A 56,282-nucleotide genomic window follows, 5' to 3' on the forward strand; every position below is an offset into this window, starting at 1 on the left:
GGGCTGCGGCAAGTCGACGCTGCTGAACCTGGTGGCGGGCCTGGACAAGCCGACCGGCGGTTCCATCACGACGGACGGCCGCCCGGCCCTGATGTTCCAGGAGCACGCGCTGTTCCCGTGGCTGACCGCGGGCAAGAACATCGAACTCGCCCTGAAGCTCCGGGGCGTTGCGAAGGGCGACCGGCGCGGGCGCGCCGAGGAGCTGCTGGAACTCGTCCGGCTGAAGGGCTCGTACGGCAAGCGGGTGCACGAGCTGTCCGGCGGTATGCGTCAGCGGGTCGCCATGGCCCGCGCGCTGGCGCAGGACAGCCGGCTGCTGCTGATGGACGAGCCGTTCGCCGCGCTGGACGCCATCACCAGGGACCTGCTGCACGACGAGCTGACCCGTATCTGGCAGGAGACGGGTGTGTCGGTCCTGTTCGTCACGCACAACGTCCGCGAGGCGGTGCGGCTCGCGCAGCGCGTGGTGCTGCTGTCCTCCCGCCCGGGGCGCGTGGCCCGCGAGTGGACGGTCGGCATTCCGCAGCCTCGCCGTATCGAGGACGCGCCCGTCGCCGAGCTGTCCCTCGAGATCACCGAAGTACTGCGTGGGGAGATCCGCCGCCATGGCCAGCACTGAGACCAAGACGACGGCAGGCGCCGAACTGGGCGGTGTGGAGGCCGGTCTCGACGCGCTGGAGACCACGGTCACCGGCCGTACGCCCTTCCGGCAGACCTTCGTCAACAAGATCCTCCCGCCGCTCGTGGGCATCGCGCTGGTCCTGGTGGTGTGGCAGGCGCTGATCTCCTTCAAGGTCGTCGACGACCCGACCAAGCTGCCCTCCCCCGGAGCCGTGGCGGGCGAGTTCAAGGACGCCTGGCTGCAGGGCACGCTGCTCGGCTACATCTGGACGAGCGTCTCGCGCGGTCTGCTGGGCTTCCTGTTCGCGCTGGCGATCGGCACCCCGCTGGGCCTGCTGGTGGCGCGGGTGAAGTTCGTGCGCGCGGCCATCGGACCGGTCCTGTCCGGTCTGCAGTCGCTGCCGTCGGTGGCGTGGGTGCCGCCGGCGGTGATCTGGCTGGGCCTGAACAACTCGATGATGTACGCGGTGATCCTGCTCGGCGCGGTCCCGTCCATCGCCAACGGCCTGGTCTCCGGCATCGACCAGGTGCCGCCGCTGTTCCTGCGCGCGGGCCGCACGATGGGCGCGACCGGTCTGAGGGGCGCCTGGCACATCGTGCTGCCGGCCGCGCTGCCGGGCTACCTGGCGGGGCTGAAGCAGGGCTGGGCGTTCTCCTGGCGCTCGCTGATGGCGGCGGAGATCATCGCCTCGTCGCCCGACCTCGGCATCGGCCTGGGCGCGCTGCTGGAGAACGGCCGCAACGCGAGTTCCATGTCCATGGTGTTCGAGGCCATCATCCTGATCCTGTTCGTCGGCATCGCCATCGACCTGCTGATCTTCAGCCCGCTGGAGCGGTGGGTGCTGCGCAGCCGCGGTCTGCTGGTGAAGGGCTGAGCCGCCGCATGCACAACCCGGTCCTCCTCGTGATCGCCCACGGCAGCCGCGATGCGCGGCACGCCGCGACCGTGCACGCCCTCGTACGGCGGGTGCGGTCGCTCCGGCCCGGGCTGCGCGTGGAGACCGGCTTCCTGGACTTCAACGTCCCGTCCGTACACGGGGTGCTGGAATCCCTGGCGGCTCAGGACGTCCGGGACGTGGTGGCACTCCCCCTCCTGCTGACCCGAGCGTTCCACGCCAAGGCCGACATCCCGGCGGTCCTGCGGGAGGCGCCGCCACGGCTGAGGATCCGGCAGGCGGACGTCCTGGGACCGTCGCCGCTGCTGCTCGCCGCCCTGGAACGGCGTCTGTACGAGGCGGGCCTGACCCCCGCCGACAAGTCCTCGACCGGGGTCGTGCTGGCCTCGGCGGGGTCCACCGACCCGGAGGCGATCGCAGTGATCGCTGACATCGCGCGGGAGTGGCGGCACACCGGTTGGTGCGCCGTGCGGCCTGCGTTCGCCTCCGCATCCCTTCCGCGCACCGAGGACGCGGTGCGCGAACTGCGCGCGCTGGGCTGCGCCCGGGTGGCCGTGGCGCCGTACGTCCTGGCGCCCGGCTTCCTGCCGGACCGCATCGCGCGGGGCGCGGCCGGGGCGGACGTCCTGGCCGAGGTGCTGGGACCCGCGCCGGAGGTGGCACGGGTCGTACTCGACCGCTACGACGAGGCCCGGCTTCCGGCACTGACGGCGCTCGGGGCCTAGCTTTTCGGTCAGTCGAAGCGGAGTGCCCCCGTCCTGGTCCTCTTCAGCTCGAAGAAGTCCGGGTGTGTGGCCAGAACCCGGAAGCTGTCGAAGAGTTCCGCCGCCGCGGTGCCCCGGGGGATGGCCCGCAGCACCGGGCCGAACCACACCGTTCCGTCCACATGGACGGTGGGGGTTCCCACATAGCCGCCCGAGCCGGGCTCCGCGCCGGCGTCGTGGCTGCGGCGTACGGCCTCGTCGTACGCGGGGTCGTGGGCGGCGGCGGCGAGGTCGGCCGGCAGTCCGAGCTCGGCGAGGGACTCGGAGATCACCGCGTCGAAGTCCTCCGTCTCGCGCTCGTGGATACGGGTCCCGAGCGCGGTGTACAGATCACGCAGCACCTTCTCGCCGTGCCGTTCCGCGGCGGCGACGGCGACACGCACCGGGCCGATCGACTTGTCGACCAGCGTGCGGTACCAGTCGGGCAGTTCGTTGCCCACGTTGTGCAGGTACAGGCTCATCACGTGGAAGCGGAGGTCGAGCGGGCGTTCACGCTCGACCTCCAGCAGCCAGCGGGAGGTGATCCAGGCGAAGGGGCAGGCGGGGTCGAAGTAGGCGTCGACGCGGACGGGAGAGGTGTTCGGCATGCCGCCGACGCTAGTCGCCGATTGGCGCAGATCCCTGGTCCAATCACCGGCCTTCTCAGTGGTCCATTTCGCCCACCGGGGTCTGCCGCGGATTGCGTCCGCTCGCCGCCAGGGCTCGCTCGAAGACGGGCGCGTCGTCGGGGACGGGCACGGGGTCGGCGAAACCGTCGTACTGGCGGTAGAGGTCGCCGTGGGTCTCGACGACGTCCAGGACGAGCCGTGCGGCGCCCTCGGAGATCCGGTACTCCTGGCCGGTGGCCGTGGCGACGTCCCATCCGTGGACGGCCAGCTCCTTGACGAGCATCCGCGCCAGTTCGTCCGCGGGCATCTTCGCCATGCCCAGGTCGATCTCTCCCTCCCACACGGCGGGGTCGTCCCAGGCGGCGACCGCGCGGTCGAGCTGCTCGGCGTAGCCGCGCGCCCAGCCGGGGTCCGCGGTGAAGTCGCGTGCGGTCAGTTCCTCGGGCAGCTGCTTGCGCAGGGCGCGGTGTTCGAGTCCGTGCGAGGTGTACAGGACCCAGTGGTTCACCAGGGCACGGACGTCCCAGCCGGTGCAGTGGGTCGGCTCGGACAGCAGCTCCGCCCGGACGCCCCGGGCGACGCGGGCGGCCTCGGCGGCGCATTCGACGAGGTAGGGGTGCACGTTGTGGTAGGCATCGCTCATGCCTCCACGCTAGGAACGGCCGCCGCGCTCCTCTTGAACAAACGCGACACGCACCCCGGCCGGATCACGCGCGCTCGCCGTGACGTCCGCGACCGTGCGCGCCACGCTGCCCGCCGTGTGCGAAGAAGTCGGCGAGGGGCAGGATGGCGGCGCCCACCGTGACCGCGTCCGGGCCGAGCTTGCCGAGGTCGATGGAGACGCGTTCGGCCGGATGGCGCAGGGCGTACGAGGCGGCGTACCGGCGTACGGCCGGCAGGAGGCGGGTGCCGAGCTGAAGCCCTGCCCAGCCGCCGATGAGGATGCGCTCGGGCTGGAAGAGGTTGATCAGGTCGGACAGGCCGGCGCCCACGTACTCGGCGGCCTCCTCCAGGACGGCGAGTGCCACCGGGTCGGTGCCGGTGCCCTCGGGCGGGTAGGCCGCGGCGACCATCGCGGTCAATGCGGTCTCCTCGTCGCTGCCCTCCGGTGGGCGTCCGCCCTCCTCCCGCCAGCGGTCGATGAGCGCCTCGGCGCCCGCGTACGCGTCCAGGCAGCCCAGGGCGCCGCAGCGGCAGCGGCGCCCCCTGACCCGTACGGTCAGATGCCCCCACTCGACGGACCGGCCCTGCTCCACCTCCTCCGTGACCAGACAGGCGCCGACCCCGGAGCCGAAGAGGACGACGACCGCGGTGCGGGCTCCCCGGCCGGCGCCGAACCACATCTCGGCCTGGCCGAGCGTCCGGGCGCCGTTGTCGATGAAGTACGGGACGGAGTCGGGGAGTCCGCACGTCGAGCGCAGCAGGGATTCCAGCGGGACGGCGTCCCAGCCGATCGTCTGCCCGTGGACCACGGCCCCCTGTTCAGGGGTGTGCGCCACGATGCCGGGGACGCCGATGCCGACGCCCAGAAGCCGCTCGGGGGCGATGTCCGTCTCGGCGAGGACCTCGGCGATGCCGTCGCGGATGTGGCCGACGATGATCTCGACGTCGTAGCCGTGATGCTCCAGGGGCCGTTCGGCGCGCGCGAGCTCGGTGAGGGTGAGGTCGAAGAGCTCTACCCGTACGCGGGTCTCGCCGACGTCGATGCCGATCATGTGGCCGCTGGCGGGGGTGACGCGGAGCAGGGTGCGGGGCCGGCCGCCGTCGGACTCGACGGTGCCGGCCTCCTCCACCAGGCCGTCGGCGACCAGTTCCGCGACCACGTTGCTGATGGAGCCGGAACTGAGTCCGGTGGCCGGGCCCAGTTCGAAGCGGCTCATCGGCCCGTCGAAATACAACCGTTGTAGTACGGCGGTGCGATTGCCCCGCCGCAGGTCGCGCACCGTCCGCCCGTTCCGCGCCGCCATGTGGGCCCCTTCCGACTCTGCCGACCTGCAAGATACCTCCGCGCGATCCCTTGACGCGACCTTCCTTCGCGTCTTAACTCACCCTCTAAATTAAGCCCCGGCGCGTCGTTCGGAAAGAAACGCGCTCGTGGGTCTCCCTCCGGAAAGGGACGTCTGAGCCATGCGCAGAATCCGAGCCGCGGCCGCCGGTGCGGTCACCGTTTCCCTGCTGACCGCCGTGACCGCCTGCGGCGGCGGCTCGTCGACGGGCGGCGGGTCCGACGACTCACCGAAGACGCTCACCTACTGGGCCTCCAACCAGGGCGCCAGCATCGAGGTCGACAAGAAGGTCCTCCAGCCCGAACTCGACAAGTTCGAGAAGCAGACGGGCATCAAGGTGAAGCTGGAGGTCGTCCCCTGGTCCGACCTCCTGAACCGGATCCTCACCGCGACCACCTCAGGGCAGGGTCCCGACGTCCTCAACATCGGCAACACCTGGAGCGCCTCCCTGCAGGCCACGGGGGCACTGCTCCCGTGGGACGCCAAGAACTTCGCCGAGATCGGTGGCAAGGACCGCTTCGTCGACTCGGCCCTCGGCTCGACCGGGGCACCGGGCAAGGATCCGGCCGCGGTGCCGCTGTACTCGATGGCGTACGCCCTCTACTACAACAAGAAGATGTTCGCCGACGCGGGCATCTCGCAGCCGCCGGCCACCTGGGACGAGCTCATCGCCGACGGCAAGAAGCTGTCCAAGGGCGGCAAGTGGGGCCTCGGCGCCGAGGGTGCGAACCCCTCGGAGAACATCCACCACGCCTTCGTCTTCGCCAAGCAGCACGGCGCGGACTTCTTCACCGCCGACGGCAAGCCCGACTTCACAGGCGACGGGGTGGTCGCCGCGGTCAAGCAGTACGTCGACCTGATGGCGACGGACAAGATCATCGCACCGGGCAACGCCGAGTACGCCCAGAACCAGTCGGTGAGCGACTTCGCCAAGGGCACGAACGCGATGCTGCTGTGGCAGTCCGCGTCCGCCAACCTCGCATCGCAGGGCATGAGCGCGGACGCGTACGGCATAGCGCCCGTGCCCGTGCAGTCCGGCGTCCCGGGGACCGGCAAGCAGGTCGACTCCATGGTCGCGGGCATCAACCTGGCCGTCTTCAAGAACACCCACAACCTCGACGGCGCCATGAAGTTCGTGAAGTTCATGACCGGCGACGCCGAACAGAAGATCCTCAACACCGAGTACAGCTCGATCCCGCCGGTGAAGACCGCCCAGGCGGACTCCGCCTTCAACACTCCGGCGAACGCGGTCCTGAAGGACACCCTCGCCAAGAGCGCCGTCGCGCTTCCGCAGGTGGCAGACGAGTCCCAGTTCGAGACGGCGGTCGGTACCGCCATCAAGGACCTGTTCGCCGACGCGGCCGCCGGACGCGCGGTGACCACGGACTCGGTGAAGGCCGAACTCGAGAAGGCCCAGCAGCAGATGCCGGCGAAGTGAGCACGATGACGACCACTGCTCCCGCAGAGGCTGCCGTGTACAAGCGTCCTCCCGGGGCGGCGAAGCGGACGCCCCGCCGCCCCGGGAGGATCCGCCGCATCGGGCTGCCGTACCTGCTGCTCCTGCCCGCCCTGCTCCTGGAACTCCTGGTCCACCTGGTGCCGATGGTGATCGGCATCGTGATGAGCTTCAAGGAGCTCACGCAGTTCTACATCCGCGACTGGGGCACCGCCCCCTGGGCGGGACTCTCCAACTACAAGGTGTCAGTCGACTTCGACGCCCCGGTCGGCGAGGCCCTCCTGCACTCCTTCCTCGTCACCGTCGTCTTCACCCTGCTGTCGGTCGGCCTGTGCTGGCTCATCGGCACGGCGGCCGCGATCTTCATGCAGGGCACGTTCCGCGGCCGCGGCCTGCTGCGGGCACTGTTCCTGGTGCCGTACGCGCTGCCCGTGTACGCGGCCGTGATCACCTGGGTGTTCATGTTCCAGCACGACAACGGCCTGGTGAACCACGTCCTGCACGACCAGCTGCACCTCACCGACAAGCCGTCCTTCTGGCTCATCGGCGACAACAGCTTCGTCGCGCTGCTCACCGTGTCGGTGTGGAAGGGCTGGCCGTTCGCCTTCCTCATCGTCATGGCCGGCCTGCAGAACATCCCGGGCGAGCTGTACGAGGCGGCCGCCCTCGACGGGGCCGGGATGTGGCAGCAGATCCGCCGCATCACCCTGCCGTCGCTGCGCCCGGTCAACCAGGTCCTGGTCCTGGTGCTGTTCCTGTGGACGTTCAACGACTTCAACACGCCGTACGTCCTGTTCGGCAAGTCCGCCCCCGAGGCCGCGGACCTCATCTCGGTCCACATCTACCAGGCGTCCTTCGTCACCTGGAACTTCGGCACCGGCTCCGCCATGTCCGTCCTGCTGCTGCTCTTCCTGTTCGTGGTGACGGGCGTCTACCTCCTGCTGACCTCCCGAGGAAGGAAGACGGCCGATGTCTAGCACGTCCCAGGCGCCCCGCTCGCCGATGGCTCCGCCCCGGTCCTTCCTCTGGTCCAAGCGCATCTTCCTCACCCTGCTCACCGGATTCGTGCTGGTACCGGTCTACGCGATGGTCTCCAGCTCGCTGAAGCCCCTGGCCGACGTCTCCGGGAAGTTCCGCTGGCTTCCGAGCCACCTGACCATCCGCCCGTACATCGACATCTGGTCGACGATCCCGCTCGCGCGGTACTTCATGAACTCCCTGACCGTGGCGGGTGCGGCGACCGTCTGCTCGGTGGTGATCGCGGTGTTCGCGGCCTACGCGGTCAGCCGTTACGACTTCCGGGGCAAGCGCGTCTTCACGGTCACCGTGCTGTCCACCCAGATGTTCCCGGGCATCCTCTTCCTGCTGCCGCTGTTCCTCATCTACGTCAACATCGGCAACGCCACCGGCATCGCCCTGTTCGGCTCGCGCGGCGGGCTCGTCCTGACGTATCTCACCTTCTCGCTGCCGTTCTCGATCTGGATGCTGATCGGGTACTTCGACTCGGTGCCGCGCGAACTGGACGAGGCCGCGCTGGTGGACGGCTGCGGCCCACTGGGGGCCCTGTTCAGGGTCGTCGTGCCGGCCGCGATCCCCGGCATCGTCGCGGTCGCCGTCTACGCCTTCATGACCGCCTGGGGCGAGGTGCTGTTCGCGTCGGTGATGACCAACGACAACACCCGCACGCTCGCCGTCGGCCTCCAGGGCTACTCCACCCTCTACAACGTCTACTGGAACCAGATCATGGCCGCCTCGCTCGTCGTCAGCCTCCCCGTGGTCGCCGGGTTCCTGCTTCTGCAGCGCTACCTCGTCGCCGGGCTCACCGCGGGAGCCGTCAAGTGACCAACTCGCCTGCCTCCGAAAGGAACTCCGTGACCATCGACCTCGCCGCACTCCCCGAGGACTTCCTGTGGGGCACGGCCACGTCGGCCTACCAGATCGAGGGGGCCGTCGCCGAGGACGGCCGCTCCCCCTCGATCTGGGACACGTTCTCGCACACTCCCGGAAAGATCGACAACGGTGACCACGGAGACGTCGCCTGCGACCACTACCACCGCTGGCGCGAGGACATCGGCCTGATGCGCCGACTCGGCACCAACGCCTACCGGCTGTCCCTCGCCTGGCCGCGCGTGGTGCCGGGCGGCGACGGTGCGGTCAACGCCAAGGGGCTCGACTTCTACGACGCGTTGATCGACGGCCTGCTGGAGGCGGGCATCACTCCGTCCGTCACCCTGTACCACTGGGACCTGCCGCAGGTGCTCCAGGACCGGGGCGGCTGGCCGGTCCGCGACACCGCCCATCACCTGGCCTCGTACGCGGCGGTCGTCGCCGAACGCCTCGGCGACCGCGTCCGTCACTGGACCACGCTCAACGAGCCTCTGTGCTCTGCGTGGATCGGCCACCTGGAGGGCAGGATGGCCCCCGGACTGACCGACCTCACGGCCGCCGTCCGCGCCTCCTACCACCTCCTCCTCGGTCACGGTCTGGCCGCGCAGGCGATCCGCGCGGCAGCGCCTGGCGCGCAGGTGGGCATCGTCAACAACCTCTCCACCGTCCACGCCGCCACCGACCGGCCGGAGGACCTCGACGCCGCCCGCCGCATGGACGGGCACACCAACCGCTGGTGGCTGGACCCGGTGCACGGCCGCGGCTTCCCGGCCGACATGCGAGAGGTGTACGGCGTCGAACTTCCCGAGCAGCCGGGCGACTTGAAGACCATCGCGCAGCCGCTCGACTGGCTGGGCCTCAACTACTACATGCCGGCCACCGTTGCCGACGACCCCACCGGGCCGGCCCCACGGGCCCGCACGGTTCCCCGCCTCGGCGTGCCCCGCACCGGCATGGACTGGGAGGTCGACGCCTCCGGCATGGAGCGCCTCCTGCTCCGCCTGACGCACGACTACGGCGCCCGCAAGCTGTATGTCACGGAGAACGGCTCCGCCTACCCCGACGTCGTACGCCCCGATGGAACCATCCACGACCCCGAGCGCACGGAGTATCTGGAGCAGCACCTGGCGGCCTGCGCATCGGCAGTCCGTCAGGGCGCCCCGCTCGCGGGCTACTTCGCCTGGTCGCTGCTGGACAACTTCGAGTGGGCGTACGGCTACGACAAGCGCTTCGGACTGGTGCACGTCGACTACAGGACGCAGAAGCGCACAGTGAAGGGCAGTGGGCGCCGGTACGCGGACATCATCCGGGCGCATGCGGCAAGAGGCCGCAGCGCCGCTTGAGCGCAAGGGGGGGTGGAACGCGGCAGCCTATCCGGCGGCGTGCGCCACGGCCTCGTCGGCGAGTCGCACCAGCTCCGCGACCGGCAGCGACCCGGGCGCCCGGCGCTCCCGCGCGAACCTGGTGGCGAGCCGTTGCAGCAGTTCGTTGAGCGGGGTCGGCACACCGTGCAGCCGGCCCAGGAGGACGATCTCGCCGTTGAGGTGGTCGGCCTCGATGGTGCCGGTGCCGCGGGTGAGGGACTGCCAGGAGGAACCGCCACCGCGCTGGGCCCCCGCGAGCGGCACCAGGCGCACCTTGTCGCCGCGCACCTCCTTCTGCTCCGCGCCGCTCGCGTACGGGATGCCGGCCGCCTGGAGCACCGCCTCGCCCTCGGCCCGCACCCGCGCGTACAGCGACTCCGCCTCCTGTCCGGTGAGCGGCCCGCTGACCGCCTCCACCGCGTTGGCGAGGTTGCTCAGCAGCTTGGCGTACTGCCAGCGCGTCACGTCCGGCACGACCGGGGCCTCGAACCGGGCCTTCTCCAGGTCGGCGGCGATCCGGCGGGCGGTGTCGTCGGTGCCGTGCGGATACCGGCCGAGGTGCAGGATGCCGGTGAGCGGGGTGCCGGCGGCGGAGACGACGCCGGGTTCGACGAAGGTGGCCGGGAGCCACACGCAGACGCCGTAGACATGGCGGAAGCGGCGCAGGGCGAGCCGCTGGCTCTCCACGCCGTTCTGCGCGCACACCAGCGGAAGCCGCTCGGCGGCCGTACCGCCGCCCCGCACCGGAGCCGGGCCCCAGATGTCCAGCGCCGCCTCGCTGTCCTGGGTCTTGACGGCCAGCACGAGGACGTCGTCCGTGCGCAACTCGCCCAGCGCCGAAGGCGCGTCGACGACCGGCAGCCGGTGGGTGTGCTCGCCGTCCGGGGCGAGGAAGTGCAGTCCGCGCTCGCGCAGCGCCGTGTACTGCGCACCCCGCGCGACCAGGACCACCTCGTGGCCGGCCTCGGCGAGCCGCGCCCCGACCGCTCCGCCGACGGCCCCTGCTCCGATGATGATGTAGCGCATGCCGACGAGCCTCGCACACCCGCTCGTTGCCCTTTGCCCCCGGGTGTGGAACTCCGTGGATCTCTGCGTCACTTCGTCCCGGGGGCGAACGGCGTCCCCTGGTGGAAGTACAGCTGCCAGCCGTCCTCGGTACGCCGCCACAGCGAACTGCGGTGCGCGTGACGGCCGTCGTTCTCCGTGTCGAAGGTGAGGTGCACCAGGTCCGGCGCGAGCTGGACGCCCGTGATGGGGGAGGTGACGGACGGCCGTGCCCCCGCATCGGTCGTCGAGGCCAGCATCGCGATGACGGAGGCCCGGTCCCAGCGCCGCCCGGAGACGCCGAACTCGTGGAAGTCGGGGTGCAGCAGCGCCCCGACCTCTTCGGGTGAGCGGCTGACCTCCGGGTCCAGAAGACGCAGTTCGCGCTCGATCGCCGCCTCGACGGCCCGGCCGCGCTCAGGCACGGGTCAGCTCCTCCAGTTTGACGACCGTGTTCCAGTTGCGGGTGGTGGCGATCAGCCCCTTGTTCAGCCGGGGCCTCGACAGCTGTTCGGCGAGCTTGGACCGGCCGAGACCGTCGGGGACGTAGAGGTAGAGCTCGCGGTCGCCCAGCCGGAACTCCTCCGGCAGGTACGCGGCCGGGTCGATCTCCGCGAACCGTTCGGCCCCCACCGGCCCCGAGAAGTACGTGACGTGCAGCTGCCTGCCCTCCAGCTCGTCGGCCGGGAACGGGCATGCCTCGCGTACGGCCTTCAGGTACGCGTGGTCGCGTACGAGCACGTCGACCCGGAAACCGAAGTCCTTCTCGATCGCCTCCTCGAGCTCCGCCGCCAGGGACTCCTCGTCACCGTGGTCGGCGGTGAAGACCGCGTTGCCGCTCTGCAGATACGTGGCCACCCCGGTGTGACCGAGCCCGGTCAGCAGCTCCCGCAGCCCCGCCATCGGCAGCTTCCGGTTGCCGCCCACGTTGATCCCCCGCAGCAGCGCCGCGTACGTCGTCGTCATGCTCACACCCTAGAGCGGATCCCCGGGCGGGCGCCCGGACCCTGATCCCGGCCCCCGAGGAGCCCGGACAGTTGTAAGGGGCCGCTGTCCTCCCGGATGGTGAGGCGGGCCGGTCCGAGGGGATGAGCCGGGGCGCTCACGGTTCACCGGGCAGCACGACGAGTCGCGCTTACGCCGCCCCTACCTTCGAAGCGAACGGTGGCGGCAGGGGGCCGTCACCCGCACGGAGGGGGCAGCCCGTCATGGGGAACGGAGATACGCGGGTGCGGGGCATCGCCGCCCGGGCCGGCGGCTGGAGCGCTCGGCACCGATGGGCTGCGGTCGGCATCTGGGTGCTGTTCGTCGTGCTGGCCATGGCCGTCGGTTCGGCCGCCGGGCGCGTCGACATCAAGGACAGCGACGAGCTCAAAGGGGAGACACACACCGCCGCGAAGATCATCGAGGATGCGGGGATCAAGCAGCCGGCCGGCGAGAGCGTGCTGATCCAGGCGAAGGACGGCGCCACCACGGCCACCGACCCGCGGTTCCGCGCCGCGGTCACCGCGGTCGTGCGGGCCGTCGACGGCACCGGCCGGGTGACGGACGTGACCTCCCCGTACGACACGAAGACCATCTCCAAGGACGGCCGCAGCGCCCTGGTGCAGTTCGACATGCGCGGCGACGCGGACACCGCCGGTGACCGTGTCGAGCCGGTGCTCAAGGCCGTCGCCGGGGTCCAGAAGGACCACCCGCAGCTGCGGATCGAGGAGATCGGCGCCGCCAGCATGCGCAAGACGTTCTCCGACGCGTTCGGCAACGACTTCAAGCAGGCCGAGTACTCCGCGGTGCCGGTGGCGCTCGGCATCCTGCTGATCGCGTTCGGGGCGCTGGTCGCGGCGCTGCTGCCGGTGGCGCTCGCCATCACCGCGATCATGGCGACGATGGGCCTGATGGGCGTCGTCAGCCATCTGCAGGCGATGAACGACACCGCGAACTCCGTGATGCTGCTGGTCGGCATGGCCGTCGGTGTCGACTACTGCCTGTTCTACCTGCGCCGCGAGCGGGAGGAGCGCGCGGCCGGACGCGATGCGGAGACCGCGCTGCGCATCGCCGCCGCGACCAGCGGGCGTGCCGTGATCGTCTCCGGTGTCACGGTGTGCGTGGCGATGGCGGGCATGCTGTTCACCGGACTCGCCACGTTCGAGGCGATGGGCCTGGCCTCGCTGATGGTGGTGGCGGTCGCCATGGTCGGCTCGGTGACCGTGCTGCCCGCGCTGCTGTCGCTGCTGGGCAAGCGGGTCGAGAAGGGCCGTATCCCGTTCCTGCACCCGGACAAGCGGCGCGCGCGGACCGGTCGCAGCGCCGACGAGGGCAGCCGGCTGTGGAGTGCCGTCCTGAAGGTGGTCCTCGCCCGGCCCGCCGTCTCCCTGGTGGTCGCGGCCGGTGCGCTGCTGGCGATCGCAGCGCCCGCGCTCGGCATGAAGACGCAGAACCTCACCCTGGACCAGGAGTTCGGTAACAAGCTGCCCATCGTGGCCACCTACAACCGGGTCAACGAGGCCTTCCCCGGCGGCTCCGAGCCGGCCCAGGTCGTCGTCAAGGCGAAGGACATCAACGCGCCCGAGGTGAAGTCCGCGATCGCCGGCTTCCGCACGGAGGCGATCGCATCGGGCGCCTCACGCGGCCCGGTCGACGTCAGACTGCACGACGGGCAGAACGTGGCCGTGATCTCCGTGCCGCTCGTCGGCGGCTCCGACCTGGACAAGGCGGGCGCGAACCTGGAGCTGCTGCGCGACAAGGTACGGCCCGACACGCTCGGCAAGGTGGAGGGCGTGCAGGCGCCGATCACCGGTCAGGTCGCGGGCTCGCACGACTTCAACGACCAGCTCGTCGGCTCGGTGGTCCCGGTCTTCGCGTTCGTCGTGGTCTTCGCCTTCCTGCTGATGCTCCTGTCGTTCCGCTCGCTGACGATCGCGATCACCTCGATCGTCCTGAACCTGCTCTCGGTCGGCGCGGCCTACGGCATCCTGGTCGCCGTCTTCCAGCACGGCTGGGGCGCGTCGCTGGTGGGCGCGCACGGTGTGGGCGCCATCGTCACCTGGCTGCCGCTGTTCCTCTTCGTCATCCTGTTCGGCCTGTCGATGGACTACCACGTGTTCGTGGTGTCCCGGATCCGCGAGGCCCGTCTGCGGGGCAGGACGACGAAGGACGCGATCACTCATGGTGTGGTGACCACGGCCGGGGTCGTCACCAGCGCCGCGGTCATCATGGTCGCCGTCTTCGCGATCTTCGGCACGCTGTCCATGCAGTCCATGAAGCAGATGGGCGTGGGCCTGGCCGCCGCGGTCCTCATCGACGCGACCGTCATCCGGGGCGTGCTGCTCCCGGCGGTGATGGCGCTGCTGGGCGAGCGCAACTGGTACCTGCCGAAGTGGCTGCACCGGCTGCCGGACCTCACACACGAGGAGACACCGCAGGCGGTGGCAGCGGCGGTACGGGACGAGAACGAGCCACTGGGGGTGTGAACCCGCCTGAGCGAGGGCCCGTCGGCGACCGGGGAGCCGACGGGCCCTCCCCTTGTGGGCAGCCGGCGGCCCTCCCCGTGCGGGGATCTCACATCGCCGACGCCGGTGTGGCCTGGGCCACTTGCCCGCGGGTTCGTCCGCGCCCCGGCCGGTGGCCGTTCCGACCTGCGTGAATGCGACACTGGCAGACCTCAAGGAACCGGTGGAGGACACGGAGGCGGACGATGGACGAGACGCGGGCGCGGGATGTGCTGGACGCGGCGGGGGTACTGCCGGGTGCGGCGCGGGACGCGCGGCTCCTCGCCCTGGGTGAGAACGCGGTGTTCGCCGTAGGGGATCTGGTGGTCAAGGTGGGCCGCGACGCCGAGCTGCTGGACCGGGCGCGGCGGGAGCTGGACATCGCCGTCTGGCTGGCCGGAGCGGATGTCCCGGCGGTGCGGGCCGCCCGGCCCGAACCTCTGCTCGTCGACGGGCATCCCGTGACCGTATGGCACCGGCTGCCCGATCCCGTACGCCCCGCCGAACCGCGCGACCTGGCCGAACTGCTGCGGATCGTGCACGCCCTCCCCGCCCCCGCCTTCACCCTGCCGCCCCGCGATCTGCTGGGCGGTGTGGAACGCTGGCTGCGGCTCGCGGGTGACGCGATCGACCCGGCGGACGCGGCCTATCTGCGCGAGCGACGCGACGGGTTCGCCGCCGCGGCGGCCGCGCTCACCCCGCATCTGGCGCCCGGACCGATCCACGGCGACGCGCTGCCGCGCAATGTGCACATCGGCCCGGACGGCCCGGTCCTGGTCGACCTGGAAACCTTCTCCGCCGATCTGCGCGAGCACGACCTGGTGGTCATGGCGCTCTCCCGCGACCGCTACGGTCTGCCGGCCGAGGCGTACGACTCCTTCACCGCCGCCTACGGCTGGGACGTGCGCGCGTGGGAGGGCTGCTCGGTGCTGCGCGGTGCCCGGGAGACGGCCAGCTGCGCCTGGGTCGCCCAGCACGCGCCCAGCAACCCCAAGGCCCTCGCCGAGTTCGAGCGCCGAGTGGCGTCGTTGCGGGACGGGGACGAGACGGTGCGCTGGTATCCGTTCTGAGAGCCTTCGGTTCGGTTCACCGACCCGCTCCGCGCCGCCGTCAAGCCGTGGCGGGCACCGGCTCCCGCCCGTCCCGGTCCTTGATCGTCCCCGCGGCGCGGCGCAGTTCGGCCAGCACCGTGCGGACCGCTGTGCGGGCCGTGCGTTCGGGGCGGCACAGGGCGTCGATGTGCCGCCTGGCCTGGACGCCGTCGATGGGCCGGAGGACCAGCGCCGGGTGCGGGCGCATCGTCCAGCGCGGCATCAGGGCGATACCGCCCCCTGCGGCCACGGCCTCGGCGACCACCGCGAACTCGTTGATGCGATGGACCAGCCGCAGGCGGCGCCCGGCCGCGGCGGCGACGGCTTCGATGGTGGCCATGACGGGGAACCCGTCGTGCACGGTGATCCACGACTCGTCGGCCACATCCCGCGGGGTGAGCCGCCGCTTGCCGGCCAGCGGATGGCCGGCGGGCAGCGCCACGTCGAGCGGTTCGCGCAGCAGGGTGGTGACGGTCACCGTGCCCGGCCACGGCGGGGCGTGATCGAGGCGGTGGGCGAGCACGAGGTCGTACTCCCTCGTCAGCCGGGGGAAGTCCTCCTGCGGCACGTCCTCGTCGGCGAGCGCCAGCCGGGGTGAACCGGGTCCGTCGAAGGCCCGCAGCAGCGGCGGGAAGAACGCCGAGCCGGCGCTGTGGAACGCCGCCACCGACACCTCGCCGTCCGCCCTCCCGACGAACTCCTCGACGGCGCCCCGGGCCCGCGCCAGCGCCGTCTCCACCTCCGCCGCCGCGCCCGCGAGGGCCTGCCCGGCGTCGGTGAGCACCAGCCGCCGCCCGTGCCGCTCGGTCAGCGGAACCGGGATCGAACGCTGCAGCAGCCGCAGTTGCTGGGAGATGGCCGACGGCGTCACCAGCAGCGCCTCGGCCACCGCGGTGACACTGCCGAGTTCGCCCAGCTCCCGCAGGATCCGCAACTGACGTTCGTCCATTCCCGCAGTGTAGGGGCACTGTGCAGGCAGACTAAAAGATCGTTTTAGAAACTGGTGCTGGGCTTCAGGGTGGTGCGCGGTGCACCGTGGGCGGGTGTTCGACGCCCGCCGTACCGATGCGGTACTCCTCCTCGTCGCGCTCGTCTGGGGTTCCAGTTATCTCTCCGCCCAGACGGCGGTGGCCGCGCTGCCCGTCCTCGCGGTCCTGTTCGCCCGTTACGCGCTCTCCGCACTGGCCTGCCTGGTCCTGGTCACCGCCCGCCGTGGACGGCGCCGGTGGACACGGGACGAGGTACGGGCCGGAGTGCCGCTGGGGCTGACCCAGGCCGCGGTGCTGGTCGTGGAGACGTACGGAGTCGCCCACACCAGCGCCGCCAACGCGGGGCTGATCATCAGCCTGACCATCGTGCTCACCCCGTTGCTCGACCGCTCCGGTCACCCCGGCGGGCTGCCGCCCTCCTTCCACGCCGCCGCGGGTGTGTGCGTCCTGGCCGTGGGGCTGCTGATGTCCGGCAACGGCTTCCACGCGCCCGGACTCGGCGACCTGCTGATGCTCGCCGCCGCCGTCGTCCGGGCCGTGCACGTGGCCCTGGTCGGCCGGCTCACGGCGGGCCGCGCGGTGCGTCCCCTGCACCTGACGGCGCTGCAGACCCTCATCGGCACGGCGCTGTTCCTCCCCACGGCCGCCACCGCCCTGCCCGGCTTCGCCCGCGCCGGCACCGCGACCTGGGTTCAGCTGCTGTATCTCGCCCTGTTCTGCAGCGTGTTCGCCTTCCTCGCGCAGACCTGGGCCGTCCAGCGCACCTCCGCCAGCCGCGCCGGCCTGCTGCTCGGCACGGAGCCCGTGTGGGCCGTGGCCGTGGGCGTCGTCCTCGGTGGCGACCACCTCACCCCGCTCACCGGCCTCGGCGCGGCCCTGATGGTCGCCGGAACCTACTGGGGCCAGTCCGTCGAGCGCGCCCACCGTACGGCCGCACCGGACCCGGCGCACGGCCCCGCCCCCGCGCATCACGCCGGAACCGAGAAGGACGCCATGCGCGGGACCGCGGCACCCACCGGTTCCTGAACGCGCACGCCCCGCCCGTCTCAGACCCTCCCGTCCACCGCCTCCCGCAGCGGCCACGTACCGTCCACCACCGCCTCCGCGTCGCCCTTGGCACGCAGGAACTCCTGGAAGTCCGCCGCCCAGTCCGCGTACCACTCGATCTGGCGGCGGTGCAGCTCCGCCGGGCCGAGGGCTGCGACCTTCGGGTGGCGGCCGGCTATCGCCGCGGCCAGCCGGGCGGCGGCCAGCGCGTCCGCGCCCGCGTTGTGCGCGGACTCCAGCGCCACCCCGTACTCCGCGCAGACCGCTTCCAGGTTGCGCTTGCCTCGGCGGTAGCGGTCGGCCCAGCGGTCGATCGTGTACGGGTCGATGACCGGGGCCGGGGCGAGGCCGCCCAGACGGTCGCGCAGGGACGGCAGTCCGTGCCGTCGCAGCTCGGCGGAGAGCAGGGTCAGGTCGAAGGCCGCGTTGTAGGCGACGACCGGGACTCCCGTCCTCCAGTACGCCACCAGGACCTCGGCGATCGCGTCCGCGACCCGGTCAGCAGGGCGGCCCTCGGCCATCGCCCGCTCGTTGCTGATCCCGTGCACCGCGACCGCGTCGGCCGGGATCTCCACGCCCGGATCCGCCAGCCAGTCGCGGCGGCCGAGCGGCTCCCCGTCCTTGACCTCGATCACCGCCCCCGTGACGATGCGCGCCTCATACGGATCCGTCCCGGTCGTCTCGAGGTCGAAGCCGATCAGCAGCTCCCGGTGCCAGGCCATGGCGGCCCCCCTTCGTGGTGGTGCTTTCCCCCAGTGGCCTTCACCTTCGCATGCGCCACTGACAATCCGAGGGCGGGATTCCGCTTCTGGCCGGCATCATCGGACAGTTCAGGACACGGGGCGCGAATCAGCCCAAGCCAGTTCGAACTCCTCGCGGTAGGTGGGGAAGAGCCCGTTCTCCTCGACGTCGTCCGACCTGACGACCCGGCTGCCGCCGCGCAGCACCAGCACCGGCGCCTCCATACCGCGGGTGCGCCGCAGATAGGACTGCACGACCGCGATGCCGTCCGAGCCGTCCCCGTTCACCAGGTACGCGGTGAAACGAGGGGTTTCGTCGAAGACCTGGATCTCGAAGGCGCCCGGGTCGCGCAGCTTCGAGCGCACCCGGCGCATGTGCAGGATGTTCATCTCGACCGCGCGGCTCAGCTCGCCCTTCCTGATGCCGAGCTCCCGCTCGCGCCGTTTGACCGCGCTGGAGGCCGGGTTGAGGAACAGCAGCCGCACCCGGCAGCCGGACTCGGCGAGCCGCACCAGCCGCCGCCCGGAGAAGTTCTGCACCAGCAGGTTGAGGCCGATGCCGATGGCGTCCAGGCGGCGGGCACCGCCGAAGATGTCCTCGGCGGGGAACTGCCGCAGCAGCCGTACCCGGTCGGGGTGGACGGCGACCACGTCCGCGTACCGGTCGCCCACCAGGTCCTCGACCGCGTCGACGGGCAGCCGGCGGGCGGAGGGCACGTCGCCGCCCGCGCCGAGGATCTCCAGGAGATTGGCGGAAGCGCGCTCGGCCTGCGCGAGGACCGCCTGGGACAGGGCCCGGTTGCGGGAGACCACGTTCCGGGTCACTTCCAGCTCGTCCAGGGCGAGTTCCACGTCGCGGCGCTCGTCTATGTACGGCTCGAAGCACGGCCAGTGCTGCACCATCAGCTCGCGCAGCTGCGGCAGCGTCAGAAAGCTGAGCACGTTGTCGTCGGCGGGATCGAGCAGATACCCCTTGCGGCGGCTGACCTCGCGTACCGCGACCGCCCGCTGCACCCACTCCTGGCCGGCCGGTCCGGCGGCGGCGACCACCCAGTCGTCGCCGTGGACCGGTTCGTAGATGGGGCGGAGAACGGCGGCCACGACCGCGCGCAGCCGCTGCTCCACCAGGTTCAGCCAGATGTAGGCCCGCCCGGCCCGCTGGGCGCGGGTCCGCACCTCGCGCCACGCGTCGGCGTCCCAGTCCAGTTCCGGTCCGATGGATCCCATCTCCATCGGCCGTGCAAGGGACACCGCGCCGGGCGGGACATCCGCGGAGTTCCCCTCGTGACCCTCGTCACCAGGGGGCAGCTCCAGCCCTCCCGAGCCCACCCGCGCACCGCCTTCCGCTCCCCCGAGCCTCCCCAGGGGCAAGGCCCCGGCCAACGATCAAGGAAGACTACTCCGGGAGTGCGGCACGGTGCAGCCGGATGGACAGGGTCGTTTCTCAACTACCGTTTCGGGGCCGTCCGTTCCGGTCGGCGAGAGCGGGCGGCGTGAGAGGATTCATAGCCGTGACGTCGCGCGGAGCGATGGAGAAGCCCTGCCAGTGGACCGGCATGGGCTGTTGGTCCTCGTCGCGCGCGACATGATGGAAGCCGACGTTCACCCACACCACCGGGTGAGTGAGAGTCTGGCCGTTGACCCACTTGTCGACCGTGTTGGCCGCCCCCGTGCCGCAGTTGCCCACGTTGTCACTGGCGAACTGCTCGCAGGGGTTGTACTCGGTGAAGTAGATGTCGTGCTTGGTGAAGTCGTGGCCGAGGTATTTGGTGGACGCGCCGGGGACGATCTCGTACGAGCGCGCGTGGCCGTCCTTGTTCTTGCCCGTGTCGCTGACGACCCGCCACCAGCGCATGTTCTTGGCGTCGCCCGCGAGTTCCTTGGTGACGGTGGTGCGGGTCGTCTTGTTGCTGGGCGCCTGGGCGCCCCGTGCGGGCGGGCTGACCACGGAGTCGTACTGCTCGATCCTGTTCCTGGAGGAGCCGTCGAGGCCGAAGTCGAGCCGCCAGAAGACGTTGTGGCTGTGGCTGGTGGCGTAGGAGCGGGCGCCGTTGCCTATCGGCCAGCCGCGGCCGTCACCCGCGTCGTAGTCGTACGGCGAGAGGCTGCCGGTGGCGCCGACGTTCATGTTGACCGTGCCGTCGTCCTGGAAGCGCCACTCGGTGATGTACTCGTACCAGCCGACCTTGTTGACGGTGTAGACCAACAGGTCCTTGCCCTGGGCCTGGTAGACCTTGTTCCCGTCGTCGCTCTGCATGCGGTAGGCGTGTCCGCGCGAACGGGTCGTGGTGCACACGCCGTTCACGTTCGGGTGGCCCGGGTCCAAGGCGTCCGGCACCTTCACCGTCTTGATGGTGCCCCCGGGGCACTCGGCGGGCGCCATGTTCATCAGGCCCTGCGCGAACCCGGCGCCGGTCAGGTCGCTGTACTCGACCGAGCCGTCGTCGTAGGGGACGTCGATCTGGGCGAGCCGGGCGCTGTTCAGGACCTTGATCGGGCGGCTCTCGCCCGGGGGCTGGTAGGAGACGTGCTCCAGCACCAGGCCGGCGTATTTGTCGTAGCGCCGGCACATCCGCCAGATGGTGCCGGTGGAGAGCTTCTGCTCGATCCGGTAGGCGGCGCCGCACTCGGCGGCCGGCGCGGCGGCGGTCTCGGGCCGGGCGAAGGCCGGGGTGGCCGCCGTGCCGCCGAGGGCGAGCCCGGCGGTCAGCAGGCCGGCCATCGCCCGCCGGCGGAGCGACTGGCGACGGGCACGGCTGTTTCTGTTCACGCGCATGACGAAGAGACTCCTGTTGCACGAAGCGAGAAGAGCGAAGAGCGAAGGGCGAGGGGAAGCGAGGCACCGCGCCCGCGCCCGCGATCGGGAGATCCGGGGTCCCGGGTCCCAGTCCCAGGTCCGCGACCCGCGGCCCGCGGCCCGGAAAGCGTTCCCTCGGAAGGCGGTGGCCGCGTGGTTCAGCCGAGCCTGCCGACCTTTCGGGCGCTCAGGTCGATCACGAAGGAACGGCTGTCGATCCAGGAGCCGTTCGGGATCTTCGGGAGGAGCCGCACACAGCGGTGCCTGCCGCACTGGTCGAGGACCGCGGGCTGGGCGCCCGGGACCGCCCGGTAGACGATGCCGGTGAGCATCAGCTGACCGGGCGAGGTGAGGTCCTTGCCGGTGGCGTCCTTGTAGTCGGCCTTCAGCCCCGCGCCGAGCGGGTCGGCGATGAGCAGCCGGGCCGCCTCGGCGTTCTCCTCGCGGGTGAGGGGCGGCTGCACACCGTGCCGGGTGCCCGTCCCCTCCACCTTCCCGGAGCGCAGGTCGACGGTCTTGGTGACAAGAGCGTCGCTCTTGTAGTCGTAGAGCGTGACCTCCGCGCGTCGGGGCGCGTCCGGGTCGTCCAGTTCGTCCGCGTCCGGCTCGGCGATGTCGACGGCGAGGCGTTGTGGACCCTTCCTGCCCTCGACGTTCTGTCCGGCGGCGAGCTGCGGGCCGCTCAGCGCGATGCGCTCGGCGCGCCGCACCTCGTCGTCGGTCAGCGGGTCGTCGCCCTTGCCGGTCGCCCCCTCGGCGGGAGCCCGCTCGACGACGCCGGGCCCCACTGACGGGTCCTGCCGGCGGGCGGCGACTCCGCCGCCCTTGCCACCGGACTCCTCGGCCCCCGCCGAGCCCGGCAGCGTGATCCCGACCATCACGGCGGTCCCTGTCACCGCGATGGCCGCACCCGCCACCACCTTGCCCAGGTGGCGGCGCACTGTCCTGCGCACATTTCCCCCTACTCCCCCTGTGGTGCGGGAGTGGCTCGAGCCCCACTGGTTCGGCACACCACGGCGCGCGGTGGTCAGCGCGCGCGCCGGGTGTGCGCTGGTCGGCCGTTAAGAGGGATGCGGGTGAGAGAAGGTTCCATCGTCGGACGGACAGGAGGGCGCCGCGGACGATTCGCGCCATACTCGTCACTCGATGAGGGACCGAGCAGGATGAGTCAGGATTCCCGCTCGCTCAGAAGGGGGAGCAGTCACTTTCGGGAACTCGGCCGCAAGGCGCCCCCAGAGGGCCGGCAAAGCTGGGAGAGTCGAATTCATGCAGGTCTGGCCTGGAGAGGCGTATCCGCTCGGCGCCACCTATGACGGTGCCGGGACCAACTTCGCGGTCTTTTCGGAGGCCGCCGACCGGATCGAGCTGTGTCTGCTGCACGACGACGGCTCGGAGACGGCGGTCGAGCTGCGGGAGACGGACGCGTTCGTCCGCCACGCGTACCTGCCGGGTGTCATGCCCGGGCAGCGGTACGGGTTCCGGGTACACGGTCCGTACGCCCCCGAGCGGGGGCTGCGCTGCAACTCGGCGAAGCTGCTGCTCGACCCGTACGCGCGTGCGATCAGCGGCGCGGTGAGGTGGGGCGAGGAGGTGTACGGCTACCCGTTCGGGTCCCCCGACAAGCGCAACGACCTGGACTCGGCGCCGTACACCATGGCGTCCGTGGTGATCAACCCGTACTTCGACTGGGGCGACGACCGCAGGCCGCGCACCGAGTACCACCGTACGGTGATCTACGAGGCCCATGTGAAGGGCCTGACGATGCGCCACCCGGCGCTTCCGGACGAGCTGCGCGGCACGTACGCCGCGCTCGCCCACCCGGCCATCATCGAACATCTGACCGAGTTGGGCGTCACCGCGCTGGAGCTGATGCCCGTACACCAGTTCGTCAACGACCATCGTCTGGCGGACATGGGCCTGAGCAACTACTGGGGCTACAACACGATCGGTTTCTTCGCCCCGCACAACGCGTACGCCTCCTGGGGCGACCGCGGCCAGCAGGTCCTGGAGTTCAAGTCGGCGGTGAAGGCGCTGCACGAGGCCGGTATCGAGGTCATCCTGGACGTCGTCTACAACCACACCGCCGAGGGCAACCACCTGGGCCCGACGCTGTCCTTCCGGGGCATCGACAACCCCTCGTACTACCGGCTGGCGGACGATCCCCGGTACTACATGGACACCACCGGGACGGGCAACTCCCTGCTGATGCGCTCGCCCCACGTCCTCCAGCTGATCATGGACTCGCTGCGCTACTGGGTCACCGAGATGCACGTGGACGGCTTCCGTTTCGACCTGGCGGCCACCCTCGCACGGCAGTTCCACGAGGTGGACCGGTTGTCGTCGTTCTTCGACCTGGTGCAGCAGGACCCGGTGGTCTCCCAGGTGAAGCTGATCGCCGAGCCGTGGGACGTCGGCGAGGGCGGCTACCAGGTGGGCAACTTCCCGCCCATGTGGACCGAGTGGAACGGCAAGTACCGCGACACCGTGCGCGACCTGTGGCGCGGCGAGCCGCGCACCCTGGCGGAGTTCGCCTCCCGGCTGACCGGCTCCTCGGACCTCTACCAGGACGACGGACGCCGCCCCCTGGCCTCCATCAACTTCGTGACCTGCCACGACGGCTTCACGCTGCACGACCTGGTCTCGTACAACGAGAAGCACAACGAGGCCAACGGCGAGGACAACCGCGACGGCGAGAGCTTCAACCGGTCCTGGAACTGCGGCGCCGAGGGCGAGACCGACGACCCGGCGGTGCTCGAGCTGCGGGCCCGGCAGATGCGGAACTTCATCGCCACGCTGATGCTCTCCCAGGGCGTGCCGATGCTCAGCCACGGCGACGAGTTCGCGCGCACGCAGAACGGCAACAACAACGCGTACTGCCAGGACAGCGAGCTCTCCTGGGTCCAGTGGCCGCAGGACGGCAGCGATCTGCTGGAGTTCACGCGCGCGATGGTGTGGCTGCGTCGTGACCACCCGGTCTTCCGCCGGCGCCGTTTCTTCCACGGCCGCCCGGTGCAGGGCACGCACGACGAACTGTCCGACATCGCGTGGTTCACCCCGGAGGGTGAGGAGATGACCCAGCGGGACTGGACGTCGGGGCAGGCGAGCGCGCTGACGGTGTTCCTCAACGGCAACGCGATCTCGGAGCCGGGGCAGCGCGGGGAGCGGATCACGGACGACTCGTTCCTGCTGATGTTCAATCCCTCGCCGAGGACGCTCGAGTTCGTGGTGCCGGTCAACCACGGGCGCCAGTGGCAGGTGGTCGTCGACACGGCCGTCCCGGAGGGGCTGCCGCCGGGCACCGGTACGAAGATCGAGGCCGGGGGCCGGCTGACTCTCGTGGACCGGAGCCTGGTGGTGCTGCAGCGGCCGGACTAGCCGGTGGTCCGGTCGCGGGGCACGCGCGCGTGGCGGACGTTTTCCGTGGGCGGCCGGGTCGGCGGCGCGTCGATGACACGAAAGGCGGCGGGGCGGGTACGTAGCTTTCCATGACACCTGAGCGTCCCGGCCCGACGGTGCCCACGGCCACGTACCGGTTGCAGTTGCAGCCGCGGTTCCCGTTCGGTGCGGCGGAGGCGGCCGTGCCGTACCTGGCCGCCCTCGGCGTCTCGCACCTGCATCTGTCGCCGATCCTTCAGGCCGTCCCGGGCTCGGCGCACGGCTACGACGTCGTCGACCACGCGCGCGTGCGGGACGAGCTCGGCGGCGAGGCGGGGCTGCGCTCCCTGGCGCGCACGGCGCGGGAGCACGGGCTGGGCCTGGTCGTGGACATCGTGCCCAACCACATGGCCGCCTTCCCCCGCCACAACCGGGCCCTGTGGGAGGTGCTGCGCGAGGGCCCGGCGTCGCCGTACGCCCGCTGGTTCGACATCGACTGGGACGCGCAGGGCGGACAGCTGCTGGTGCCGGTCCTGGGGGGCCGGCTCGGCGAGGTGATCGAGGACCTCAAGGTCGACGGAGACGTGCTGCGCTACCACGAGCACGTCTTCCCGTTGCGCGAGGGCACCGGGAGACTGCCGCTGCCCCAGCTGATCGACGCCCAGTGGTACCGCCCGGTGTGGTGGCGGCTGGCCCGTACCGAGCTGAACTACCGGCGGTTCTTCAGCATCTCCGAGCTGATCGGGGTGCGCGTGGAGGACCCGGAGGTCTTCGCCGCGACCCACGGCACGCTGCTGCGGCTGCTCGACGAAGGCGTCGTCGACGGTCTGCGCATCGACCATCCGGACGGTCTCGCGGACCCGGAGGTGTATCTGCGCCGGCTCGATACGGCCACCGGCGGGCGCTGGACGGTCGTCGAGAAGATCCTCGCCGACGGCGAGCACCTGCCCACCGCCTGGCCGGTCGCGGGCACCACCGGGTACGACGCGCTGCGGCACGTGGACGGACTCTTCACGGACCCCGAGGGCGCCGAAGAGCTGCTCGGCCACTACCGGCTCTTCGCCATCCCGCGCGGCGACCGCGGCGGCCAGTGGGCCTCGACGGTGCGGCGCGCCGCCTACGAGGTGGTCACGCACGAACTGGCGACCGAGGTGGAGCGCCTCACCCGCGTGGCGGGCCGGCTGTGCGCCACGTCCCCGGACCCGGCGCTGCGCGACCACGCGCCCTGGGCGCTGCACACCGCGCTGCGGGAACTCCTGGTCCGCATGGAGGTGTACCGGCCGTACGCCTCCCAGGACGCCGCCGAGGTGGTCACCGAGGCGGCCGCCGCCGAGGCCCGGGCCGCGTTCACGGTGCCCGAGGAGGCGCACGCGGTGACCGTCGTGCGCGACCTGGTGCTGGGGCGGGCCGGCGAGGGGCCCGACCTCGAGGAGTTCCGGGCCCGGTTCGCGCAGACGGCGTCGGCGCTGCGCGCCAAGTCCGTGGAGGACACGGCGTTCTACCGCTACGTGCCGCTGCTGTCGGCGAACGAGGTGGGCGGCGAGCCCGGCGCACCGGCCGTCGCCCCGGAGGACTTCCACGCGTACTGCGCGCGCGTGCAGCGCGACTGGCCCGTCACCGGGACCGCGCTGTCGACGCACGACACCAAGCGCAGCGCGGACGTGCGGGCGGCGATCTCGGTGCTCACGCAGTGCCCGCAACGCTGGGACGACGTACTGGCCGAGGCGACCCGCGCGGACGGCGACGCGCCCGACCCGCAGCTGGCCTGGGCGGCCTGGCAGACGCTGTTCGGGCTCGGTCAGGCGGACGAGGAGCGCCTGAAGGGGGCGCTGCTCAAGCATGTGCGGGAGGCGGGGCTGCACACCTCGTGGACCGAACAGGACCCGGCCTACGAGGAGGCGGTGGCGGCTTTCGTCTCGGGAGGTCCGTGCGGGGCGCCGGGACGGCTCGTGACGGCCCTGAGGGACGAGCTGGCACCGCACATCCTGGCGAACGTCCTGGGGACCGCGCTGGTCCAGCTGACGATGCCGGGCGTGCCCGACGTCTACCAGGGCACCGAGGGCGAGTACCGTGCGCTGGTCGACCCGGACAACCGGCAGCCGTTCGCACCGCAGCAGACGGCCTCGGACAAGGCGGACCTCACCAGAGCCGCGCTGCTCCTGCGCCGGCGGCGCCCGGAGGTCTTCGGCGCCTCGGCGACGTACGCGCCGCTGGCGGCCGAGGGCCCGGGTGCCGCGCACTGCGTGGCCTTCGTGCGCTCGGGTGAGGTGCTCACGGCGGTCACGCGACTGTCGCTGCGGCTGGCGGAGGCGGGCGGCTGGCGCGACACGTCCCTCCCACTGCCGCCCGGCCGCTGGGCCGACGCGCTGGCACCGGAGCGGGAGTACGAGGGGCACACGCGAGTGGCGGACCTGTTCGCGCGGCTGCCGGTGGCGCTGCTGGAGCGGGTCGGCGGGCGTTGACGCCGTGCCCCTGTGCGCCGTCCGAAGCGTTCCTCACCCTCGCGGGGCACGGGCTGCACCAGCGATGAGCCCGCGCCTCCGCGCACGCGCGCGTGGGGTCGTCAGCTCCTTCCCCACGTGCGTGGGGCGCCGGTGACGGCCCCGGGTGCGTGGCGACCGCCCGGCACGGTGCGGGCCGGCGTCTGGTCCGACAGTGCGAACACCGCGCCGGTCTTCGCGCTCAGGTCGCAACTGTTCGCGAAGGTGTGGGTGTATTCCACCTTGTGGCCGTTCCACTCGCCGCGCGCGGAGACGGTCACGGGGGCGTAGAGCATCGTGCAGTAGGACCGCTCGGGGGGGATGCGGCGGATGTCCCCCTGCACGGCGGCCAGTTGGTCGCAGGCCTGGGCGGCCCGTGTGTGTCCCTGGGGCGGGTCGCAGATCAGGAGCGTGCCGCGGACGTCCCGGGAACGGGCGTCACCCTTGGTGACCGTCAGATAGAGCCAGTTCCCGCTGGTGGCCGGCCGGGGCACGGCCTGGGCCGGTGTCGCGATGAGCAAGGCGGTCGCGGCGAGCAGGGCGCCGCGCAGGGCCAGGATCGTCTTGTTCATTCCCTGTGCATCGGCACCGCGGGCGCCGAACCCCAGTCCTTCTCACCCGAATGGGAGCGTACGGCCGTGTACTGCCCGGCGAGTTCGAAGGCGGCGAGCACCACGCGCGCCTGGTACTCGGCCTGGCGTGCCACGGGGATCCAGCGTGCGCCGTAGCCGTCGTGGTAGTCGGCGCACCAGGCGTCGATCAGCCGGTCAAGTTCGGGCAGCGCATCCGCCGCCGCGCGCCCGGCGGCCCTGGCGAGCTGGTGCAGCAGCCCCGCGGTGCGCAGCGCGACCCGGCGGCCCGAGATGCCGAGAGCGGTCAGCCGTGCGGTGTCCAGCGGCGGCAGCGGCCGCTGACCGGCGCCGTACAGGTCGGGGTCCCAGGAGTCGGCGAGTCCGGGTCCAACCAGTAAATAGTCGTCCACCGGGGCGAGCAGCCGGGCCGCGTCCGGCACGGCGTCCAGGTGGGGGCGGACGCGGGCCAGCAGCCCCTCCAGAAGGCGCGTGTCGCGGCGCAGCGTGCCGCTGACGGTCCGCAGGACCGCGTCGGGGTCGGCGAGCGGTGAGGGGTCCTCCACGGCCGCCACGCCCCACATGGGCGCCTCCACGACCGCGGTGACGGTGCCGTAGCGGTGCGGGTGGAACCAGGTCGACTCGACCGCTGCCTCCGTGATCGCCGCGGCGAGGTCGCCGCGGCGCGGGGGCGGGATGCGGTACACGGCGGGCCCGAGGAGCGGCCAGTACAGGGTGTCGTACGGGCCGAGCTCCCGCGGGATGCCGAACCGGGCCGCGGCGTGGGCGAGCCGCTGGGCCATGCCGGGCAGGTCGTGGGTCAGTTCGACGAAGCCGCCGCCGACATCGACGCCGTGCAGGGAGCACTGGAAGAAGGGCCGCAGTTCGTCCTGGAGGTCGAGCAGGGCGCGGGTCTCGGGCAGGGCGGCGTGCTCGGCGCCGTCGGGCAGCCACTCGGGCTGTTCGAGGAAGCCGGGGCGGAAGAAGTTCCGGAAGTACCGGCCGAGGGTGTACGGGCCGGACAGCCAGCCCTCGTTGCGCCGGGCGCCGTCGGGGTCGAGGCACAGCAGCAGGTTCCAGGTGGTGTCGGCGTCCCGGCCGAGCCGGGGGTCGGCCAACGCCCGTTCGGCCAGGCGCAGGGCGGTGGCGCCGCCGACGGGCTCGTTGGCGTGCGGTCCGGCGACGACGAGGGCGTGGCGGCTGCCGTGGCCGACGGACAGGAGCCACAGGGGCGTGCCGCCGCGGGACGCGCCCACGCGGCGGAGCCGGGCGTCGCGCGGGTGACCGGCGGCCAGCGCGGCGGCACGGGCGCCGAGTTCGTCCACGGTCGGGTAGCGGAGGAGGGGCGGCAGGGCACACCTCCCCTATGTGGTGCCGTCGATTCACCTGCTGTACATGGCGTACGCACAGTCAGTCACGGCTGGGCAGGTACGTCAACACCGTGGGGCGTACCGAAGGTGGGGTGGCGGAGGGACGGCACTCCGACGGCGTAACGCGCTCGGCGCGGCAGACCGCGCCCTCGCCCCGCTCCGGGCGGCAGACCGCGCGCCGTGGCCCCGCTCCGGCCCGGCAGGCCGGTCCGCGCGGGGAGGGCGCCCTACTCCGACGCCAGGCGGAACGTCATCCTCCCGAAGCCGACCTGGTCGCCCTCGCGGACGACCGCGGCGCCGATCACCCTGCGGCCGTTGACGGTCGTGCCGTTCGTGGAGCCGAGGTCGCGCAGTATCCACAGGCCGCCCTGGCGGCTGAGTTCGGCGTGCACACGGGAGACCGTCTCGTGGCTGAGCCTGAGGCCGCTCGCGGGGTCGCGGCCGATCCGCAGCGGGTAGGGCCGGTCCGGGTGGGGCAGCAGCAGCTTGGGCAGCCGCTCGGCCTGCCAGGCCCGCCGCAGCCGTACGGTGAACCCGGAGACCGCCTCCACGGTCTCGAACACGATCCGCGACCAGCGCTTCTCGGTGGGCAGATCGGCGGTGAGCGCGGCCAGCTCGTGCGGCTGCCGGGCGACCAGGGCCAACTCCATGCGCCGGAGGAAGGTGTCGTGCGACAGACGCCCCAGGGCGACGCCGTCGCGGAGCACCTTCAGCGCCCTGTCGCGTTCGGCGTCCGAGAGCCGCGCGGGGTACGTGTGGAACTCGTAGGACGACGTCACGGACGTGATTGTCGGTCAGTCGGCCCGGAGGTGTCCAGAAGACGCAAAGAGTGGCCCAAGCCGCCGTCAGGGTCGTTCCGTGTGACGAAAGGGTCGATCCGGCGGCGAAGTGATCGCTTTTTGACGCACCATGGACGGACTACATCACGATGGGCAGACGAGGGGGAACGTCAGTGCGGTTCGAGGTGTGGGCGCCGCAGGCCGGCCGGGTCACGCTCCACTGCGGCGGTGCCACGCGCGCGTTGGAGCGCGATCCTGAGCGCGCCGGGTGGTGGGCGGGCGAGGCGGAGGCCGAGGACGGCACGCGTTACGGCTTCGCGCTGGACGACGGCCCCGTGCTGCCCGATCCGCGCTCGCGGCGCCAGCCGGACGGGCCCGACGGGCAGAGCGCGGTGGTCGACCACGGACGCTACGCGTGGCGTGCCGCGTGGCCGGGGCGCGGGCTGCCGGGCGCGGTGCTGTACGAGCTGCACGTGGGCACGTACACCCGTGAGGGCACGCTGGACGCGGCGGCCGAGCGGCTCGAGCACCTGGTGGAACTGGGCGTCTCACACGTCGAGTTGATGCCGTTGTGCCCGTTCCCGGGGCGGCACGGCTGGGGTTACGAGGGCGTCTCGCTGTGGGCGGTGCACGAGCCGTACGGCGGGCCCGCGGCGCTGAAACGGTTCGTCGACCGGGCGCACGAACTCGGCCTCGGCGTCGTGCTGGACGTGGTCCACAACCACCTCGGCCCCTCCGGCAACCACCTCCCCGCCTTCGGCCCGTACTTCACCGACACCCACCACACGCCCTGGGGCTCCGCGGTGAACCTGGACGCGCCCGGCTCGGACGAGGTGCGCGCGTATCTGATCGGCAGCGCGCTGGCCTGGCTGCGCGACTACCGGATCGACGGCCTGCGTCTGGACGCGGTGCACGCGCTGCACGACACGCGCGCGATCCACTTCCTGGAGGAGCTGTCGCAGGCGGTGGACGCCCTGGCCGCCGAGGTGGACCGGCCGCTGTTCCTGATCGCCGAGTCGGACCTGGCCGACCCACGGCTCATCACCCCCCGCGCGGAGAACGGCCTCGGCGTCCACGCGCAGTGGAACGACGACTTCCATCACGCGCTGCACACCGCGCTGACCGGCGAGTCGCAGGGTTACTACGAGGACTTCGCCCGCGCGCCCTTCGCGGCCCTCGCCAAAACCCTGACGGCCGGTTTCTTCCACGACGGCACGTACTCGACGTTCCGGGGCCGGCGGCACGGCCGTCCGCTGGACCGCAGCCGGGTGTCCGCGCACCGCCTGCTCGGCTACTCCCAGACCCACGACCAGGTCGGCAACCGCGCCCAGGGCGACCGGCTGTCGGCGTCCCTCTCCCCCGGCCTCCTGGCGTGCGCGGCGACGCTGATGCTCACGGCCCCCTTCACGCCGATGCTGTTCATGGGCGAGGAGTGGGCCGCGGGCACGCCCTGGCAGTTCTTCACCGACCACACCGATCCCGACCTCGCCGACGCCGTACGACGCGGCAGGCGACGGGAGTTCGCGGCGCACGGCTGGGCGGAGGAGGACGTGCCCGACCCCCAGGACCCGGCGACCCGCGACCGCTCGTGCCTTGACTGGTCAGAGCCGGAACGCGATCCCCACGCGCGCGTGCTGGCCTGGTACCGGGAGCTGGTCGCCCTGCGCCGCGGCCAGCCCGATCTGTCGGACCCCGACCTCTGCGATGTGAAGGTCACCTACGACGAGGACACGCGCTGGTTCGCCTTCCGTCGCGGGGACGTCCGGGTCGCCGTCAACCTCGCCAAGGAGCCGTCGCGCATCCCCCTGGGCCTCCGCAACGCGCGCGTGCTGGCCGCCTGGGAGCCGGTTCAGCCGCCGGACGAGGACGGGATGGTGACCGTGCCGGGCGAGTCGTGCGTGGTGCTGACGCAGGAGTGAGGTGCGGCGCACACGCTCGCGCAGGCGTGTACGCACGCGTCGACGTGACGGCGCCTGGGCCCGGCCGCCCGCGGGCGCCGGTTCGGTGGCGCCCGCTGGGCGCGGTGGCGGAACGGGCCTCCGCTCCCGCGCGGCCGGACGCCCCGCCGACGCCTACGGCGTCTCGTCCCCCGGCAGTTCCGTGACGCGTTCCAGCAGGATCGGCTCCCAGGCGCGGCGCAGGCGGGCCCGGAGGTCCGGCAGGGGGGTGTCGCCTCGACCCTGAAGTCCGCCGGCCAGCGCGACGAGCGCATCGCAACGGGCCAGCCACAGGCCTCGCAGACAGGGGCGGGCGCCGTAGCCGGCGAGGGTGGCGGCGCGCACCGCGGCGGGGGCGCCGACGGCCGCGGCGAGTCCTGCGATGTCCTCGGCCGGGTCGCCGATCACCGCGTCGTCCCAGCCCAGGACGCCGCGCACCCGACCGTCGTCGCTGACGACGAGATGGTCGTCCCGCAGGTTGCGGTGCACCAGGACGGCCGCGCCGGGCTGGGGGGCCAGCTGGCGGGCGGCCGGGGCGGCGAACTGGGCGAGCCGGGCGGGGTCGAACTCGTCCCGCTCGGCGAGGCGCTGCGCGGCGTGCGCGGCGGCGGTTCGCACGGCCTCCAGCGAGCGGGGCGGGACGCGCGGCACGCCGAGCGACTCGGCCTGCCGTACGGGTACCTCGCGCAGCCCCGAGAGCAGTGCCGCCAGGTCCGCCTCGCCGACCGCCGAGACGTCCCGTACCGTTCCGGTCGAGCCGGGCAGCCGGGCGTCGAGGGTGTAGCCGAGGCCGGCGGCCCACTCCCCGTGCGCCACGCTCATCGGCACCGCTGTCCCGATGTGCGGCCGCACCAGGGCCCGCAGCCGCAGTTCACGGCGCTGGCGGGCGGTGGCGTCCCGGTCGGCGGCCAGCCGCAGCACATGCCGCGTGCCAACCCACCAGGTGGCGTGCCCACCCTCGGCGACGGGCGTCACGTCAGGGCCGTCGCCGTCGTGGAGCAGGGTGCGGACCAGTCGGCGTACGGTTTCCGCCGTCGGTGTCGGTGCCTGGGTCATGATCGCGCCGTTGTCGTCTCGGTGGGCCTGGTGCGGGTTGTGCCGGCGGGTCGGCCGGCCGTCGCGTCCTCGATGTCGCGCCGGGGGCGGCCACTGCGTCCTTCCCTCCTTCAGTCGACCATCGCCATCTCACGGGGCGTGTTGTTCAGGCGGCGTCCGCCGTCCTCGGTCACCGTCACGATGTCCTCGATGCGGACCCCGAAGCGGCCCGGCAGATACACACCGGGCTCCACCGAGAAGCACATGCCGGGGACGAGGGGCTGCTCCTCCCCCTCGATCATGTACGGCGGCTCGTGCGTGGTGACGCCGATGCCGTGCCCGGTGCGGTGGATGAAGTACTCCCCGTACCCGGCGTCGGCGATGACCGCGCGGGCCGCCCGGTCGACGTCCTGGCAGGCCGCGCCGGGCCTGACCGCGCGGAAGCCCGCCTCCTGGGCGGCGCGCACCAGGTCGTGCACCCGGCGCTCCTCCTCGGTGGGGTCGCCGACGTGGACCGTGCGGGTGGTGTCGGAGCCGTAGCCGTGCTTGAGCCCGCCGAAGTCGAGGACGACCATGTCGCCGCGCTCGATGACGCGCTCGCCGGCCTCGTGGTGCGGGTTGGCGCCGTTGGGGCCCGAGGCGACGATGGTGAAGTCGACCTGGGAATGGCCGAAGTGCCGCAGCAGATCGGCGAGGTCCCCGGCGACCTCGCGCTCCCGGCGACCGGCGAAGGGGACCTTCCGGATCTCCTCGTACGTCGCGTCCGCGGCGGCGCCCGCGGCGGCCAGCCGGTCGAGTTCCGCGGCGTCCTTGACGGCCCGCAGCATCGGCAGGGCGCGGGTGAGCGCGACGTGGCCGGCGTCGGGAAGCCGTTCGCGCAGGCCGAGCAGGTGCAGGGCCCAGGCGTTGTCGCTGATGCCGTAGCGGCCGTCGGCGGTCAGCAGGGAGGCGGCCGCCTCGTAGGGGTCCTTGCCGTCGGTCCAGTCGCGCAGCGTCAGGGCGCTCCCGCCGGGCGCCTGGGCGGCGTCGGGCGCCTCCAGGGTGGGCACGACGAGGACGGGGTCGTGCCCGGCGCGCAGCACCAGCAGGGTGAGGCGTTCGGTCTCCACCGGGCGGTATCCCGTCAGCCACACCAGGTCGGGTCCGGGCGCGACCAGGACCCCGTCGAGCCCGGCCTCGGCGGCGGCGTCCGCGGCACGCCGCATCCGGGCCGCGTAGTCCTCGGCGGTGAAGGGCGCGGGACCGTCCCTGTCGGGCGGTACGGGCGTGCCGGTCATCCATAACCTCCGCTGGTCCGGGTCCTCCCAGGGTCCACGGGCAGCATCCTGCCCCTCCGCAGGGGCGGACGCGAGCCCATTGCGACCATGACGGCCCGCGCACGGGGGCACCCGCCCGCGCACCGGATCACCCCATGGCCTGCGGAGCGGGCAGCAGCCGTGCGGCCAGTGTCGCCGCGGCTCCGCGCAGGCCCCGGCCGTGTACGAGTTCCGTGCGGTGGACCACGCGGGGCGCCGTGAGCGGCACGGCGACCGTGCCCGGTACTCCGGTGGCCGCCGAGCGCGGCAGCACTGCGAGGCCGTGGCCTGCGGCCGCAAGCGCCATCAGCGTGCGCAGATCGGTGCCCTCCTGGCGCAGGGCCGGCCGGAAGCCCGTGCCACCGGCCACGGCCCGCAGTTGAGCCAGCGGCAGGCCCGCGTCGGGGGCGTCCAGCCAGCGCGCGTCTGCCAGGTCGCCGAGCCGGACCCCGGCGCGGCCGGCGAGCGGATGGCTGCGTGGCAGCAGAACGCAGACGGGCTCCTCGCCGGCGCTCTCGGTCACGAGCGGCGCCACGTCGGGCAGCCGCAGCGGATCGCTGGGCGCGGCCAGGCCGTCCACGAGGCCGAGGTCCGCGCCGCCGGTGGCGACCGCTGCGGGTATCTCGTCCCGGGTGAGCACCCTCAGGGTGACGCCCGCGGCGGGCAGTGCGGCGAGGACGCGCGGCCCTAGCGCGGTCGGCGTGGCCGCGAGCGTCACCCCGAGCGTGGGTGCGGCCGCCATCCGCGTGACATCGGCCCTGGCCGCATCGAGGCGCAGCAGCAGCGGACCGGCGTGTTCGAGGAGCCGTTCGCCCGCCGTGGTGGGGGCGACCGGACGCCGGGTCAGCAGCGGCGCCCCGAGGTCCTGTTCGAGCGTGGCGATGTGCTGCGACACGGCGGACTGCGTGTAGCCGAGTTCGCGGGCGGCCTCTGAGAAGGACGCGAGCCGGGCCACGGTGACGTAGGTGCGCAGGAGGTGCGGGTCCATGCGCCTCAGCATGCCGCATGACATCAGCATCGCTTATGGAGAGTGCAGCGATCATCGTTGGACGTGAACCATGCGGCGGGTCGAGCATGGTCGGCATGACATCCGACGCGACGCACACCGCCCGTCTCGCCCTGGTCGGCGACCGCTCCCCCGCCGTGGTCTCGCACACCCGCGTTCCTCTGCTGCTGGAGGCGCTCGCCGAGCGCGACCGGCTCGTCCTCGACGCCTACTGGATCCCGTCCGAGGAGGCCGCGGACGAGGGCGCCGTGCGCGGCTTCGACGCGGTGTGGGTGCTGCCGGGCAGCCCGTACCGGAGCGAGGCCGGGGTGCTCGCGGCGATCCGCACCGCACGGGAGGAGGGGATCCCGTTCCTCGGCACGTGCGGCGGCTTCCAGCACGCGCTCCTGGAGTACGCCCGCACCGTGTGCGGTCTGACCCGGGTCGCGCACGCGGAGAACGACCCGGATGCCGACGACCTCCTCATCGAGCCGCTGGCCTGCTCCCTGGTGGGCCACGAGGCCGCGGTCCGTGTCGTCCCCGGCACGCTGGCGCACCATGTGATCGGCTCGCAGCGGACCGTCGAACGGTACTTCTGCTCGTACGGCCCCTCCCGGCACCTGGACACGCTGCACGCGCACGGGCTGCGGTTCAGCGGACACGACGAGGACGGACAGGTGAGGGTCGCGGAACTGCCCGGCCACCCCTTCTTCCTGGCCACCCTCTTCCAGCCGGAACTCGCGGGCGACGGCTCGCGCCCGCACCCCGTCGTGCGGGCGCTGGCGCAAGCCGCGGTGGAGCACGCCGGCCGTCGCGAGAAGGTCCGGCTCGCCTGACCTCCGGTCCGGGAGCGGCGGGCCCGTCGGCCCAGGTGGCCGTCGTGTCCGCCGCACCCGGCGCCGTGCCCGGGGCGGTCAGCGTGCCACCGGCGCCGCCCGCAGGGTGACGGCCGAAGCCAGGTCCGGGACGAAGCCGTGGAAGCGGCGGGCCAGGTCGTCGGCACCGTAGCGGTGGCAGTCGCGGTGCCAGTTCAGGACGGCCGCCATGTAGTTCCGCAGGTCGGCCACATAGCTGTCCATGACCTCGCGCGCCTCCTGGGAGAGTGCGAAGTCGTCGAACAGCACGGGCAGTTCGCGGGCGGCCACGTGCTGGAACTGCTCCATGCGCCGGTTCATCAGGTCGCCCACGATGCGCACCGCCGTCGGGTAGTCGCAGCCGAAGAAGTTCTGCGCCACGAGGAGCGCGTTGTGGATCTCGCCCTCGTACTCGATCTCCTTCTGGTACGAGAAGACGTCGTTGACGAGCATCGCGTAGTCGATGGCCGCGTTCTCCAGTGCGCGGACCGTACCGCTGCGGTACACCTCGGGCGGGACCGCGGGGCTGTGGCCCATGCGGCAGAGGTTCTTGGTGAGGTCGGCGCCGAAGGTGGCGCGGCGCATCTCCAGGTAGTCGACGGGGTCCGGGATGCGGTTCTGGAGCTGGTTGGACAGCTCCCACACCCAGCTCTCGGTCATGTCGTCGACGGCGGCGCGCAACGATCGCCGCTGCTCCGGGGTCATCCCGGCCGTGGTGCGCGCCCACAGGTCGATCAGGCCGCGCTCCATCCCGTTCGCGGGGACGGGGAACTCCCCACCGTCGAGGGGCATGCACGACGACAGCCGCTCGGTGCACAGCCTGGCCGCGGCGAGGTCGCGGCGGTGGCCGAAGACGAGAGGGTAGTAGTCGTCGCCGTAGGTGCCCCAGGACAGCCACTGGGAGCTGAGGTCCAGCGCCTCGGGGGTCGCGTCCGGGTCCAGTCCTGACGCGCACAGGGGCAGGTCGTACGCGGCCAGCTTGTCCTCGTCCCAGACGCCCTCCTGGAGCATGCCCATCCGGTGCATCCAGGGGGTGAGGCGGCTGCGGGCGCCGTCCAGGTGCGGGCTGAGCTCCACCTCGTAGGGCATGTGGAGGTCGGGGATCAGCGAAGGCCCCACCTGCTGGAAGGGAAGGTGGGTGTACGCACGCAGCCTCCCCCACTGCCTGAAGGGCGCGGGAGGTGCCCCCATGGCCCTCGCGTCGGCGAGCACCGCGCGCACGTCGGCGGCGGACGTGCCGAGGCCGGAGAGCCCGAAGGGGCGCTGCCGGGAGCGGGCGTTCTCGTTCATGTAGCGGCTGGAGCGCATGTGCCATTCGTGGCCGCCGGACTGCCAGTCCTGCAGTCCCTTCGCGTACGCGGCGACGGCGGCGAGCTCGTCCGGGGTGAGACCCCTGTCCAGGGCCAGGGCGGGAACCTCGGTGAACGCGGTGTGCTCGAACTGGTGCAGACGTGAGGTGAGGATGTCGTTGACGGCGTCGGCCGCCTCCTGTGTGCCGCAGCCGAAGAAGGTCTCCAGGACGAGGACGCCGTTGCTGTTCTCGCCCTCCTCCTCGACCTCGCGCTGGTAGGAGAAGAGGTCGTTGCGCAGGTGGACCGCGTCGGCGAACGTCTCCATGAGCACGCGCAGCGGGCGGGACGTCGCGACACGGTCGGGTACCTCGGCGGTGGCGTACTCGACGAGTCCCGCGGACCAGGGGGCGCCGCCCACCTTGCGGCGCATCTCGATGTACTCGACCGGGTTGGCGATCCGCCCTTCGTTGATGTTGGACAGCTCCCACAGGGATTCGTTGAGCAGATGCTCGGTGGCGACGGCGAACCGCCGGCGCCAGTCGGGGGACCTGGACGGCACCGTGCGTGCCCACAGGTCGGCGAGGCCCGCTTCCACCGGGTTCTCCGGGGCCGGGACCGCGGTGCCGAGGTCCAGGGGCATGAACAGCGGGAGGCGGTCCAGGTAGGCCTTGCCGCCCTCGCGGTCCTGGGTGCGCTTGAAGGTCTCCAGGAAGTGGTCGTCGAAGAAGAACACCCACACGTACCAGTCGGTGATCAGGGAGAGGGCCGCGGCGTCGCAGTCGGGGTGGGTGTACGCGCACAGCAGCCCGTAGTCGTGCGCGTCGAGGTCGGACTGCTCCCAGATGCCGGAGCCCTCCAGCATGCCCATGGCGCGAGCCCACTCCGTGGAGTGGGCGCGGGCCTCGTCGACATGCGGGTTCAGCCGGGCGGGGTACGGCATGTAGAAGTGCGGGAGGTCGAACGGCTGCGTCATGGCCGGGTCCTGCCCGTGGGGTGGGGGAGGCATCCGTTCGGTGGGATGTGATCACACCAACGCGTGAATCGGGGGTGCGGTTCCCTGTGGGGTGCGCCGGTCCCGGTCTCGCCCCGCCGCCCCTGCCCTGGGAAGTCGCCGACGGACCGAGAGCCCCGAACACAATGGGCGCCCGGCTCACTCGCGACGCCCGGCCCCCACTCCCCCACTGCCTGAACGGCGTGCGGGCACCCTCAGCCGCGTTGCCGAAATGCCCGAGCAGCTCCGCCACGACGGCCTTCCGGCGCCGTGCGATCACGCTCCCCCGAGCTCTCGGCTTCGCCCGGGCAAGGTCAGTCGCGGGCCCCTTGCAGGAGTCGGCCAAGAGCCCCGAACAAAATGGGAGTCCGATCAGCTCGCGGCGTCTGGTGCATGCGATCGCAAGGCGCCGGAAGGTCCTCGTAGCGGAGCTACTGGGGCCTTTCGGTAACGCGGCGAGCGTGCGTGCCAGGCGTCGCGAGCCGGGCGCCCATTGTGTTCGGGGCTCTAAGGGGCGTGGTTGCTTGACGCAGCGCCTCCTCGGGGGACAGGCGGGTGCCGTGGTCGAAGGCCTGTGCGAAGTCCGCGTCGCCCAGGGTGGTACGGGCCGCGTGGGTGATGCGGTCGACGTCGGTGCGTTCGGCCGGAGGCAGGGGTGCGCCGACGCTGCGGCGGGCTCGGTCGGCGGCGCCGAGCAGCAGGGCTGCGCAGCCGGCGGCCGACTCGGTGCCGTGCAGGGCCATCGCGCCCGCCAGGCCCTCCAGGGACAGCGCGAGGGCGCGGGGTTCACCGAGTGCGCGGGCCACGTCCAGGCCGCGCAGGTGATGCGCCGCGGCGCTCTCGGCGTCGCCCCGCAGTTCGGCGACGAAACCGAACTCGGCCAGCAGCAGGTGGTCACCCGCCTGCGAGGATACGTCCGCGTAGCCGTCGCGCAGGTGCCGCAGGTGCACCTCGGCGGCATCGAGGTCGCCTGAGCGGCGGGCACCGAGTGCCAGGCCCATCTCGGCGTGGATCTCGCCGTACTTGTAGCCCTGTTCGGCGGCGCTGCGCCGGGCCTGTTCGTGCAGGTCGCGGGCCCGGTCGAAGTCGCGGGCCAGCAGCGCCAGGCGGCCCAGACCGGACAGCCGGGCCGACTCCTCAGCCGCCAGACCCAGTTCGCGCGCGATGCGCAGCCCCTCGTACTGGCGGCGCGTGGCCTCCTCGTATTCGCCTTTGATCTCGGCGAGCGCTGCGAGCGGCGACACGGTCTGCAGTTCTCCCCAGCGGTCGCCCACCGTGCGGAAGAGCCCGGCGCTGCGCCGTCCATCGCGGCCCACCCTGTCGAGGTCGCCACGAATGAGCGCGAGCGCGGCCCGCAGGCCGAGCGCAGCAGCGGTGCCCCACTGGTCGCCCGCGGCGGTGAACAGCTTCAGCGCCCGGTCGTTCAACTCACCGCTGTCGGCGGCCGCTCCCGCGCTGAACAGACCGTACGCGCACAGCCACAGCGCTCGCGCACGGCGTTCCGGGTCGGGGACGGCGTCGCCGTTCGGCGCGCCGGTAGCCGCGTTGTGATCACCGGTGAGCAGGGCGAAAGCGGCATGCAGCAGGGTCAGTTCGGCGTGATCGGATTCCGCTTCGGCGGCCGTGGTGGCGTCCAGGACCGCGCGCAGACTGCGGCGTGCCTGGACAAGCCGTCCGCGCAGCAGCCACCACCAGGCCAGAGCGGTGGCCAGGCGTGCCGCCTCGGCCGGCGCCCCGGCTGCGGCCCGGCGCACCGCCTCGTCAAGGGCCGCCCGCAGGTTGCCGGACTCAGCATCGAGCCGGGCAAGCCAGGACCGCTGCTCGGCACCGCGCAGTTCGCCTTCGGCCCGTTCGGCGAGCGCGAGGTAGTGGCGCAGGTGCCGGTCACGAACGCCGGCGAAATCCTCCATCTCGTGCAGCCGCCCGGTCGCGTACGCGGCGACGGACTCCAGCAGCCGGTAGCGCGGACCGGTAGGCCCGGCAACGACGACCACCAAGGACCGGTCGACGAGCCGGGACACCAGGGCAGGCACCTCGGCGCCGGCGACGCCGTCGCCCGCGCATACCGCCTCGGCCGCCTGCAGGTCGCAGCCGTCGCTGAAAGCGGCCAGGCGGCGCAGCACGATGCGCTCCGGCGCGCTGAGCAGCTCCCAGCTCCAGTCGATCATCGCGCGCAGGGTCTGCTGGCGCGCCGGCGCGCCGCGCCGTCCGGAGGTCAGGAGCTGGAACCGGTCGCCGAGTCGGGCCGCCAACTCGCGCACGCCGAGGGCGCGTACCCGGGTCGCGGCCAGTTCCAGGGCCAGCGGGATGCCGTCCAGGCGGCGGCAGATCTCGGTGACGGCGGCGCGGTCGGAGGCGTCACAGGCGCCGGAGGCGAGCGGGCAGCCGGGTGCCGCAGCGGCGACTCGCTGCGTGAACAGCCGTACCGCGTCCGTGGTGGGCAGCGGCTCGACCGGAAACACTTCCTCGCCCGGCAGGCCCAGCGGCTCCTGGCTGGTGGCCAGTATGCGCAGCCCGGGCGCGGTGCGCAGGAGCAGGCCGGCGAGGTCGGCGGCGGCGTCGACGACGTGCTCGCAGTTGTCCAGCACGAGCAGGGTGCGGCGGTCGCGCAGCACGGTGGCGAGGTGGTGGGCGGGCGACGGGGTGCCGGTGCCGTGGACCGGCACGGCGGAGGGTGTGTGGTCGCTGATGCCGAGGGTGGTGGCGACGATCTGGGCGAGGTCGGCGGCGGTCCCGTCGCGGATGCCGGAGAACTCGACGAACCAGGTCCCGTCGGCCAGGTTCACGACGGATCCGCCGTGGACGGCGTCGGCCGCTGCCACGGCCAGCCGGGTCTTGCCCACTCCGCCGGGGCCGGTCAGGGTCACCAGGCGTGCTGCGTGGAGGAGTTCGGAGAGCCGGGCCAAGGCTTTGTCGCGGCCGATCAGGGGGGTGAGGGAGGTGGGCAGGTTGGCGGGGGCCGGCGTGGTGCGCGCGTCCGCCTCCGTGGCGGGCCGGGGGCTGCCGGCGTCCGGCTCCGTACGAGGACGAGAGCGGGTGGCGTTGTGCGGCGCCGGCTTCAGCTCCGGGTCCTGGCGGAGCACCGCCTGGTGCAGTGCGGCGAGTTCGGGGCTCGGGTCGACGCCCAGATCGGCGAGAAGACGTGCGCGTAGATCCTCGTACGCCTCGAGCGCCTCACTCTGGCGGCCCGTCGCGTACAGCGCCCGCATCTGCAGCGCGCGCAGCCGTTCGCGCAGCGGATGCCGGTTCACCAGGTCGGCGAGTTCCCCGGCGAGCAGGACATGGTCGCCGGCCGCCAGACGGGCTTCGGCCTGCTCCTCCAGTACGGACAGCCGCTGCTCGGCGAGGCGTTGCGCGGCCCCGCGGACGAACTCCCGGTCGGCGAAGTCGGCGTAGGCGGGACCGCGCCACAGCTCGAGCGCCTCGGTGAGCAGCGCGGCCCGGTCACCGGGGGCTGCAGCGCCGCGGGCTCGCTCCACCAGGGCGCGGAACCGGGCGGCGTCCACCTCGTCGCCGTCGAGCCGCAGCCGGTAGCCGGACGGCTGGTGCAGCACGCGGTCCCGGCCCAGGGCCCGGCGCAGCTGCGACACCTTGGCCTGCAACGCGCCCGCGGCCCGGCCCGGCGGCCGGTCGCCCCACAGGTCATGGATGAGGCGATCCGCGGAGACCGGGCCGCCGTCATGCACCAGCAGATCGGCGAGCAGCGCCCGGACCTTCGCCTCTGGAACCCTGACGGCCACCCCCTCGTCGTCCCACACCGCCAGTGGGCCCAACACCCCAAACCGCATGGGCGTCACTGTACGTCACGGAAACCGTTCCGACAGGACGGCCACCGAGCCGCTGACGGCCCCGTTCCCCCGACCGCAAGCCGACCGTCAGCGGTTCCGAAGGTTTCCCGAAGCAGCCCGGCGCACAGTCGTGTCCGCCGGGCGGTACCACGCGACCGACCCGGGAGACAGACGCGGGGAGGGAACGGCAGCATGACCAAGTACGCGGGCCGGACGGCCGTTGTCCTCGGAGAGGCCACCGAGATTGCGCTGGCCATCGCCAAACGGCTGGTGGAGGGCGGCGCCCACGTCGTGCTGACCGCCCGCACCACCGAGGAGCGCCGCTGGTTGTGCACCGAACTGGGCTCCACCGCCCGGATCGTCGCACCGGCCGACGTGTCGGCCTGCCTCGGCCCTGGTGGCGCTGTCGACCTGCTGTTCGCCGACTCAGTGGACACCGTTCGGCCACTGCTGCCGCTCCTCAGCGACGGTGGCTCGGTCGTCCTGACGGCGCCCGGCCCGCCGTCCACCGCCGTGCACACGCTGGCCGCCGAACTTCTCTCCCGCCGCATCCGCGTCAACGCCGTGGCGCCGGGTTGTATCGGGGCGCCGGACGGCAACGGTGCGTTGCTGCCGCCGTTGGGCCGCCTCGGCGCCGCTGAGGAGGTGGCGCGCGCAGCGCTCTTCCTGGCCACCGACGCCACCTTCACCACCGGAGTCCGCCTCCCGGTCGACGGCGGACTCGGCCGGCCATGACACCGCAGCGGCCCTGACCCGAGGGTCCACCCACCCGTCCCCTACGCCCCTGGAGCACATCCATGAGCACCACACCCGACACCGCGGCCGGTTCGGCCGCCGAGCCCGGCGTCGCAGCGCGTCGGCAGGGCGTCGCCGAGGAACCGCAGAAGCTGCCCATGTTCGCCCTGCTGGCCCTCGCGACCGCCGTCTTCATCACCAGTCTCACCGAGACCCTGCCCGCCGGCCTCCTCCCGGCGATGAGCCATGACCTGCACGTGAGCGAATCCGCAACCGGGCAGACGGTCACGATCTACGCGATCGGCACCGCGCTCACCGCCATCCCGCTGACCGCGGCCACCGCGGGCTGGCGCCGCAAGCGGCTGCTGCTGACCGCCATGGCGGGCTTCGCCGTCGCCAACACCGTCACCGCACTGTCCTCCGTCTACGGGCTGACCATGGCGGCGCGCTTCGTCGCCGGCGTCGCGGCGGGTGTGGCCTGGGCGCTGCTCGCCGGGTACGCCCGCCGACTGGCCCCGGCCCATCTCCAGGGCCGGGCGATCGCCATCGCGATGGCGGGCATCCCCGTCGCGCTCTCGCTCGGCGTGCCCGCCGGCACCTTCCTCGGCAAGGTGTCCGGCTGGCGCGTGGCATTCCTCGCGATGACGGCACTGACCGTCCTGCTGCTGGCCTGGATCGCCGCCGCCGTCCCGGACTTCCCGGGCCAGGAGCGCGGCGAGCGGCCGAAGATGCTGCACGCGCTGCGCGTCCCGGGCGTGGCCCCGGTGCTGTTCGTCACGCTGGTCTTCGTCCTGGCGCACACCATCATCTACGCGTACATCGCCACGTTCCTCGACGACCTGGGCATCGGGGGCAACACCGACTTGGTGCTCCTCGTGTTCGGCGCCGCCTCGCTGCTGAGCATCTGGATCGTCGGCGCACAGATCCATCACCGGCTGCGCGTGCTGACCATCGCCAGCTCGCTGCTGGTCGCGGTGGCCGCCGCGGCGCTGGCCGTGCTCGCCGACCACACCGCGCTCGTCTATGTCGCCGCCGTGCTGTGGGGCCTGGGATGGGGCGGGGTTCCGACCCTGCTGCAGACCGCGGCCGGTGACGCGGGCGGCGAGTCGGCGGCCGACGCGGCTCAGGCGATGCTCGTCACGCTGTGGAACGTCGCCATGGCCGGCGGCGGAGTCATCGGCGGCGTACTGCTCGATCTGAGCGGCAGCGACTCCTTGCCGTGGAGCGTGCTGCTGCTCATGCTCCCGGTGATCGCCGTCATCCTCCTCGCCCGCAGCCACGGCTTCCCCGCCAAGAGGCCGGTGTCGTAGGCCGGACCGGACGACGTCCAGAAAGGGAAGACAAGAGGCGACGAGGAGCTCGCATGCGCATCGGAGAGCTGTCGGAGCAGACCCAGACCTCCCGCAGACTGCTGCGCTACTACGAGGACCAGGGGCTGATCGCCTCCCGGCGCGACCCCAACGGCTGGCGCTGCTACGACGAACGGAACGTGGACCGCGTCCGGCAGATCCGCCGGCTGCTCGAGGCGGGCCTGCCGACCCGGATCATCCGCCAGATACTGCCCTGTTTGGACGAGCCGGGCACCATCGACGTCCCCGACGCCTCACCGGAGATCATCGCCGCGCTGGAACAGGAACGAAACCGGCTGACCGAGCGCATCCGATTCCTGGTGCGCAACCGTGACGCCGTCGCCGCATACCTCGACACGGTGCGCGCCGGACGGGCCGCCTGAGGTCTTCCCGATTCCACCCTCCCTACCGGCAGGCCCGTCCTGCCGTCCCACCTGGGCACTTCGCCCCTCACATCAGTGTCAGCATCGGACTGTGGAGTCATGACCGAAAAGACTGGATCAACCGAGACCACCGCGGAGAGCGAGACGCAGCAGCCCGCACAGCAGCTGCTGCACCACGTCGAGTTCGGCTCCGGCACCCCCGTAGTACTGCTGCACGGCTACACCATCGACCACCGGCTTCTGCTGCCTCTGGAGCCCGTGTTCGCCGTGCGCCGCGGCTGGCGGCGGCTTTACGTGGACCTCCCCGGCTCCGGCCGCTCACCGCGTCTGGACGGGCCGGTCACGGCCGAGGCGATGGGAGAGGCGGTACTTCGGTTCGTGGACAAGGTCGTCGGCGACGAGCCGTTCGCGGTCGTGGGCATCTCCTACGGCGGCCAGCTCGCCCGCCACCTGGTCGCCGAGCGCGGCAAACAGGTCCTGGGCACGGCGCTGATCGCTCCGCTGGTCAAGCCGAGCGGTCAGCGGGTGCTGCCCGAGCGGCAGGTGCTCACCCGGGACGAGGCGCTGCTGGCCTCGCTCGACCCGGCCGACCGCGAGGTGTTCACCGGTATCGCGCTGTACCAGGACGACGCGGGCTGGAGCGCCTTCCGCGACCATGTGCTGCCCGGCATCCGCGCTCACCACCGCGGGGACGCCGCGGCGCTGCTCAAGGCCTACACGTTCGCCCGGACGCCGGAGTCCCGCTTCGGTACGCACGACGGCGTACACCTTGTGGTCACGGGCCGTCAGGACCACATGGTGGGCTGGCGGGACCAGCTCGATCTTCTGGACCACTACCCGCGCGCGACCTACGCAGTACTCGACGGCGCGGGCCACAACGTCCACCTCGACCAGCCGGACGCCGTCCATGGCCTGATCGGCAACTGGCTCGACACCCTGGCGGTGGACCGCCGCTGACGGCCCCGCCGCCGGCCACCGAGCCGACCGCCGAAGGTATCCCCCGGCCTTCGGCGGTCGTCCCTTTTCAGCCACCGATGATTGTTAATAAGATTTTGACACTTCATTGGCCAGGCCCCCGACTGCCCATTCCCCATGGTGCGCCGATCAGTGTTTCCGGACTGAGCGCCCGCTTCCGCTTCGCTCTCCGGCAGCGCCCATCCACCTCACTCGCGGCCGTTCCCCCTGCTCAGAGCGCGAAGTCATGAAGTATCCGTGCCTGCTCTTTGAACTTGCGAAGGCAACGGTATTTTGTGAGCCGTGCAGATGCACGATGCACTGACACCTGTTCGAGCGTTACGGGAAACGAGGGGACGTAGCGTTTATGCCAACGAGTGAGGCGCGCACGGCCGCGACCGAGGGAGCTCGGTTCCACAGGTTTACGGAGGATGTCTTCCGGTCGCTTCACCGAGTGGAGCAGCGTCGTTGGGCCCGCGCGTATCTATGGGCCCTGATCCACGGTTCCGGCAAGAAGACCCCGCGCCATATGGCACGTTCGGAGGCCTTACCCGCGTCGGCGATACAGGGGCTGCACCAGTTCATCAACGCCAGTCCCTGGGACTGGAGGCCGGTGCGCCGCAGACTCGCCCTGCGTGTCGCGGCGAGTGCGGCGCCGTACGCCTGGACGGTCGCCGAACTCATCATCCCGAAGACCGGCAAGCACTCCGTCGGCGTGCACCGCCGCCTGGACCCCGTCACCGGAAGGGAGGTCAACTGCCAGCGGGCGCTGGGACTCTACCTGGCGGGCGAGTCCCACTCCTTCCCGGTCGACTGGAGCCTGGTGCTCAGCGGCCCCTGGGACTGGGACCCGCAGCGCAGGCGGCGCAGCCGGATACCGGAGGAGGAGAGGGAGCGCCCGGTCGGCGCCTATGTCCTTGACCATGCCGCGGACGCGGTCACGCTGCCGCATGTGGCCGGACTGCCCTGGGTCCTCGATCTGACCCGGTGCGACGACGCGGCCGGCGTGCTGGCAGGACTGGCCCGGGAACGGCTGGATGTGGTGTGCGAGGTCGACCCCGGGCAGGTCGTGCTCGTCGGACAGCACACGCCGACCGTCAGCACGGTGGGCGCGGTGATGGGGATACGGCACGCGCGGCAGCCGCATGTGATGGTGCAACACACCCGGGAGGGTGGCGCCAAAGCAGTGCCGATCTACGCTTACGCCGACACGGTCCGACTGCCGCAACTCGCGGTGGGGGCCGACGGTGCGGCGCGCACCTACCGCATCCTGGAGCGGCCCGCCTCGGACGGCCGGGTGCCCGCCCGGTACTGGATCACCAGCCTCACCGACCGGCCGGTGGACGAGGTGCTGTCCCTGGTGCGAGGCCGGACCGCCGCTCTGTCGGCGGTCAAGGCCCTGCAGGACCGCTTCGGGGTCCTGGATTTCGAGGGCCGCTCCTTCCCGGGCTGGCACCACCACATGACGATGGCCTCGGCCGCGTACGTCTACCAGTACCTCGACGGCGCATCAGGCCGCGACGCCGTGTCGTCGGCGGCCGCCGCAGCTCAGCTGAGCGGGGCCGCGAGCTGACGCCGGCCGAAGGAGCCAGAGGGGAGCCGATGACAGGGGAACGGCAGGAATGACGAACGTACTCGTGGTGGAGCACGACGCATCGGCGGCCGAGGCCATGGAGCGTGACCTGCGCAGACAGGGCTACACCACGCGGAGCGTGCACAGCGGGGCGCGGGCGCTTCGCGGGTACCGTGACGCGGATCTGGTGTTGCTCTCGCTGGAGCTCGCGGACATCGACGGACTGGAGGTGTGCCGATCGATGCGCGGCGGTGGGGACACCCCGCTGATCGCCGTGACCGAACTCGACAATGAACTGGAGCGGGTCCTCGCGCTGCGCGCCGGCGCGGACGACTGCGTGGTGAGGACCTGGGGTTTCAGGGAGATCGGCGCGCGGATCGAGGCCGTGCTGCGCCGTTCTCGTCGCAAGACGGCCGCGGCGGACGTCATCTCCCTGCGTCCGCTGCACATAGATCCACGCAGACGGGAAGTGCGGCTGCACGACCGGCTGATTCCTGTCACGTCCAAGGAATTCGAGCTGCTCTACACGTTGGCCTTGAGTCCAGAGACGGTCGTGTCCCGAAAGGAATTGATGGCGAAGGTGTGGGGCACCGACTGGGCCTGCACCAGCCGCACCATTGACACACATGTGAGCAGCTTGCGGGCGAAACTCGGCTGCAGCCGGTGGATCACCACAGTCCGCGGCATCGGTTACCGGATGGGATACGGCGAAGGGCACCCGGCGTCGGAAACGTCAGAGGTACCTGAGGCCTCATGAGCCGTTCGCTCCCAGACGTGGGCCGCAGCTGAGCCTGAAAGCCGGGCCGGCAGTGGAGGGCCCGGGCGCGCGCCACGGGCGTACGCCGGGGCCCTCCACTCGTCACACCGCCGCCTTGTCCAGCCGCCGCAGCAGCGGGTGCTCATCACCCGCAGCAGTGCCGAGCAGTGTGCGCCTGGCCCACCAGACCGACGCCAGGTTGGACGTGAGCAGTGTGCGGCCGGGCTCACGACGGGCCAGTTCGCGGAGCGCGGCGAGGGTACCCATTCCCGTGCCGGTGAACAGCAGAGCAGTGCCGTCCGGGAGTTCGCTCTCCTCGATGCGCTCGAGTATCGCCGACGTCGTCACCCGGTACGGGTCGTAGTGCCGGTCGCCGCCGGGCGCCGAGCGCGCCGGGACCAGCACGACACCGTCGACCACGAGGCCGGCCCGCTCCCAGAAGTCCCGCGAGACGTCGGTGAGCCACGGCTCGTACGGCGAGACGAGGGTCAGCCGGCGCACGCCCAGGGCCTCGCACGCGGCCAGGATCGCCTGCGTCGCGGACCGCACCGGGAAACCTGCGCGCTCGGACAGCTCCGCGCAGAAGACGCGATCGCCGTCCGGTCCCAGCAGGTAGTGGGAGGCGCTGCAGGCCACCACGGCCGCGTCCAGCCGCATCCGGCCGAACCGGCCGAGCGTGTCGGGCAGGACCCGGTTGTAGGACTTGAGCATGTCTTTGAGCCCCAGCCCGGGTGTCAGGGGGAAGCGGGCCGTGTAGACGTTCACACGGTGGCCGAGCAGGGTGGTGAACTCCGGCTCCGCGGTGGGATTCTCCGGCGGGACGACGAGCCCGAGCCGGGGCAGTGAGAGAAGGTCCATGAACGGCACCGTAGGCGCAGTACGAATGCACGGCCCCCGAATTCGTGCCTCTTTTTCCCACGACCCACACCGTTCTTGCACGGCCTGTCCTTCCTGACATTCCTTGACACTCTTCAACAGCTTTCTGACACGGAACCCGTTGCCGTGAACCGGCACGGACAAGGAGGCTGTTACTCAGCACCGGCCGCATCCATTTCCGGCTTGCGGCTCACCTGACTCGTCCGGAAGCATGGACGTTGATTCCCTTCTGGAACAAGGAGTGAACTGAAATGGCAGGAGCGGAAAACCACGAGGAACTCCCGATCCCGCCGCGGATATCCGACGCGACCCTGCGCGACTCCGCGCACATGGCGGGCGTCGAGTTCGGTCCGAAGGACGCTTCGGCCATCGCCGACCTGCTGGTGCGAACCGGCGTCGAACTGGTCGAGGTGGGCATGGTCTCCGGCCCGGACTCCAAGGACGCCCCCCTGGTCGAGGCCGTCCACGCGACGATCGGCCCCGAGCGCAGCATGACGCTCCTCGTGGTGCGGGACCGGCAGCAGGTGGCCCGGGCTCTCGACGAGGCCGAACGCCTGGGCGTACGCCACATCATGTACTCCATCCCCACCTCGGAGCAGCACGCGAAGCTGAAGCTGGGCTCGCCGAGCGCGAAGTTCCTGCACACGCTGGCCCGTTCGGCGATCTCGCAGGCCAAGGAGCGCGGCTTCCACGTCACCTTCAGCGGCGAGGACGGCGCCCGCACCCCCAAGGAGCGACTCGTCCCGTATGTGACCGCCGGCTTCGAGGCCGGGGCCGACAGGTTCCGACTGGCCGAGACCGTCGCCTACCTCTCACCCTGGCAGATGGAGACGGTGATCGCGGACCTCACCGCGATCGACGGCTCCGAGATCGAGATTCACTCGCACAACATGCTGGGCATGGCCGTCGCCAACTCGCTCGCCGCCGTCCGCGCCGGGGCGAGCTGGATCTCGGCGACCGTCGGCGGCATCGGCGAGCGCGGCGGCAACGCCCCGCTGGCCGAGTTGCTCACCTCGCTGCGGGTGGTGCACGGCGACACCCGCTTCGACCTCACCCACCTCACCGAGCTGTCCCGCATCGCGCTGAGGGGTTCCGGCCTCGGCGAGGCCTTCCAGTCCGGCCCGACCACGCCGCACGCCTTCGCCTACGAGCTGCCCGGCCAACTCAGCCACCCGGAAGCCTACGAAACACTGCCCGCCGAACTCGTCGGCAACGCCCGAGAGCTGCGGGTACGGACCCGGCTGACCCCGGCCCTCGTCAAGTGGGCACTGGCCGACTCCGGGATCTTCGTCGACGTCGACGCCTTCACGCTCTGGCTCGTCGACCGCCAGGAGCAGGCCGGCGGTCCGCTCCTGGACCGGGACGCGATCCGCAAGGCCGCGATCGACTTCCAAGCCGCCTGAAATCCGTCTGAACGCCCTACAGACCTACCTGTTCCCGTACAAGAACGGAGCTCCACCATGTCCATCGCCACCCTCACCGGCTCCTGCCCGGAGTGCGAGACCGACCTGACCGTCCCGCCGGTCGTCCAGGGCGAGACCCTGTCGTGCCCCGAGTGCATGCTCACCCTGCGCGTCGAGGATGTCGCGGACGGGCGGCTGACCCTGCAGATGGTCCAGGTTCAGCTGCGCGACTGGGGCCAGTGAGATGGGCCGCGCAGTCGCCGTCGTCGCCGACCGGATCAGCTGGGAGGAACGCCAACTGATCGAGCGCGCCGACGAGTTGGGGCTGGCCATCGATTGGGTCAACGACGAGTCCCTGTGCCTCGGCCACCCGGACGCCCCGTCGGTGCAGGACTATGACGTGCTGCTGGTGCGCAGCCGCAGCTACACCCGCGGCGGCCTGGTCGCGAGCCTGGCCGAGGCCGCCGGAGCACGCACCGTCAACACCGCCCGCGCCATCCACGCCTGCGAGAACAAGGCCGCGCTGCGCACCGTCCTGCGCACCGCCGGCGTCCCCGTGCCGGACTTCCGGCTCGTGCTGTCCCGCAAGGACTTCGAGCAGGCACTTGCCGAACTGGAGCTGCCGGTGGTCCTCAAGCCGGTCTTCGGCGGCATGGGCAAGCGGGTCACGCTGATCCGGCACGCCGACACCGCGCAGTCCGTGTACGACTACGTCGAGGACCTCGGCCACGCCTTCGAGCAGGCCTGCCTGGTCGAGCCGTATCTGGGCGGCACCTCGGTGCGCTGCCTGGTCGTCGGCGACGAACTGGTCGGTGCCGCGGAGTTCGCCAGCGGCGGCACCGACTGGCGCAACAACGCCGCGCTCGGCAACGACACCCGCGCCCTCGCCCACGACCCCGACCTCGTCAAGATCGTCGACGCGGTCACGGCCGAGCTGGGACCCGGCATCTACGGCGTCGACCTGTTCCGCACCGCCGACGGCTACGTCGTCAACGAGGTCAACCACGCCCCCGGCTTCCGGGCCGTGGCCTCGGCCACCGGCGCGGACGTCCCCTCGGCCATCGGCCGCTATGTGCAGGAGCTGCTCGCATGATCCGCGCAGGAGTCGTCGGCGCCTCAGGGCTGGCCGGCGGCGAACTCATCCGATTGATCACCCAGCATCCCGACCTGGAGCTGACCTTCCTCGGCGGCTCCTCGAACATCGGCAGGCGCCCGGCCGAGCTGCACCCGGGTCTGCGCATCGAGACCGGTCTGACCGTGCAGCCGGTCACCGAGGACGTCGCGGACCAGGTCGACGTCCTCCTGTTGGCCACGCCCGCCCCGGTCTCCGCCGAGCTGGCCGCCCTGCTCGCCGACCGCGTGCCGGCCGTCGTCGACCTGAGCGGTGCCTTCCGCATCCGCACCCCGGAGCGGCACGCCCGCTGGTACCCGAAGGTCCAGCGGCGCACCGATCTGGCCGACCGGTTCGTCTACGGCGTGCCGGAGCTGGTGGGCGACCAGTTGGCCGACGCGGCACTGATATCGCTGCCGGGCTGCTACGCCACCGCGATCACGCTCGGCCTCGCTCCGCTCACCCTTGGGCTCGGCCTCGATCTGAAGACCGTGGTGGTGGACGGCAAGAGCGGCTCCAGCGGCGGCGGCCTCCAGCTGCGCACCGCGGACCTGCATCCCTTGCGCAACGGCGCCATCGCACCGTACGCGCCCACCGGTCACCGGCACGCGGCGGAGGTCAGCGACTTCCTGGAGCGAAGCAAGCCCGGCTCGGTCGACTCGCTGAGCATGTCGGCGTACGGCGTCTCGCATGTGCGCGGACTGCTCACCAGCAGCTACGTCTTCACCGACGGCGAGGTCGACCAGCGCACGCTGCAACGGGCGTACCTGCGCTTCTACAAGGAGCACCGGTTCGTGCGGGTCCGCAGGCACACCGAGACGCTGATCCCGGTGCCCGACCCGCAGGCGGTGCTCGGCTCCAACTACTGCGACGTGACCGTGCTGCACGACGAGGAGGGCGGCCGGATCGTCGTCCTCGCCGCCCTGGACAACCTGGTCAAGGGCGCGGCCGGACAGGCCGTGCAGGCGGTGAACCTTCGGTTCGGGCTGCCCGAGGAGACGGGCCTGACGATGCATCCGGTGATGCCCGCATGAGTACGACACCCCATCCGCACGAGACTCCGGCCGTGGTCAAGCTGGGCGGGAGCACCGTCGACGATCTCGACGGGGCCTGGTGGGACGACCTGGCCCGGCTGGGCCGGCGGCGCCCGCTGGTCCTGGTGCACGGCTGGTCCAAGCCGCTGAAGGAGCTCAACGCCCGCTACCGCGAGCCGTCGGCGATCCTGCGCGACCGGTACGGCAACCAGAGCCGCTGGACCACGCCCGAGGTCATCGACGACATCAAGACCGTCAGCGCCCGGCTCGGCGCTGAGGTTCTCCAGCGGCTGGAACAGCGCGGACTGTCGGCCGAGCGGCTGCTCGGCAGCGACGGACTGCTCACCGCCGGCGAGGCCGAGCGCTGGTGGTGGCAGGGCAAACAGCTGGTGGAGCTGGAGAACCTGGTCGGCCCGGTCACGGGCGCGGACCCGACCCTGCTGAAGGACCTCGGGCCCGGCCGGGCCCGGCTCGTCACGCCGCTGGCCCGCAACCCCTCGGGGCAAGAGGTGAACACCGACGCCGACCGGGCCGCCGCCGCCCTCGCCGGTGCCGTCGGCGCACCCGACCTGGTGCTCGTCACCGACGTCACGCACCTGCTGATCGACGGCCGGCCGGTCCGCGAGATCAGCGCCGAGGACGCCGCCGCGTTCCGCGACAAGGGCGCCACCGGCGGCATGCGCAAGAAGCTCCGGGCCGCCGACGAGGCCCTGGAACGCGGCGTGGAACGGGTCGTCATCGGCAGCGCGCCCGTCACCGACCTGCTCGCCGCCCGCACCGGCACCGTCATCACGCGAACGTGAGGAGTACGCACGTGGCGCAGCCCCGTGTCCTGGTCGTCAACAACGGAACACTGTCCCTGCCCCAGCTGCGCCGACGCTTCGAGGAGCTGGGCTCGGCCACCGACGCCGTCGACGCGGCGTCCGTCCCCTCCCGCCTCGACGGCCGCTACCAGGCGATCGTGCTGAGCGGCACCAAGGTGCGGGCCTACGACCAGGACCACTACAAGCCGCTCGTCGACCTCGTCATGACCTCCGGTGTACCGGTGTTCGGCATCTGCGGAGGCATGCAGATCCTGGCCGTCTCGTCCGGCGGCCGGCTCGCGGAGGGACCACAGCGGGTCGGCGGCTACGAGGTCCAGGTCGACAAGGAAGAACCGCTGTTCACCTACGTCAAACCGACCGTGACGGTGTTCCACCGGCACACCCTCTACCTCCAGGAAGCCCCGGCGGGCTTCCGCTCCATAGGCCGCTCCGCGCAGGCGCCCGTGGAGTTCCTGCGCTCCGACGACGGACGCATCTTCGGTTCCCAGGCACATCTGGAGTTCCGCAGCGACGGCTTGGAGATCCTGCGGGGCTTCACGCAGCTCTACCGGTGACCGCCGTCGATCCACCCCCTCACGAGGACCTGAGAGTTGACATGAGTTTTGTGGAAGAAACCCAGGAGCCCGCGTTCACCGTCCACCTGAACGGCAGCGGCGGCACCATCAAAGGCTGGGTGGTCGTCGACACGCTCGTCGACGGCCTGGCCATGGGCGGCGTGCGGATGACCCCGGGAGTCACCGAGGAGGAAGTCCGCGGGCTGGCCCGCGACATGACCGACAAGTTCACGCTCGCGGGGCTGCGCATCGGCGGCGCCAAGGGCGGCATCGTCTCCGACGGCAGCAACCGCGAGGAGACCTTCCGCACCTTCGGCCGCACGGTCAAGCCCCTGCTGCACGGAGGCATCCACCTCGGCATCGACATGGGCGTCACCTCCGCCGACCGCGCCGTCTTCTTCGCCGAGGCCGGCTACGACCCGCGCCATCGGCTGGGCGCGCCCGACATGCCGATCGACTGGCGCACCTACTACGAGCCCCTGATCGACGTGACCGGCCACGGCGTCGGGGTCGCCGCGGTCACCGCCCTGGAGGCGCGCGGCCGCACCGAACCCGCCCGGGTGGTGGTGCAGGGCTTCGGCACGGTGGGCCGCGCGGCAGCCAGGTTCCTCGAGGACCGCGGGCACGTCATCGTGGGCGTCGCCGACGTGGAGGGCACCATCAGCGCGGACCGGCTGCCGGTGGCCGACCTGATCGCCGTCACCGACGAGTTCGGGCGGATCGACCGTTCCCGGCTGCCGCAGCACGTCACGCTCTCCGCCGAGCCGGACGCCTGGCTCGACGTCGACGCCGACCTGCTGGTCCTCGCGGCACAGAAGTACGCGCTCACCGCCGACAACACCCACCGCCTGCGCGCCGGGCTGGTCGTCGAGGGCGCCAACCTCGCCTCCAGCGCACAGGCCAAGGAGAAGGTCGCCGCCGCGGGCGGCATACTGGTCCCGGGCGTGATCGCCAACATCGGCGGGGCCGCGTCCGCCGCCTTGGCCGTCACCCGGGTGGTGCCCTTCGAGCTGGCGGCCGAGGCCCGCAAGGCCTGGGTGTTCGACTGGGTCGGCGACCGAGTCCGGCAGAACACCCGGGATCTGCTGGAGATCGCGGCCGGCCGGGCGGGCGACCCGCTCCCGGAGCTGCTCGCGGCCCGCCGGAAGGACCGCCGATGACCGCCCCGGCCGAGGCCCGGCGCCCCGGCACGGCCGCAGCCGCAGCCGCAGCCGTGCCCAGGGAGCGCGCCGTCGAGTACCGGCGCCGCGGCTGGTGGCGCGAGGAGACCTTCCTCGACGACCTGCGCCGCCAGGCGCGTGAGCGCCCGCACCGGCTGGCGATCGCCGCCCGCCGCATCGCCGAGGCGCGCACCGACACCCTGGACTACGCCGAACTGGCCCGGCTCACCGACCGGTTCGCGCTCGCGTTGCTCCGGCTCGGCGTGCGCAGGGGCGACGTCGTCGCCGTACAACTGCCCAACCGGTGGGAGATGGTGCCGCTGATGTTCGCGTGCATGCGCGTCGGCGCGGTCATCTGCCCGATCTCACCGATCTGTCCGGAGGAGGAGCTGCGCCACCGCCTCGGACTGACCGAGGCCCGGGTGGCCGTCACGCTCCCGGAGTGGTCGGGCACGCCGCTGGCGGAGATTGTCACCGGGCTGCGGACCGAGCTGCCCACGCTCGCCCACGTCGCGGTGGTGGACGGCCCGGTGCCGGACGGCGCGCTCTCCTTCCACCACCACTTCGTGGCCGAGGCACGGGAGGAGGCCGGCGCGGCGCAGCTGGACGGCCTGGCGCTGGGTGCCGACGAGCCGTTCGTGGTGCTGTTCACCTCGGGCACCACCGGAGAGTCGAAAGGCGTCCTGCACAGCCAGAACACGGTCCACTCGGCCGTGCGCGGCTACGTCGACGCCTTCGGGCTCGGCGACGACTGGGTGGCCGCGGTGTCCACGCCGCTCGTGCACTACTCCGGCTTCGCGCAGGGCGTCCTCGCGGGCGTCATGCTCGGCGGCACCGTCGCCTTCCAGGACGTGCGCCGCAACGAGATGCTGCTGGACCTGGTGGAGCGCTACGGCGCCACCCTGCTGTACGGGCCGCCGGCCACGCTCGCCGACGTCGCCGCCTCGCAGCGGGCCGCCAAGCGGGACACGAGCACGCTGCGGCACGTGGTCATCGGCTCGGCCCAGGTCCTCAAGGAGCTCGCCGACGAGGTGCACGCGACGCTGGGCGCGCGGACGTACTCGCTGTGGGGCATGTCCGAGAACGGACCGGTCACCATGACCCGCCCCGCCGACCCCGAGGACTGGGCCGCGCACAGCAACGGCCGCGCCATCGACGCCATGCAGATCCGGATCGAGGCGCCCGGCGCCGACGGCACGGGCCGGCTCAAGGTACGTGGAGCCTCGCTCGCACTCGGCTACTACCGGCGTGAGGAGGTCTTCGCCGCCGAGTTCGACGCGGACGGCTGGTTCGACACCGGTGACCTGGCTCGGGACGACGGCCGCGGCGGCATCCGCATCGTCGGCCGGGCCCGCGACGCCGTCGTCCGCGACGGGCGGGTCGCCCCCATGACGGAACTGGAGGCGGTCATCGGCAGCCACCCCAGGGCCGTCGAGGCCGCGCTGGTCGGCCTGCCGCCCGCGACCGCCGGCGACGACGCCGTCATCTGCGCGGTCGTGGTGCCGCGCGGCGAGCGGGGCCCGACGCTGGACGAGGTCCGCGACCGGCTCCGGAAGGCGGGGCACGACGAACGCTTCCTGCCGGACCGCGTCGAGCTGGTGTCCGCGCTGCCCAAGACGCTGACCGGCAAGGTCCGCAAGGCGGAGCTGCGCCGGCGGTACGGGACGGGGTGAGCCGCATGCCCGTCTCCCCGCCGGCGGCCCCGCGGCGGGCCGCGGCAGTCCCCATGTCGGCGACGCTCGCAGCCGACGCCGCCCTCGAGGAGCGGCGCCGCTCGGGACAGCGCGTGCTGCCCATGACCAGTGGCGAGATCGGCCTGCCCGTGCTCCCCGCTCTGCGCGAGCGTCTGGCCGCCGCGGCCGGGGAGAACGCCTACGGTCCGGTGGCCGGCGGCCCCGCGCTGCGCGAGGCGGCCGCCGGCTACTGGCAGCGCCGCGGCCTGGCCACCGACCCCGGACTGGTGGTGGCCGGTCCGGGCAGCAAGGCGCTGCTGTACGCGCTGGTCCTGGCGATCGGCGGCG

General features: G+C 72.0%; 49 protein-coding genes (2 of these 49 running past the window's edge). 29 read left to right on the top strand and 20 right to left on the bottom strand.

The window, feature by feature from the left end; genetic code table 11:
- The 3 genes in view from SY2F82_RS08185 to SY2F82_RS08195 are tightly spaced (at most 8 nt apart) and all read left to right on the top strand, a layout consistent with a single transcriptional unit that may run on beyond the window.
- Positions 1-619 carry the 3' portion of an ABC transporter ATP-binding protein gene (locus SY2F82_RS08185; RefSeq protein ID WP_200418284.1) on the top strand. It extends 185 nt beyond the left edge of the window, so 619 of the gene's 804 nt are visible here — the last part of the coding sequence; its start codon lies off the left edge, out of view; its stop codon occupies positions 617-619.
- Positions 606-1,496, top strand: a complete 891-nt coding sequence (locus SY2F82_RS08190; protein WP_200418285.1) for an ABC transporter permease — start codon at positions 606-608, stop codon at positions 1,494-1,496. The genes SY2F82_RS08185 and SY2F82_RS08190 overlap by 14 nt, the downstream gene beginning before the upstream one ends.
- 8 nt (positions 1,497-1,504) lie before the next feature.
- On the top strand, positions 1,505-2,242 hold the full coding sequence (locus SY2F82_RS08195) for a sirohydrochlorin chelatase (RefSeq protein WP_200418286.1): 738 nt from the start codon (positions 1,505-1,507) through the stop codon (positions 2,240-2,242).
- Between the two features lie 8 nt (positions 2,243-2,250).
- Here SY2F82_RS08195 and SY2F82_RS08200 read toward each other — a convergent pair whose 3' ends face one another.
- The 3 genes from SY2F82_RS08200 to SY2F82_RS08210 all read right to left on the bottom strand — a co-directional run bounded on the left by SY2F82_RS08200 (position 2,251) and on the right by SY2F82_RS08210 (position 4,856).
- Positions 2,251-2,868, bottom strand: coding sequence for a DsbA family protein (locus SY2F82_RS08200; RefSeq protein WP_200418287.1), 618 nt, complete (start codon positions 2,866-2,868; stop codon positions 2,251-2,253).
- A 55-nt stretch (positions 2,869-2,923) separates the two neighbouring features.
- Positions 2,924-3,532, bottom strand: a complete 609-nt coding sequence (locus tag SY2F82_RS08205; protein ID WP_200418288.1) for a TIGR03086 family metal-binding protein — start codon at positions 3,530-3,532, stop codon at positions 2,924-2,926.
- A gap of 64 nt (positions 3,533-3,596) precedes the next feature.
- A complete protein-coding gene (locus tag SY2F82_RS08210) occupies positions 3,597-4,856 on the bottom strand; it encodes an ROK family transcriptional regulator (protein ID WP_200418289.1) in 1,260 nt (419 codons plus the stop codon).
- A gap of 160 nt (positions 4,857-5,016) precedes the next feature.
- Between SY2F82_RS08210 and SY2F82_RS08215 the strand changes: the two genes are divergently transcribed.
- The 4 genes from SY2F82_RS08215 to SY2F82_RS08230 are packed head-to-tail and all read left to right on the top strand — an operon-like array spanning position 5,017 to position 9,581.
- Complete coding sequence (locus SY2F82_RS08215; RefSeq protein WP_200418290.1) at positions 5,017-6,333, top strand: sugar ABC transporter substrate-binding protein; 1,317 nt, start codon at positions 5,017-5,019, stop codon at positions 6,331-6,333.
- 5 nt (positions 6,334-6,338) lie between these two features.
- Positions 6,339-7,328, top strand: a complete 990-nt coding sequence (locus SY2F82_RS08220) for a carbohydrate ABC transporter permease (RefSeq protein WP_200418291.1) — start codon at positions 6,339-6,341, stop codon at positions 7,326-7,328.
- 25 nt (positions 7,329-7,353) lie between these two features.
- Positions 7,354-8,193: a carbohydrate ABC transporter permease gene (locus SY2F82_RS08225; protein ID WP_200418634.1), complete on the top strand. Its 840-nt coding sequence runs from the start codon at positions 7,354-7,356 to the stop codon at positions 8,191-8,193.
- A gap of 29 nt (positions 8,194-8,222) precedes the next feature.
- Entirely contained in the window at positions 8,223-9,581 is a 1,359-nt protein-coding gene (locus SY2F82_RS08230; protein ID WP_200418292.1) for a GH1 family beta-glucosidase, read from the top strand.
- Positions 9,582-9,608: 27 nt separating this feature from the next.
- Here SY2F82_RS08230 and SY2F82_RS08235 read toward each other — a convergent pair whose 3' ends face one another.
- The 3 genes from SY2F82_RS08235 to SY2F82_RS08245 form a co-directional block, all read right to left on the bottom strand.
- The gene (locus SY2F82_RS08235) at positions 9,609-10,628 is read right to left on the bottom strand and encodes a ketopantoate reductase family protein (protein ID WP_200418293.1); all 1,020 of its coding nucleotides are present in this window, start codon (positions 10,626-10,628) and stop codon (positions 9,609-9,611) included.
- Between the two features lie 68 nt (positions 10,629-10,696).
- Positions 10,697-11,071: a DUF4440 domain-containing protein gene (locus SY2F82_RS08240; RefSeq protein ID WP_200418294.1), complete on the bottom strand. Its 375-nt coding sequence runs from the start codon at positions 11,069-11,071 to the stop codon at positions 10,697-10,699.
- Entirely contained in the window at positions 11,064-11,612 is a 549-nt protein-coding gene (locus SY2F82_RS08245; protein ID WP_200418295.1) for a DUF1697 domain-containing protein, read from the bottom strand. Before SY2F82_RS08245 ends, SY2F82_RS08240 begins: the two co-directional genes overlap by 8 nt.
- A gap of 242 nt (positions 11,613-11,854) precedes the next feature.
- Between SY2F82_RS08245 and SY2F82_RS08250 the strand changes: the two genes are divergently transcribed.
- Positions 11,855-14,116 carry an MMPL family transporter gene (locus SY2F82_RS08250; protein ID WP_200418296.1) on the top strand — a complete coding sequence of 754 codons (2,262 nt, stop codon included), beginning with the start codon at positions 11,855-11,857 and terminating at the stop codon, positions 14,114-14,116.
- Positions 14,117-14,340: 224 nt separating this feature from the next.
- Positions 14,341-15,204, top strand: a complete 864-nt coding sequence (locus tag SY2F82_RS08255) for a phosphotransferase enzyme family protein (protein ID WP_200418297.1) — start codon at positions 14,341-14,343, stop codon at positions 15,202-15,204.
- Between the two features lie 40 nt (positions 15,205-15,244).
- Here SY2F82_RS08255 and SY2F82_RS08260 read toward each other — a convergent pair whose 3' ends face one another.
- Positions 15,245-16,174, bottom strand: coding sequence for a LysR family transcriptional regulator (locus SY2F82_RS08260; RefSeq protein ID WP_200418298.1), 930 nt, complete (start codon positions 16,172-16,174; stop codon positions 15,245-15,247).
- 94 nt (positions 16,175-16,268) lie between these two features.
- Here SY2F82_RS08260 and SY2F82_RS08265 point away from each other — a divergent pair, with 94 nt between their 5' ends.
- Entirely contained in the window at positions 16,269-17,240 is a 972-nt protein-coding gene (locus SY2F82_RS08265; RefSeq protein ID WP_200418635.1) for a DMT family transporter, read from the top strand.
- A 20-nt stretch (positions 17,241-17,260) separates the two neighbouring features.
- Here the strand turns inward: SY2F82_RS08265 and SY2F82_RS08270 are convergent, their stop codons facing one another.
- The 4 genes from SY2F82_RS08270 to SY2F82_RS08285 all read right to left on the bottom strand — a co-directional run bounded on the left by SY2F82_RS08270 (position 17,261) and on the right by SY2F82_RS08285 (position 21,751).
- The gene (locus SY2F82_RS08270) at positions 17,261-17,983 is read right to left on the bottom strand and encodes a 3'-5' exonuclease (protein ID WP_200418299.1); all 723 of its coding nucleotides are present in this window, start codon (positions 17,981-17,983) and stop codon (positions 17,261-17,263) included.
- A gap of 108 nt (positions 17,984-18,091) precedes the next feature.
- The gene (locus tag SY2F82_RS08275) at positions 18,092-19,330 is read right to left on the bottom strand and encodes an SAV2148 family HEPN domain-containing protein (protein WP_200418300.1); all 1,239 of its coding nucleotides are present in this window, start codon (positions 19,328-19,330) and stop codon (positions 18,092-18,094) included.
- Between the two features lie 115 nt (positions 19,331-19,445).
- A complete protein-coding gene (locus tag SY2F82_RS08280; protein WP_200418301.1) occupies positions 19,446-20,777 on the bottom strand; it encodes a copper amine oxidase in 1,332 nt (443 codons plus the stop codon).
- Positions 20,778-20,956: 179 nt separating this feature from the next.
- The gene (locus tag SY2F82_RS08285) at positions 20,957-21,751 is read right to left on the bottom strand and encodes a Tat pathway signal sequence domain protein (protein ID WP_200418302.1); all 795 of its coding nucleotides are present in this window, start codon (positions 21,749-21,751) and stop codon (positions 20,957-20,959) included.
- 313 nt (positions 21,752-22,064) lie between these two features.
- Here SY2F82_RS08285 and glgX point away from each other — a divergent pair, with 313 nt between their 5' ends.
- Both glgX and treY read left to right on the top strand, forming a co-directional pair.
- Positions 22,065-24,173, top strand: coding sequence for a glycogen debranching protein GlgX (gene glgX, locus SY2F82_RS08290; RefSeq protein ID WP_200418303.1), 2,109 nt, complete (start codon positions 22,065-22,067; stop codon positions 24,171-24,173).
- A 110-nt stretch (positions 24,174-24,283) separates the two neighbouring features.
- Positions 24,284-26,635, top strand: a complete 2,352-nt coding sequence (gene treY / locus SY2F82_RS08295; RefSeq protein ID WP_200418304.1) for a malto-oligosyltrehalose synthase — start codon at positions 24,284-24,286, stop codon at positions 26,633-26,635.
- 101 nt (positions 26,636-26,736) lie between these two features.
- Here treY and SY2F82_RS08300 read toward each other — a convergent pair whose 3' ends face one another.
- The 3 genes from SY2F82_RS08300 to SY2F82_RS08310 form a co-directional block, all read right to left on the bottom strand.
- Positions 26,737-27,225 (bottom strand): SSI family serine proteinase inhibitor, encoded by a 489-nt coding sequence (locus SY2F82_RS08300; protein WP_200418305.1) that lies wholly within the window; start codon positions 27,223-27,225, stop codon positions 26,737-26,739.
- Entirely contained in the window at positions 27,222-28,547 is a 1,326-nt protein-coding gene (locus tag SY2F82_RS08305) for a M14 family zinc carboxypeptidase (protein ID WP_200418306.1), read from the bottom strand. The genes SY2F82_RS08300 and SY2F82_RS08305 overlap by 4 nt, the downstream gene beginning before the upstream one ends.
- 272 nt (positions 28,548-28,819) lie before the next feature.
- Positions 28,820-29,371 (bottom strand): DUF1707 and FHA domain-containing protein, encoded by a 552-nt coding sequence (locus SY2F82_RS08310; RefSeq protein ID WP_200418307.1) that lies wholly within the window; start codon positions 29,369-29,371, stop codon positions 28,820-28,822.
- Between the two features lie 173 nt (positions 29,372-29,544).
- Between SY2F82_RS08310 and treZ the strand changes: the two genes are divergently transcribed.
- On the top strand, positions 29,545-31,290 hold the full coding sequence (gene treZ, locus SY2F82_RS08315; protein WP_200418308.1) for a malto-oligosyltrehalose trehalohydrolase: 1,746 nt from the start codon (positions 29,545-29,547) through the stop codon (positions 31,288-31,290).
- A gap of 153 nt (positions 31,291-31,443) precedes the next feature.
- On the opposite strand, the gene SY2F82_RS08320 is transcribed toward treZ, so the two are convergent.
- The 3 genes from SY2F82_RS08320 to SY2F82_RS08330 all read right to left on the bottom strand — a co-directional run bounded on the left by SY2F82_RS08320 (position 31,444) and on the right by SY2F82_RS08330 (position 34,626).
- Positions 31,444-32,364: an aminoglycoside phosphotransferase family protein gene (locus tag SY2F82_RS08320; RefSeq protein WP_200418309.1), complete on the bottom strand. Its 921-nt coding sequence runs from the start codon at positions 32,362-32,364 to the stop codon at positions 31,444-31,446.
- Positions 32,365-32,474: 110 nt separating this feature from the next.
- Positions 32,475-33,620 carry an aminopeptidase P family protein gene (locus SY2F82_RS08325; RefSeq protein WP_200418310.1) on the bottom strand — a complete coding sequence of 382 codons (1,146 nt, stop codon included), beginning with the start codon at positions 33,618-33,620 and terminating at the stop codon, positions 32,475-32,477.
- Between the two features lie 127 nt (positions 33,621-33,747).
- Positions 33,748-34,626 carry a LysR family transcriptional regulator gene (locus tag SY2F82_RS08330; protein WP_200418311.1) on the bottom strand — a complete coding sequence of 293 codons (879 nt, stop codon included), beginning with the start codon at positions 34,624-34,626 and terminating at the stop codon, positions 33,748-33,750.
- A 95-nt stretch (positions 34,627-34,721) separates the two neighbouring features.
- Between SY2F82_RS08330 and SY2F82_RS08335 the strand changes: the two genes are divergently transcribed.
- The gene (locus SY2F82_RS08335; RefSeq protein WP_200418312.1) at positions 34,722-35,459 is read left to right on the top strand and encodes a hypothetical protein; all 738 of its coding nucleotides are present in this window, start codon (positions 34,722-34,724) and stop codon (positions 35,457-35,459) included.
- 78 nt (positions 35,460-35,537) lie between these two features.
- On the opposite strand, the gene cyc2 is transcribed toward SY2F82_RS08335, so the two are convergent.
- Both cyc2 and SY2F82_RS08345 read right to left on the bottom strand, forming a co-directional pair.
- Positions 35,538-37,742, bottom strand: coding sequence for a germacradienol/geosmin synthase Cyc2 (cyc2, locus tag SY2F82_RS08340; RefSeq protein ID WP_200418313.1), 2,205 nt, complete (start codon positions 37,740-37,742; stop codon positions 35,538-35,540).
- A gap of 449 nt (positions 37,743-38,191) precedes the next feature.
- A complete protein-coding gene (locus SY2F82_RS08345; RefSeq protein WP_200418314.1) occupies positions 38,192-41,548 on the bottom strand; it encodes a BTAD domain-containing putative transcriptional regulator in 3,357 nt (1,118 codons plus the stop codon).
- A 192-nt stretch (positions 41,549-41,740) separates the two neighbouring features.
- Here SY2F82_RS08345 and SY2F82_RS08350 point away from each other — a divergent pair, with 192 nt between their 5' ends.
- From SY2F82_RS08350 to SY2F82_RS08375, 6 genes are all read left to right on the top strand, one after another.
- Positions 41,741-42,283, top strand: a complete 543-nt coding sequence (locus SY2F82_RS08350; protein ID WP_200418315.1) for an SDR family NAD(P)-dependent oxidoreductase — start codon at positions 41,741-41,743, stop codon at positions 42,281-42,283.
- 62 nt (positions 42,284-42,345) lie between these two features.
- The gene (locus SY2F82_RS08355) at positions 42,346-43,593 is read left to right on the top strand and encodes an MFS transporter (protein ID WP_200418316.1); all 1,248 of its coding nucleotides are present in this window, start codon (positions 42,346-42,348) and stop codon (positions 43,591-43,593) included.
- Between the two features lie 53 nt (positions 43,594-43,646).
- Positions 43,647-44,015, top strand: a complete 369-nt coding sequence (locus SY2F82_RS08360; protein ID WP_200418317.1) for a MerR family transcriptional regulator — start codon at positions 43,647-43,649, stop codon at positions 44,013-44,015.
- A 99-nt stretch (positions 44,016-44,114) separates the two neighbouring features.
- Complete coding sequence (locus SY2F82_RS08365) at positions 44,115-44,972, top strand: alpha/beta fold hydrolase (RefSeq protein WP_200418318.1); 858 nt, start codon at positions 44,115-44,117, stop codon at positions 44,970-44,972.
- Positions 44,973-45,336: 364 nt separating this feature from the next.
- Positions 45,337-46,542, top strand: coding sequence for a transposase (locus SY2F82_RS08370; protein WP_200418319.1), 1,206 nt, complete (start codon positions 45,337-45,339; stop codon positions 46,540-46,542).
- Positions 46,543-46,591: 49 nt separating this feature from the next.
- On the top strand, positions 46,592-47,299 hold the full coding sequence (locus SY2F82_RS08375) for a response regulator transcription factor (RefSeq protein ID WP_200418320.1): 708 nt from the start codon (positions 46,592-46,594) through the stop codon (positions 47,297-47,299).
- A 102-nt stretch (positions 47,300-47,401) separates the two neighbouring features.
- Here the strand turns inward: SY2F82_RS08375 and SY2F82_RS08380 are convergent, their stop codons facing one another.
- Positions 47,402-48,157, bottom strand: coding sequence for an arylmalonate decarboxylase (locus SY2F82_RS08380; protein WP_200418321.1), 756 nt, complete (start codon positions 48,155-48,157; stop codon positions 47,402-47,404).
- A 269-nt stretch (positions 48,158-48,426) separates the two neighbouring features.
- On the opposite strand from SY2F82_RS08380, the gene SY2F82_RS08385 reads away from it, so the two are divergent.
- The 9 genes in view from SY2F82_RS08385 to SY2F82_RS08425 are tightly spaced (at most 57 nt apart) and all read left to right on the top strand, a layout consistent with a single transcriptional unit that may run on beyond the window.
- Positions 48,427-49,578, top strand: coding sequence for an isopropylmalate synthase (locus SY2F82_RS08385; RefSeq protein ID WP_200418322.1), 1,152 nt, complete (start codon positions 48,427-48,429; stop codon positions 49,576-49,578).
- 57 nt (positions 49,579-49,635) lie between these two features.
- A complete protein-coding gene (locus SY2F82_RS08390; protein WP_200418323.1) occupies positions 49,636-49,821 on the top strand; it encodes a lysine biosynthesis protein LysW in 186 nt (61 codons plus the stop codon).
- Position 49,822: 1 nt separating this feature from the next.
- Entirely contained in the window at positions 49,823-50,671 is an 849-nt protein-coding gene (locus SY2F82_RS08395; protein ID WP_200418324.1) for a RimK family alpha-L-glutamate ligase, read from the top strand.
- Positions 50,668-51,723 (top strand): N-acetyl-gamma-glutamyl-phosphate reductase, encoded by a 1,056-nt coding sequence (gene argC, locus SY2F82_RS08400; protein WP_200418325.1) that lies wholly within the window; start codon positions 50,668-50,670, stop codon positions 51,721-51,723. Before SY2F82_RS08395 ends, argC begins: the two co-directional genes overlap by 4 nt.
- Positions 51,720-52,526, top strand: coding sequence for an acetylglutamate kinase (locus SY2F82_RS08405; RefSeq protein ID WP_200418326.1), 807 nt, complete (start codon positions 51,720-51,722; stop codon positions 52,524-52,526). The genes argC and SY2F82_RS08405 overlap by 4 nt, the downstream gene beginning before the upstream one ends.
- Before the next feature lie 11 nt (positions 52,527-52,537).
- Positions 52,538-53,101 (top strand): type 1 glutamine amidotransferase, encoded by a 564-nt coding sequence (locus SY2F82_RS08410; protein WP_200418327.1) that lies wholly within the window; start codon positions 52,538-52,540, stop codon positions 53,099-53,101.
- Positions 53,102-53,142: 41 nt separating this feature from the next.
- Positions 53,143-54,261, top strand: coding sequence for a Glu/Leu/Phe/Val dehydrogenase (locus SY2F82_RS08415; RefSeq protein ID WP_200418328.1), 1,119 nt, complete (start codon positions 53,143-53,145; stop codon positions 54,259-54,261).
- Complete coding sequence (locus SY2F82_RS08420; protein ID WP_200418329.1) at positions 54,258-55,934, top strand: AMP-binding protein; 1,677 nt, start codon at positions 54,258-54,260, stop codon at positions 55,932-55,934. The genes SY2F82_RS08415 and SY2F82_RS08420 overlap by 4 nt, the downstream gene beginning before the upstream one ends.
- A 5-nt stretch (positions 55,935-55,939) precedes the next feature.
- Positions 55,940-56,282 carry the start of a pyridoxal phosphate-dependent aminotransferase gene (locus SY2F82_RS08425; RefSeq protein ID WP_236041274.1) on the top strand. The gene runs 959 nt beyond the window's last position, so only the first 343 of its 1,302 coding nucleotides appear in the window; its start codon is at positions 55,940-55,942; the stop codon falls past the right edge of the window.

It is taken from the genome of Streptomyces sp. Y2F8-2 (assembly GCF_014905555.1).
Taxonomy (GTDB): domain Bacteria; phylum Actinomycetota; class Actinomycetes; order Streptomycetales; family Streptomycetaceae; genus Streptomyces; species Streptomyces cynarae.

Excerpts from the sequence above, each read along its gene's own strand:
- SY2F82_RS08210 (WP_200418289.1), bottom strand. The coding sequence starts at position 4,856 with ATGGCGGCGCGGAACGGGCGGACGGTGCGCGACCTGCGGCGGGGCAAT.
- glgX (WP_200418303.1), top strand. The coding sequence starts at position 22,065 with ATGCAGGTCTGGCCTGGAGAGGCGTATCCGCTCGGCGCCACCTATGAC.
- SY2F82_RS08385 (WP_200418322.1), top strand. The coding sequence starts at position 48,427 with ATGGCAGGAGCGGAAAACCACGAGGAACTCCCGATCCCGCCGCGGATA.
- SY2F82_RS08420 (WP_200418329.1), top strand. The coding sequence starts at position 54,258 with ATGACCGCCCCGGCCGAGGCCCGGCGCCCCGGCACGGCCGCAGCCGCA.
- SY2F82_RS08395 (WP_200418324.1), top strand. The coding sequence starts at position 49,823 with ATGGGCCGCGCAGTCGCCGTCGTCGCCGACCGGATCAGCTGGGAGGAA.
- cyc2 (WP_200418313.1), bottom strand. The coding sequence starts at position 37,742 with ATGACGCAGCCGTTCGACCTCCCGCACTTCTACATGCCGTACCCCGCC.
- SY2F82_RS08190 (WP_200418285.1), top strand. The coding sequence starts at position 606 with ATGGCCAGCACTGAGACCAAGACGACGGCAGGCGCCGAACTGGGCGGT.
- SY2F82_RS08200 (WP_200418287.1), bottom strand. The coding sequence starts at position 2,868 with ATGCCGAACACCTCTCCCGTCCGCGTCGACGCCTACTTCGACCCCGCC.
- SY2F82_RS08245 (WP_200418295.1), bottom strand. The coding sequence starts at position 11,612 with ATGACGACGACGTACGCGGCGCTGCTGCGGGGGATCAACGTGGGCGGC.
- SY2F82_RS08415 (WP_200418328.1), top strand. The coding sequence starts at position 53,143 with ATGAGTTTTGTGGAAGAAACCCAGGAGCCCGCGTTCACCGTCCACCTG.
- SY2F82_RS08375 (WP_200418320.1), top strand. The coding sequence starts at position 46,592 with ATGACGAACGTACTCGTGGTGGAGCACGACGCATCGGCGGCCGAGGCC.
- SY2F82_RS08280 (WP_200418301.1), bottom strand. The coding sequence starts at position 20,777 with ATGCGCGTGAACAGAAACAGCCGTGCCCGTCGCCAGTCGCTCCGCCGG.
- SY2F82_RS08215 (WP_200418290.1), top strand. The coding sequence starts at position 5,017 with ATGCGCAGAATCCGAGCCGCGGCCGCCGGTGCGGTCACCGTTTCCCTG.
- SY2F82_RS08255 (WP_200418297.1), top strand. The coding sequence starts at position 14,341 with ATGGACGAGACGCGGGCGCGGGATGTGCTGGACGCGGCGGGGGTACTG.
- SY2F82_RS08225 (WP_200418634.1), top strand. The coding sequence starts at position 7,354 with ATGGCTCCGCCCCGGTCCTTCCTCTGGTCCAAGCGCATCTTCCTCACC.
- SY2F82_RS08320 (WP_200418309.1), bottom strand. The coding sequence starts at position 32,364 with ATGACCCAGGCACCGACACCGACGGCGGAAACCGTACGCCGACTGGTC.
- SY2F82_RS08355 (WP_200418316.1), top strand. The coding sequence starts at position 42,346 with ATGAGCACCACACCCGACACCGCGGCCGGTTCGGCCGCCGAGCCCGGC.
- SY2F82_RS08250 (WP_200418296.1), top strand. The coding sequence starts at position 11,855 with ATGGGGAACGGAGATACGCGGGTGCGGGGCATCGCCGCCCGGGCCGGC.
- SY2F82_RS08325 (WP_200418310.1), bottom strand. The coding sequence starts at position 33,620 with ATGACCGGCACGCCCGTACCGCCCGACAGGGACGGTCCCGCGCCCTTC.
- SY2F82_RS08345 (WP_200418314.1), bottom strand. The coding sequence starts at position 41,548 with ATGCGGTTTGGGGTGTTGGGCCCACTGGCGGTGTGGGACGACGAGGGG.
- SY2F82_RS08330 (WP_200418311.1), bottom strand. The coding sequence starts at position 34,626 with ATGGACCCGCACCTCCTGCGCACCTACGTCACCGTGGCCCGGCTCGCG.
- SY2F82_RS08380 (WP_200418321.1), bottom strand. The coding sequence starts at position 48,157 with ATGGACCTTCTCTCACTGCCCCGGCTCGGGCTCGTCGTCCCGCCGGAG.
- SY2F82_RS08390 (WP_200418323.1), top strand. The coding sequence starts at position 49,636 with ATGTCCATCGCCACCCTCACCGGCTCCTGCCCGGAGTGCGAGACCGAC.
- SY2F82_RS08360 (WP_200418317.1), top strand. The coding sequence starts at position 43,647 with ATGCGCATCGGAGAGCTGTCGGAGCAGACCCAGACCTCCCGCAGACTG.
- SY2F82_RS08370 (WP_200418319.1), top strand. The coding sequence starts at position 45,337 with ATGCCAACGAGTGAGGCGCGCACGGCCGCGACCGAGGGAGCTCGGTTC.
- SY2F82_RS08205 (WP_200418288.1), bottom strand. The coding sequence starts at position 3,532 with ATGAGCGATGCCTACCACAACGTGCACCCCTACCTCGTCGAATGCGCC.
- SY2F82_RS08300 (WP_200418305.1), bottom strand. The coding sequence starts at position 27,225 with ATGAACAAGACGATCCTGGCCCTGCGCGGCGCCCTGCTCGCCGCGACC.
- SY2F82_RS08195 (WP_200418286.1), top strand. The coding sequence starts at position 1,505 with ATGCACAACCCGGTCCTCCTCGTGATCGCCCACGGCAGCCGCGATGCG.
- SY2F82_RS08335 (WP_200418312.1), top strand. The coding sequence starts at position 34,722 with ATGACATCCGACGCGACGCACACCGCCCGTCTCGCCCTGGTCGGCGAC.
- SY2F82_RS08270 (WP_200418299.1), bottom strand. The coding sequence starts at position 17,983 with ATGGCCTGGCACCGGGAGCTGCTGATCGGCTTCGACCTCGAGACGACC.
- SY2F82_RS08260 (WP_200418298.1), bottom strand. The coding sequence starts at position 16,174 with ATGGACGAACGTCAGTTGCGGATCCTGCGGGAGCTGGGCGAACTCGGC.
- SY2F82_RS08235 (WP_200418293.1), bottom strand. The coding sequence starts at position 10,628 with ATGCGCTACATCATCATCGGAGCAGGGGCCGTCGGCGGAGCGGTCGGG.
- SY2F82_RS08350 (WP_200418315.1), top strand. The coding sequence starts at position 41,741 with ATGACCAAGTACGCGGGCCGGACGGCCGTTGTCCTCGGAGAGGCCACC.
- SY2F82_RS08220 (WP_200418291.1), top strand. The coding sequence starts at position 6,339 with ATGACGACCACTGCTCCCGCAGAGGCTGCCGTGTACAAGCGTCCTCCC.
- SY2F82_RS08405 (WP_200418326.1), top strand. The coding sequence starts at position 51,720 with ATGAGTACGACACCCCATCCGCACGAGACTCCGGCCGTGGTCAAGCTG.
- SY2F82_RS08365 (WP_200418318.1), top strand. The coding sequence starts at position 44,115 with ATGACCGAAAAGACTGGATCAACCGAGACCACCGCGGAGAGCGAGACG.
- argC (WP_200418325.1), top strand. The coding sequence starts at position 50,668 with ATGATCCGCGCAGGAGTCGTCGGCGCCTCAGGGCTGGCCGGCGGCGAA.
- treY (WP_200418304.1), top strand. The coding sequence starts at position 24,284 with ATGACACCTGAGCGTCCCGGCCCGACGGTGCCCACGGCCACGTACCGG.